Annotated in this window: 44 protein-coding genes, 1 rRNA gene and 1 other annotated feature; of the genes, 14 read left to right on the top strand and 31 right to left on the bottom strand. The window is 36.0% G+C overall.

What is annotated here, in order from left to right:
* From ABWU86_RS03140 to ABWU86_RS03125, 4 genes are all read right to left on the bottom strand, one after another.
* A 16S ribosomal RNA gene (locus ABWU86_RS03140) occupies positions 1–67 on the bottom strand; the annotation flags it as partial.
* Positions 68–431: 364 nt separating this feature from the next.
* Positions 432–1,688, bottom strand: coding sequence for a tyrosine--tRNA ligase (gene tyrS, locus ABWU86_RS03135; RefSeq protein WP_293794173.1), 1,257 nt, complete (start codon positions 1,686–1,688; stop codon positions 432–434).
* Between the two features lie 40 nt (positions 1,689–1,728).
* Positions 1,729–1,944 (bottom strand) — a binding site (T-box leader).
* Between the two features lie 47 nt (positions 1,945–1,991).
* On the bottom strand, positions 1,992–2,762 hold the full coding sequence (locus ABWU86_RS03130; RefSeq protein ID WP_293794172.1) for a DUF4811 domain-containing protein: 771 nt from the start codon (positions 2,760–2,762) through the stop codon (positions 1,992–1,994).
* A gap of 3 nt (positions 2,763–2,765) precedes the next feature.
* Positions 2,766–4,208: an MDR family MFS transporter gene (locus tag ABWU86_RS03125; protein ID WP_293794171.1), complete on the bottom strand. Its 1,443-nt coding sequence runs from the start codon at positions 4,206–4,208 to the stop codon at positions 2,766–2,768.
* Between the two features lie 155 nt (positions 4,209–4,363).
* Between ABWU86_RS03125 and ABWU86_RS03120 the strand changes: the two genes are divergently transcribed.
* From ABWU86_RS03120 to ABWU86_RS03105, 4 genes are all read left to right on the top strand, one after another.
* Positions 4,364–4,828 carry a MerR family transcriptional regulator gene (locus ABWU86_RS03120; RefSeq protein ID WP_293794170.1) on the top strand — a complete coding sequence of 155 codons (465 nt, stop codon included), beginning with the start codon at positions 4,364–4,366 and terminating at the stop codon, positions 4,826–4,828.
* A gap of 208 nt (positions 4,829–5,036) precedes the next feature.
* Positions 5,037–6,254, top strand: a complete 1,218-nt coding sequence (locus tag ABWU86_RS03115; protein ID WP_293794169.1) for a glycosyltransferase — start codon at positions 5,037–5,039, stop codon at positions 6,252–6,254.
* On the top strand, positions 6,254–6,565 hold the full coding sequence (locus ABWU86_RS03110) for a hypothetical protein (RefSeq protein ID WP_293794168.1): 312 nt from the start codon (positions 6,254–6,256) through the stop codon (positions 6,563–6,565). The genes ABWU86_RS03115 and ABWU86_RS03110 overlap by 1 nt, the downstream gene beginning before the upstream one ends.
* A complete protein-coding gene (locus ABWU86_RS03105) occupies positions 6,555–7,484 on the top strand; it encodes a polysaccharide deacetylase family protein (RefSeq protein ID WP_293794166.1) in 930 nt (309 codons plus the stop codon). The genes ABWU86_RS03110 and ABWU86_RS03105 overlap by 11 nt, the downstream gene beginning before the upstream one ends.
* Positions 7,485–7,570: 86 nt before the next feature.
* On the opposite strand, the gene ABWU86_RS03100 is transcribed toward ABWU86_RS03105, so the two are convergent.
* Both ABWU86_RS03100 and ABWU86_RS03095 read right to left on the bottom strand, forming a co-directional pair.
* A complete protein-coding gene (locus ABWU86_RS03100) occupies positions 7,571–8,263 on the bottom strand; it encodes a 2,3-diphosphoglycerate-dependent phosphoglycerate mutase (protein ID WP_053949648.1) in 693 nt (230 codons plus the stop codon).
* Positions 8,264–8,332: 69 nt separating this feature from the next.
* Complete coding sequence (locus ABWU86_RS03095) at positions 8,333–9,379, bottom strand: AI-2E family transporter (RefSeq protein WP_293794164.1); 1,047 nt, start codon at positions 9,377–9,379, stop codon at positions 8,333–8,335.
* Between the two features lie 161 nt (positions 9,380–9,540).
* On the opposite strand from ABWU86_RS03095, the gene ABWU86_RS03090 reads away from it, so the two are divergent.
* Positions 9,541–10,725 carry an SAM-dependent methyltransferase gene (locus ABWU86_RS03090; RefSeq protein ID WP_293794162.1) on the top strand — a complete coding sequence of 395 codons (1,185 nt, stop codon included), beginning with the start codon at positions 9,541–9,543 and terminating at the stop codon, positions 10,723–10,725.
* Positions 10,726–10,918: 193 nt separating this feature from the next.
* Positions 10,919–12,010 carry a PTS transporter subunit IIC gene (locus tag ABWU86_RS03085; protein ID WP_353321363.1) on the top strand — a complete coding sequence of 364 codons (1,092 nt, stop codon included), beginning with the start codon at positions 10,919–10,921 and terminating at the stop codon, positions 12,008–12,010.
* 93 nt (positions 12,011–12,103) lie between these two features.
* On the opposite strand, the gene ABWU86_RS03080 is transcribed toward ABWU86_RS03085, so the two are convergent.
* The 14 genes from ABWU86_RS03080 to ABWU86_RS03015 all read right to left on the bottom strand — a co-directional run bounded on the left by ABWU86_RS03080 (position 12,104) and on the right by ABWU86_RS03015 (position 24,876).
* Positions 12,104–12,436, bottom strand: a complete 333-nt coding sequence (locus ABWU86_RS03080) for an AzlD domain-containing protein (protein ID WP_293794161.1) — start codon at positions 12,434–12,436, stop codon at positions 12,104–12,106.
* A gap of 27 nt (positions 12,437–12,463) precedes the next feature.
* Positions 12,464–13,198: an AzlC family ABC transporter permease gene (locus ABWU86_RS03075; protein ID WP_353321361.1), complete on the bottom strand. Its 735-nt coding sequence runs from the start codon at positions 13,196–13,198 to the stop codon at positions 12,464–12,466.
* Between the two features lie 253 nt (positions 13,199–13,451).
* Entirely contained in the window at positions 13,452–14,822 is a 1,371-nt protein-coding gene (locus ABWU86_RS03070) for a D-alanyl-D-alanine carboxypeptidase family protein (protein WP_293794160.1), read from the bottom strand.
* A complete protein-coding gene (locus ABWU86_RS03065) occupies positions 14,812–16,020 on the bottom strand; it encodes a sensor histidine kinase (RefSeq protein ID WP_293794158.1) in 1,209 nt (402 codons plus the stop codon). The genes ABWU86_RS03070 and ABWU86_RS03065 overlap by 11 nt, the downstream gene beginning before the upstream one ends.
* On the bottom strand, positions 16,010–16,699 hold the full coding sequence (locus tag ABWU86_RS03060) for a response regulator transcription factor (RefSeq protein WP_053949640.1): 690 nt from the start codon (positions 16,697–16,699) through the stop codon (positions 16,010–16,012). The genes ABWU86_RS03065 and ABWU86_RS03060 overlap by 11 nt, the downstream gene beginning before the upstream one ends.
* A gap of 114 nt (positions 16,700–16,813) precedes the next feature.
* Entirely contained in the window at positions 16,814–17,950 is a 1,137-nt protein-coding gene (gene guaB, locus ABWU86_RS03055; protein WP_353321352.1) for an IMP dehydrogenase, read from the bottom strand.
* Between the two features lie 99 nt (positions 17,951–18,049).
* Positions 18,050–18,772 carry a DUF1129 family protein gene (locus tag ABWU86_RS03050; protein ID WP_353321350.1) on the bottom strand — a complete coding sequence of 241 codons (723 nt, stop codon included), beginning with the start codon at positions 18,770–18,772 and terminating at the stop codon, positions 18,050–18,052.
* Between the two features lie 18 nt (positions 18,773–18,790).
* On the bottom strand, positions 18,791–19,891 hold the full coding sequence (gene ychF, locus ABWU86_RS03045; protein ID WP_353321348.1) for a redox-regulated ATPase YchF: 1,101 nt from the start codon (positions 19,889–19,891) through the stop codon (positions 18,791–18,793).
* A gap of 27 nt (positions 19,892–19,918) precedes the next feature.
* Positions 19,919–20,107: a DUF951 domain-containing protein gene (locus ABWU86_RS03040; RefSeq protein ID WP_053949636.1), complete on the bottom strand. Its 189-nt coding sequence runs from the start codon at positions 20,105–20,107 to the stop codon at positions 19,919–19,921.
* 14 nt (positions 20,108–20,121) lie between these two features.
* On the bottom strand, positions 20,122–21,003 hold the full coding sequence (locus tag ABWU86_RS03035) for a ParB/RepB/Spo0J family partition protein (RefSeq protein WP_293794059.1): 882 nt from the start codon (positions 21,001–21,003) through the stop codon (positions 20,122–20,124).
* Positions 20,993–21,760 carry a ParA family protein gene (locus tag ABWU86_RS03030; protein ID WP_353321346.1) on the bottom strand — a complete coding sequence of 256 codons (768 nt, stop codon included), beginning with the start codon at positions 21,758–21,760 and terminating at the stop codon, positions 20,993–20,995. The genes ABWU86_RS03035 and ABWU86_RS03030 overlap by 11 nt, the downstream gene beginning before the upstream one ends.
* Before the next feature lie 18 nt (positions 21,761–21,778).
* Complete coding sequence (rsmG, locus tag ABWU86_RS03025) at positions 21,779–22,516, bottom strand: 16S rRNA (guanine(527)-N(7))-methyltransferase RsmG (RefSeq protein ID WP_293794063.1); 738 nt, start codon at positions 22,514–22,516, stop codon at positions 21,779–21,781.
* Positions 22,517–22,724: 208 nt separating this feature from the next.
* Positions 22,725–23,972: a NupC/NupG family nucleoside CNT transporter gene (locus ABWU86_RS03020; protein WP_293794065.1), complete on the bottom strand. Its 1,248-nt coding sequence runs from the start codon at positions 23,970–23,972 to the stop codon at positions 22,725–22,727.
* An 88-nt stretch (positions 23,973–24,060) separates the two neighbouring features.
* Positions 24,061–24,876: a phosphopentomutase gene (locus ABWU86_RS03015; protein WP_353321343.1), complete on the bottom strand. Its 816-nt coding sequence runs from the start codon at positions 24,874–24,876 to the stop codon at positions 24,061–24,063.
* Between the two features lie 454 nt (positions 24,877–25,330).
* Between ABWU86_RS03015 and ABWU86_RS03010 the strand changes: the two genes are divergently transcribed.
* Together ABWU86_RS03010 and ABWU86_RS03005 are read left to right on the top strand one after the other, a co-directional pair.
* Complete coding sequence (locus ABWU86_RS03010) at positions 25,331–25,930, top strand: SGNH/GDSL hydrolase family protein (protein WP_293794070.1); 600 nt, start codon at positions 25,331–25,333, stop codon at positions 25,928–25,930.
* Positions 25,931–26,006: 76 nt separating this feature from the next.
* The gene (locus ABWU86_RS03005; RefSeq protein WP_353321341.1) at positions 26,007–26,729 is read left to right on the top strand and encodes a hypothetical protein; all 723 of its coding nucleotides are present in this window, start codon (positions 26,007–26,009) and stop codon (positions 26,727–26,729) included.
* Positions 26,730–26,747: 18 nt separating this feature from the next.
* Here ABWU86_RS03005 and ABWU86_RS03000 read toward each other — a convergent pair whose 3' ends face one another.
* The 4 genes from ABWU86_RS03000 to ABWU86_RS02985 all read right to left on the bottom strand — a co-directional run bounded on the left by ABWU86_RS03000 (position 26,748) and on the right by ABWU86_RS02985 (position 32,678).
* Positions 26,748–28,535 carry a hypothetical protein gene (locus ABWU86_RS03000; RefSeq protein WP_353321339.1) on the bottom strand — a complete coding sequence of 596 codons (1,788 nt, stop codon included), beginning with the start codon at positions 28,533–28,535 and terminating at the stop codon, positions 26,748–26,750.
* A gap of 95 nt (positions 28,536–28,630) precedes the next feature.
* A complete protein-coding gene (locus ABWU86_RS02995; RefSeq protein ID WP_353321337.1) occupies positions 28,631–30,394 on the bottom strand; it encodes a hypothetical protein in 1,764 nt (587 codons plus the stop codon).
* A gap of 14 nt (positions 30,395–30,408) precedes the next feature.
* Positions 30,409–31,278, bottom strand: a complete 870-nt coding sequence (locus ABWU86_RS02990; protein WP_435370531.1) for a DNA/RNA non-specific endonuclease — start codon at positions 31,276–31,278, stop codon at positions 30,409–30,411.
* 116 nt (positions 31,279–31,394) lie between these two features.
* Positions 31,395–32,678, bottom strand: a complete 1,284-nt coding sequence (locus tag ABWU86_RS02985; protein WP_353321335.1) for a hypothetical protein — start codon at positions 32,676–32,678, stop codon at positions 31,395–31,397.
* Between the two features lie 223 nt (positions 32,679–32,901).
* Between ABWU86_RS02985 and ABWU86_RS02980 the strand changes: the two genes are divergently transcribed.
* Together ABWU86_RS02980 and ABWU86_RS02975 are read left to right on the top strand one after the other, a co-directional pair.
* Complete coding sequence (locus ABWU86_RS02980; RefSeq protein ID WP_293794077.1) at positions 32,902–33,168, top strand: hypothetical protein; 267 nt, start codon at positions 32,902–32,904, stop codon at positions 33,166–33,168.
* Between the two features lie 174 nt (positions 33,169–33,342).
* Positions 33,343–33,552, top strand: coding sequence for a hypothetical protein (locus tag ABWU86_RS02975; protein WP_353321333.1), 210 nt, complete (start codon positions 33,343–33,345; stop codon positions 33,550–33,552).
* A gap of 107 nt (positions 33,553–33,659) precedes the next feature.
* Here the strand turns inward: ABWU86_RS02975 and ABWU86_RS02970 are convergent, their stop codons facing one another.
* On the bottom strand, positions 33,660–35,177 hold the full coding sequence (locus ABWU86_RS02970) for a hypothetical protein (protein WP_353321331.1): 1,518 nt from the start codon (positions 35,175–35,177) through the stop codon (positions 33,660–33,662).
* Between the two features lie 270 nt (positions 35,178–35,447).
* Between ABWU86_RS02970 and ABWU86_RS02965 the strand changes: the two genes are divergently transcribed.
* Positions 35,448–36,341 (top strand): LysR family transcriptional regulator, encoded by an 894-nt coding sequence (locus tag ABWU86_RS02965; RefSeq protein ID WP_293794080.1) that lies wholly within the window; start codon positions 35,448–35,450, stop codon positions 36,339–36,341.
* An 84-nt stretch (positions 36,342–36,425) separates the two neighbouring features.
* On the opposite strand, the gene ABWU86_RS02960 is transcribed toward ABWU86_RS02965, so the two are convergent.
* From ABWU86_RS02960 to ABWU86_RS02950, 3 genes are all read right to left on the bottom strand, one after another.
* Entirely contained in the window at positions 36,426–36,671 is a 246-nt protein-coding gene (locus tag ABWU86_RS02960) for a DUF2922 domain-containing protein (RefSeq protein ID WP_293794081.1), read from the bottom strand.
* A gap of 19 nt (positions 36,672–36,690) precedes the next feature.
* Positions 36,691–36,891, bottom strand: coding sequence for a hypothetical protein (locus ABWU86_RS02955; RefSeq protein ID WP_293794083.1), 201 nt, complete (start codon positions 36,889–36,891; stop codon positions 36,691–36,693).
* A gap of 81 nt (positions 36,892–36,972) precedes the next feature.
* A complete protein-coding gene (locus tag ABWU86_RS02950; protein ID WP_293794085.1) occupies positions 36,973–37,500 on the bottom strand; it encodes a sigma-70 family RNA polymerase sigma factor in 528 nt (175 codons plus the stop codon).
* Between the two features lie 166 nt (positions 37,501–37,666).
* Here ABWU86_RS02950 and ABWU86_RS02945 point away from each other — a divergent pair, with 166 nt between their 5' ends.
* Positions 37,667–38,101 carry a GNAT family N-acetyltransferase gene (locus ABWU86_RS02945; protein WP_293794087.1) on the top strand — a complete coding sequence of 145 codons (435 nt, stop codon included), beginning with the start codon at positions 37,667–37,669 and terminating at the stop codon, positions 38,099–38,101.
* 56 nt (positions 38,102–38,157) lie between these two features.
* Here ABWU86_RS02945 and ABWU86_RS02940 read toward each other — a convergent pair whose 3' ends face one another.
* Positions 38,158–39,762, bottom strand: a complete 1,605-nt coding sequence (locus ABWU86_RS02940; RefSeq protein WP_353321327.1) for a hypothetical protein — start codon at positions 39,760–39,762, stop codon at positions 38,158–38,160.
* A gap of 153 nt (positions 39,763–39,915) precedes the next feature.
* Between ABWU86_RS02940 and rlmD the strand changes: the two genes are divergently transcribed.
* Positions 39,916–41,319 (top strand): 23S rRNA (uracil(1939)-C(5))-methyltransferase RlmD, encoded by a 1,404-nt coding sequence (gene rlmD, locus ABWU86_RS02935; RefSeq protein WP_353321325.1) that lies wholly within the window; start codon positions 39,916–39,918, stop codon positions 41,317–41,319.
* Positions 41,320–41,340: 21 nt separating this feature from the next.
* Complete coding sequence (locus ABWU86_RS02930) at positions 41,341–41,772, top strand: hypothetical protein (RefSeq protein ID WP_353321323.1); 432 nt, start codon at positions 41,341–41,343, stop codon at positions 41,770–41,772.
* A gap of 230 nt (positions 41,773–42,002) precedes the next feature.
* On the opposite strand, the gene ABWU86_RS02925 is transcribed toward ABWU86_RS02930, so the two are convergent.
* Positions 42,003–44,090, bottom strand: coding sequence for a glycoside hydrolase family 68 protein (locus ABWU86_RS02925; protein ID WP_353321321.1), 2,088 nt, complete (start codon positions 44,088–44,090; stop codon positions 42,003–42,005).
* 148 nt (positions 44,091–44,238) lie between these two features.
* Complete coding sequence (locus ABWU86_RS02920) at positions 44,239–45,276, bottom strand: DUF5776 domain-containing protein (protein ID WP_353321319.1); 1,038 nt, start codon at positions 45,274–45,276, stop codon at positions 44,239–44,241.
* Between the last annotated feature and the right edge of the window lie 71 nt (positions 45,277–45,347).

Genomic DNA, 45,347 nt, shown 5'->3' with positions numbered 1-45,347 from the left:
GTTCGACTTGCATGTATTAGGCACGCCGCCAGCGTTCGTCCTGAGCCAGGATCAAACTCTCATCTTAAGATGAAAAGCTTAACTTAGCTCTTCTGAATAAATTGTTATTTTATAAGCGAATTGACTTCGCAATGTTTAATTCTTACAAACTTCGTTGTAAGATTCCTTACACATCATCGATTATCAATCTTGTTCAGTTTTCAAAGATCTACCAATTTGTTATGTGTTATCTCAATTGACAACTTATATATATATCATAACAAGATTAACAAGCTGTGTCAACAACTTATTAATATTTATTTTCGTTAATGAATATCTTTTTGAAATTCTTTTTAACGACTTTTATTATTATGCCAGCTATCCGATTCAAAGTCAATGATATATTACAAAAAAAGCGAATTGATTTTCATCAACTCGCTTTAAAAATATTTTTATTTAATTCGTGCTAAGTAGTACTTTTTCTTTCCTCTTCTAACAACGACAAATTTTCCGTCGAATGATTGACTAGGATCAATATCAGCATCAACGTCATCTACTTTTTCACCGTTAATTCTGATTGCACCATTCTTAACATCTTCTCTAGCTTGTCTTCTGGATGGTTCAATTTCTGTATCATCTGCAAGCCATTCAACAATGTTTTTCTTGTTAGCACTAACTTCTACTGACGGCATGTTCTTGAATCCAGTTTCTACTTCTGCAGTAGTTAAATCTTGAACGTTACCTGAGAATAATGCTTCAGTGATGTTTTGCGCTTCGACAACAGCATCTTTACCGTGAACAAATTCAGTTACTTCTTCAGATAAACGACGTTGCGCTTCACGTTTCCAAGGTTCGTTTTTAACCTTATCTTCTAAGTCTTCGATTTCTTCTTTATCTAAGAATGTGAAGTACTTCAAGTACTTAATAACATCCCTATCATCTGTATTAATCCAGAATTGGTAGAATTCGTAAGGAGTAGTCTTTTCAGGATCTAACCACACTGCTCCTCCTTCAGTCTTACCAAACTTAGTTCCATCAGCCTTAAGCATTAATGGAATGGTTAAACCAAATGCCTTTGCATCTGCACCTTGGGTCTTATGAATCAATTCGATACCACCGGTAATGTTACCCCATTGGTCGGCACCACCGATTTGTAATTCAACGTCATTATTTTTGTATAGATGTTCAAAATCCATTGCTTGTAAAATTTGGTAAGTGAATTCAGTGTATGAAATTCCTGTTTCTAAACGACTTGAAACAATTTCCTTATTTAACATTGTGTTAACGTTAAATCTCTTCCCGTAATCACGTAAGAAATCTAATAGTGAGAATTGTGAAGTCCAGTCGTAGTTGTTTACGATTTGGAATTTACCGTCTTCTCCAAATAACTTCTTCATTTGGTTAGTTAAACGTTCTTCATTGTATTTAACTTGTTCCATACTTTGTAGTTTTCTTTCTGCTTTCTTACCAGAAGGATCACCAATTGAACCTGTTGCTCCCCCAATTAAAATAACTGGTTTAAATCCAGCTAATTGGAATCTCTTTAAAATCATAAATGGAATTAAGTGTCCCACGTGCATACTATCCCCGGTTGGGTCAATTCCAGCATATAGACCAAATTTCTTTTCGTTAACTTCTTTCTTTAGTCCTTCTGCATCTGTTTGTTGATTAATAGCACCACGCCATTGTAAATCATCAATAATGTCCATGTGTAATCCCTCCAAATAAAAAGTCCCTGACAAATAAATTGTCAGGGACGAAATGTTGTTTGTTAATCCGCGTTACCACCCAAGTTATCATATTAAAAAATATAATCTCTCATATCATTGTTAACGAAATGACTCGTCCGTATATGGATAAGCTCGGTAGCTGTAATTCTTTAATGCGTCGGCCTAATTTGCAGTAACATTAGGTTTCTAATTTCCAGTTCACATTAAATACTGGTAACTACTTCTTAGCTATTTATTAAATAGATACTATCATAATAATCAGCCTTGAAATAAATGTCAACATTATTTAATTTTACTTAATGCTTCCTTGATCATTGGCATCATCTTTTGTAGCGCTTCTGCTTGCGCTTTAGCTTGGAATTCAGCAGTTGCTTTCTTGATAACTGCATTTTGTTGAGCTGATGTCATCTTAGGATTTTTCATCATAGCTGCTTTTACTTGGGCTTGCACATATTCTGCACCAGCTTGCTTCATGGCAGCTTGACTTGCAGCATTGTTGTTCTTAGCACTAATTTCTTTAATAATAGATGGTAGTGCTTTTGCTTGGTTTACAGTTAATACCATCCATGATTTTGGTACATAGAAGTAATGAACTGTTTTAACACGTGTTGGTTTTTGGGCTAAACCAAACCAGAAACTGTTAGCTGATGAATTGTATTCATACTTAACAGTCTTAGTAACTAATTTAGCTTTACTATCATTAATAGTAATAATTTTGTTTTCTACCTTATCGGTACTTGTAGGGTTAGCTTTTGATTGTTTTTCACTGGTACGGAAAATAACCACTTTATCTTTACCAGAAGTTCCGATTGGTTGGTACATTAAAGCATCAAATCCCTTAGGAATACTTGATACTAATGTAGAAGTCTTTTCACTTGTTACCTTGTGCATCCCATAATGATTATGGAAATTAATAGTAATAAAGAAAGTAGATAAGATGAATAGTACTGCAAATACGATTGAAGTAATTGTGTGTAGTGCCTTATTCTTAGTAACTAAGTTGAAGCAGTAGAAGAATAAGAACGCTGAAATACATAGTACAAATAAAATCATTGTTTATTTACCTCCCCTTTTACTGTCATGTAGCCAGAATGTTGCAATAAAACCAATAATGATAAATACTGCGGCTACCCAGAATGCTGCGTGGTATCCATTTAACGTTGCTGAGATCACAGAATCTTTGTAAGCTAATGGATCTAGTTTTAATAGTGACTTAGCAGGCATGTTGTTTGTAGTTACATTTGTAAGAATTGAAACTAAAACAGCAGTAGCAATGGCCGCACCAACTTGTCTTACAGTATTGTTAACGGCAGTCCCATGACTAATCTTGTCATCAGGTAGAGCGTTCATACCAAAAGTAGTTGATGGCATCATTACTAAGGCCATCCCGAATGTTCTCACCGCATATAAAATAATGATGTAAACAATTCCGGTGTTTTCAGTAATGTATGCAAATGGAAGTGTTCCGAAGAACAATAGTACTAAACCAGTTACGATTAATTTCCTAGCACCGTGCTTATCAAAGATAGCACCGGCAAATGGAGAAACAATCCCCATCATCAAAGCACCAAGTAATAAACTTAATCCTGAATGGAACGCATTCATTCCACGCACGATTTGTAGGTATAGTGGCAATACCATTTCAAAACCAACTAAAGCCATCATCGTAATTGAACCTAGAATAGTAGCAACTGTGAATTTAGTTGACTTGAAAACACGAATGTCTAAGAATGGCTTGTCGATTACTAATTGACGCCAAATGAATAATACGATGAAGATTGCACCAACGATTAAAGTTGAAATAACAGTAGTGCTACCCCAACCATCAGTACCAACTTCTGAGAATCCATATAATGCACTACCAAAACCAATAGTTGATAGGATTAATGATAAGACATCAATCTTTTCTTTCTTAGTAGGTAGGATTGGACGCATGTAGTATAGACCTAATAAGATCACAATCGCGACGATTGGAATAATGATTCCAAATAAATCACGCCAAGTGTAGTTAATTAAAATCCAACCTGATAATGTTGGTCCAATTGCAGGTGCTAATCCGATAACAACTCCAGATAGTCCCAACGCAGCACCACGTTTTTCAGGTGGAAAGATTCTTAGCATAATAGTTTGTAGTAGTGGCATTGTTACTCCTACTCCAAGTGCTTGAACTAAACGACCAGCTAATAGTGTTCCAAAGTTTGGCGCAAAAAAAGCTAGTATTGTTCCAGCTTCAAAGACGACCATTGCGCCTAAGTATAGCCATTTAGTATTAACACGGTTAGATAACCAAGCACTAACCGGAATAACGATTCCATTCACTAACATAAATCCAGAAGTTAACCATTGTACTGTTGAAGTACTAATGGAGAAATCCTTCATTAATGTTGGAAACGCAGTTGCTAAAATTGTTTGATTTAAAATAGTACAGAAAGTACCAACCAATAAGATGATTACTAACATAATCTTATTGTATGATTTTCCGTTTACATCTACGTTCATATTCTGACCCCTTTTCCAATAAAAATAATTTCCTCTATAAATTTCGACAAAGACTAATATACAACCTTAAAAAAACATTGTCAATAAATTTGACAACGTTTTTAAAAAATATATAATTATTTATAACAATTATATAAAAAAGGAGTGTGACACTATTGAAGAAGAAATACTCTAAAGAAGAAATCAATGACTATTCTAAGCGTATTCAGAGTTTAATGAGTAACTTAGATTTATCTATTGGCATTGGTGGATTATCTAGAACTTGTAATGTGCCACAAAGTAAAATCAGATATTGGGAACAAAAAGGATATATTGGTTGTCATAAAGGTGACAAAAATACGAACCACCGTTATCCCTACTCTGCTGTTATTAAAGTTGAATTAATTAAATCATTCTTAGATTCTGGCTATACACTAGCCAAAGCTGCTGAAAAAGCATCCGTCTTTGATGAAACCGGTAGCCTCCTTCATCGTATTGCTAGACAAAGATTTGAATCTATTAATGTTGTTGATGAAAATACGGCGGTCGACATGGGACCGATTAAAGACGATCCGGAACACCACATCATGTTTGTTGATGAAGACGGTACTTTAACCGCTCAAATTGTTAAAAAAGATTAAAAATGAATTCCAGATATGGAATTCATTTTTTGTTTGTAATAAGATGGTCACAAGAGCGCTCGGACTTTGATATATTCGAGCTTTTACTTTATAATTACAATATGATAAACATGTGGTTTTTGGAATACATATGAATATCAAATTAAGATATTTAAATTTATTCTAATGTCTTATTTATTTAGTGATCCTTAAGGAGGAAGTCATTATAATGTGGTTTTTAGGTTTAATTAACGACTTTATTATTGGTTATCCAATTGCCGTTTCCGCTATCTGGATCGTAGGTGCTATCTATGGAAGCATCTTTAGACGTTCCGAAAAATTCGCTAATGTGGATGGTTCTGATTTAGTTTCTATTTTAGTTCCCGCCCATAACGAAAGCGATACTTTAAACGAAGCAATCCAATCAATTTCAAACATCGATTACAAGAATTTCGAAGTAGTCCTAATCGATGATAAAAGTGATGATGATACATTAGATATTATGTACAGATTGCAAAAGCAATACGCTGACCAATTTACAATTAAAGTTGTTCCAATCGACGTTAACCAAGGAAAAGCTAACGCCATGAACCAAGGCTTCGCTGTGGCTGAAGGTGAATACATTGTCGGTATCGACTCTGATTCCCTACTAGCTAAAAATTCAGTGAGCGAATTGGTAAAGACACTTAAGTCTAATGAAAAACTAGGTGCCATTGCTGGTAAACCAGTTGTTAGAAACAGAACTACTGTTTTAGGTCGTCTTCAATTACTAGAATACATCGGTGTGATTGATATCATTAAGAAAGCCCAAGCATTCTTATATGGTCGTATCAATACCGTTTCCGGTGTTATCGTAGGATTCAGAAGAGCCGCCCTACTTGATGTAGGTGGTTGGCACACTGATGTTATTACAGAAGATATCGATATTACTTGGAGAATGTATCGTAAAGGTTGGCAAGTTAGTTACCAACCATCAGCTGTTTGTTGGATCTTAGTTCCTGAAAACACTAAGAACTTAATTAAGCAACGTCGTCGTTGGGCTCGTGGTGGTATGGAAGTTATCGCCAAGAACAATGATTTATTATTACACGGTACTATTACTCAAAAAGCATTAATGTATGAAACAATCATTAGTAGTTTATGGGCTGTTTTAACAGCACTAAGTACAATTTCATATTTCTTCAACTTAATCTTAATTCATGAAGTTCAATTAGATGGTGACGTTTTACTAGTCCTAATCATCGTAAGTATATTGCAATTTATTATTGGTTTTACTGGATCTCATGAATCAGCCCTACTAAGCTTTGTTGATTTACTACTAATCCCTGCATATATTGTTTACTACTGGATGGTCAACTTAATTTCATGTATCTTAGCTTTAGTTTCATTCTTCTTAGATCCTGAAAACGTTGGTACCTGGAGTAGTCCTGACCGGGGGGTAAAATAATGAAAAAAAATTACGATAAAGATTACGAAACATTTGTAGTTAGAAAGAAAAGTAGTTTACTAAGAAGATTATTCCATATCGCATTGTTCACAATCCTATGGCTATACGTCGTCTTTGTATTAGTTGTTAACTTCGCCTTTTTGTTCGGCTTCTACAGTGACGACTTTGTTAGTTTCTACCTATTATTAAATCTAAACTATCAACTATATATGAAGTTACTAATCGCTGTAATCCTCTTAATAGGATTAACTGCAATTTACTCTAGCTTTAGATTGGTATACCTACGGAGGGTCAATAAGGATGTCAAATAAAGATAAAAAAATGACTAGAAAGCAACGTAAGATAATTGTTATTGTCTTAGGAATTGCACTATTTCTATTAATGTCATTTACCATCCACAAATCAGTGGAATATGATAAAGGTAGTAGTGAATACTACGGTTTAACTAAACAAGAAGAAAAAGCCAAAAATGGAATTATTGTTTTCTGTTATCACCGTATTTTAAAGAACAACCTAGGTGTTAACCTATCAAGAACTTTATCCACTAACTCTCAACTTCATGATTTTGATGTTCCTTTAAACCACTTTAAAGAACAAATGAAGTTTTTACATGATCACAACATTAAAGTGATTTCAGGTGCAGAGATGGTTAAGATGACTAACTCAAACAAGCCTATCAAGGGTAAGTACGCTGTTCTATCATTTGATGATATCGACAGAACTACCATCGATAACGCCATTCCAGTAATGAAGAAGTACAAGTATCCATTTACTACCTTCATCATCACTGGTAACACTGGTCGTTACCGTGAAGGTACTCAACTAGCTACTTGGTCACAATTAAAGTACGCGCAAAAAGAAGCTGGTAAGCTAATGACTATTGGTGTTCACACCAACAACATGCATTACTTAACTGCTAACCTAGTGCCTATCTTTAACCTACCAAAGAACTACGATCGTTTTACTAAAGACTTTGTTAAATCAAGACAAGTTCTGCTAAAACACACAGGTACTTATGCAGAGTCATTCGCCTACCCTTACGGTGGTGGTACTCCTAGAATTTCTCAATTCTTAGCTACTCAACACTTAGGTTGGGTCGGTACCCTAGATTCCGGAACTGTTTACAACAACGGTAACGGTGATCACAGTGATTTGATTTACACACCAAGAATGATTATTAACACCAATAGTTGGCCAAGTATTCGTGAATGGTTATCTGCTAAATCATAAAAATTAAAGCCATCCTCATTGAGGATGGCTTTTTTAGTATCTTTATTTATATATAAAATAAAAAGCCCTTAAAGGGCTTTATTTTATTACTTATCTAATTTTGATTTGTTTACTACTTCTAGCTTATCGTTGAATTCGTAAACAACTGGTTCACCAGTCTTCATTTCAAGATCCATGATGTCATCATCAGAGATTCTTTCAATGTACTTGCTTAATGCACGTAGTGAGTTACCGTGTGCAGCAATGATAACGTTCTTGTTATCTAATAGCTTAGGAGCAATTTCGTCAGCCCATAGAGGCATAACACGTTCTAGAGTAACCTTTAGGTTTTCACCACCAGGGATTAAGTTAGGATCTAAGTCCTTGTAACGACGGTCGTTTACAGCAGAACCTTCGTCATCTGCACTCAATAGTGGAGGTAAAGTATCGTATGAACGACGCCAAATGTGAACTTGTTCGTCTCCGTACTTTTCAGCAGTTTCTTCTTTGTTTAGACCTTGTAGACGACCGTAATGACGTTCGTTTAATCTCCAAGTCTTAGTTTCTGGGACCCATAGTTGGTCTGATTCTTCTAATGCGTAGTGAAGAGTCTTGATGGCACGTTTTAGAACTGAAGTGTATGCAAAATCAAATTCTAGACCTGCCTTCTTAACTAATTTACCAGCTTCTTTAGCTTCTTCAACACCCTTGTCGCTTAAATCAACATCTTCCCAACCAGTGAATTGGTTTGATAGGTTCCATTGACTTTGTCCGTGACGGATTAATACAAGTTTTGACATGAGTTGAAAACCCCTTTCAATTTCTTAAATAACAATACAATTCTACACCAAAATAGAAAAATTTACATCCTATTTAGTAATTCTCTTTATATTTATTGTCTTTTTCTTTTGTCCTTTAACTCCTAAAAGTTCTAAGAAGAACGCTAGAATAGGAACTGAGACGATTAATCCCCAGGCACCAAAAATTTCTTCACCAATTAATAATGCGCAGAAAGTGTAGAAAATTGGTAGTTCTGTTCTAGAAGACATTAGTTTTGGATTCAATACGTAAGCTTCCACAAAATGAATCACTGCGATCATTACTACTAAGTAAATGATGTATTTAAATCCTCCTACCGAGTAACCCACAATTGATAATGGCACTAGTGAAATAATTACTCCGGCCACAGGAACTAAACTTAAAACAAAAACCATTAAAGCAAGAATAATTAAATCAGGAATTCCTAAGATAGCTAACACAACCGTTGTGAAAATAGTATTAAATAGCGCAATTAGGAATTGAGCTTCCAACACCACCCCAAAGGTCTTGGTAAAAGTCTTAGCGAAGTAGTAAATGTCTTGGAAGAACCATGAAAATTCTGCATCCAAGAAACGTTTACTAAATTCTGCCATTGATTTTTCTTCCAATGTAAAGAAGAAACTCAAGATTAATGATAAGAAGAATGTGACACCCATTTGACCAATACTTGATAAGTAATCAAAGATGACACTAACACTACCCTTCATTTCACTGATGAAATTAGAACGATGAATGAATTCAACAATCATTTCTTTAATTTGAGTAGTTCCATGAAGATTACTAGGATCTTCATAGAATTGAATGATATGCTTAGATGCTGCGATTGCTTGATCATAAATGACCGGTGAGTAAATCGCAACGACCGCGACAATTCCAGCAATAAACAATAGATATGTTAATATCACTAAAATGGGTGCTGGTATTTTGACATATTTTCTAATAAAGTTTACTAATTTAGTAACCAATAATGAGAAAATAAATGTCAATAACAGCATGCTCATCATATCGCGCATAATGAATAGCACGAAGATGATTAAAATCAAGACACACCAACGTCTTAAAGCAACGTTAGCGAGAAATTTATCCCACAGTTTCATAAGCCACCTCGCTATTATTTTTTCTGTAGCTACATTATAACATTTTAAATATTAAATTTTATTTAATTAAACCAAATTCTATAAGTCCAAATTTTACAAAAATTTATTACAAAAGAGTATAATTGGTCTCGTGGTTTATTATTAGAGAAAGGACTGTTCGCATGTTTGAAAAAACTTTTTTTAAAACATTTTTTAAACACGGATTTAACGAACCAATTCAAGTAAATTATTGGGACGGCAAATCTGAAAAATATGGCGATGGCGAAGTCAAAGCCGTTATTACCATGAAAGAACCTATTCCAATTAAGGATATTAGAAAAAACGCTTCTATTGCTTTAGGTGAAGCATATATGGATGGCAAGATTGACGTTGATGGTAACATTGAAGACTTAATCGTTTCTGCATATCAAAAATCAACTAGTTTTATTCGCGACCATAAATACATTAATTTCCTACCTAAGCAAAATCATAATGAGTCCACAAGTAAAAAGGACATCCAAAGTCACTACGATATTGGTAATGACTTCTACAAGATTTGGTTAGATAAGACAATGACTTATTCATGTGCTTACTTTGATGAACCTGATGGTGACTTATACGAAGCTCAAATGAGAAAAGTACGTCACATCATCGAAAAATTAAATCCTAAGCCTGGTCGTACCCTTCTAGACATTGGTTGTGGTTGGGGTACATTAATGCTAACTGCCGCCAAAGAATATGGCTTAAATGTGGTTGGGGTAACATTAAGTCAAGAACAATGTGATTACGTAAACTCACAAATTGAAAAATTTGGTTTACAAGATCAAGCAGAAGTTCGCCTACAAGATTACCGTCAATTAGGTGACGAACACTTCGACTACATTACTTCAGTAGGAATGTTCGAACACGTTGGTAAAGAAAATTTAGACGAATACTTCTCATGCATCAACAAATACTTAAAAGACCACGGGGTTGCTTTAATTCATGGAATTACAAGACAACAAGGTGGTGCCTATAACGGTTGGATTAACAAGTACATCTTCCCAGGTGGATACATTCCAGGAATGACCGAAAACCTAGATCACATCGTTAAAAATGGTCTTCAAATTTTTGATTTAGAGTCATTAAGAAGACACTACCAATACACATTGGAACATTGGGATAGAAACTTTAACGATCATTTAGACGAAGTTAAAAAAGTAATGGGTGATGACGAACGCTTCATTAGAATGTGGGACTTATACCTTAAGACTTGTGCCGGTTCATTTAAGGCTGGAAATATTGATGTTATGCAATACTTAATTTCTAAAGGCCCTTCAGGACAAGAACTACCAATTACTCGTGACTACATGTACGAAAATAAATAATAATCACCTAATAAAAACACTGATGAAATTTCGTCAGTGTTTTTTTATTTTATCTTGCTTTTATATTATTTCCGTGTTTAAATAGATTAAATTTTAATTAGAACACGTCTAATCTAAATTTAATTTTATGCTTATATTAAGTAAAGGAGTTGATTCAATTATGATAAATTCAACAGCGAAAGATTCGCCCCAGATGGATGCTGCCAACATGGCAGATTTCAAAGTAAAGTCTGTGTTTAAGGATAGTGTTTATTTAGTTTTTAACGGGGTATCTAATGCCATTTTAGTCTGCTTAGGTGTTGGATTATTATTAGGAGCTATTGCCAATTTTGTTCACTGGACTGCCTTAGCTCAAATTGGATTAATTTGTCAATACTTAATGGCTCCCGCAATTGGAGCCGCGGTCGCCTCTCAACTAAAAACGAATACATTAGTTTTATTTAGTTCCATGATTGCTGCAACTGTTGGTGCGAACAATGTCTTCTTCACATCCGCAGTAACTAATGCAGTCACTGCAACAGGCCATGTTTTACCACAACCTGCTGGTTCCGCTGTATTCATGATTGGACAACCAGTTAGTGCCTTAGGTGGTGCCGTCGTTTCAACTATGATTGGAAAGTACTTAACAGGAAAAACTCCATTAGACATGTTCTTAGTTCCCTTCTCCGCTACTGGAATTGGTTCAATCGCTGCATTAGCATTTGCTACCGTAACCACTCCCGCATTGGTTTGGCTATCAGGTGTAATCGCTAAATCAATGGTGGTTAACCCATTCTTAGGATCATTTGTTATCGCCGTTGTTTGGTCCATCTTCTTGATGACCCCTGCTTCTTCAGCAGCCCTAGCAATTGCGGTTATGCTAGATCCATTATCTTCCGGAGCTGCCTTATTAGGAACAACCGCTCAATTTGTTTCATACACTGTAATGTCATACCGCGTTAACAAACCAGGTGCTAACATCGCTCAAGGTTTAATCACCCCTAAAGTGCAATTTGGTAATATTACTAAAAATCCATACATCGCTATCCCCGGCATGATTTCTTCTGCAATTATTGGACCAATTGGTACTTTAGTATTTCATTTCTCAGTATCTTACAAATTAGCTGGACTAGGACTTAACTCACTTATCGCCCCTATTACAATCGCTTCCCAAAGAATCCCAGAGTTAATCACTTACCTAGTCCTAGGCGTTGTCGTTCCTGCTGTCATTTCAGTAGTTCTAGTGAAAGTGCTTAAAGCTACTCACAAGATTAAAGACGAAGACATGCGTATCGATCTTATCTAATGTTTGAAACCATGATAAAAAAACTTCCTATAAAATAACGAATATAATAATTTAAAAATCCCTAGCGAAATTCGCTAGGGATTTGTTTTTTGTCTATATAAATGCGGCAAGAATTAATACTGCGGCCAATCCTAAAATAACAGATAATGCCATTGAACGAGTCCAATACGCAATGATGAACACGATTAGAGCAGCAATTAATTCGGGTGCTTTACCAGCAACTGATAAAGTATATGATGAGGTAATACATAAATCTTTTACTACCAATGAAGTAAATAATGCAATTGGGATATAACCCATCCATTCGTTAAACCACTTAGGAATCTTTCTAGTTCTAAAGAAAGCTAGTGGGACAAATCTAGGGATAAATGCAACTGCAAAACATAACATTATCAACCAAAAGTGTTGAGTTGAATTCCATTCCATAGAGTATCTCCTAATCCGTTGTACAAACTAATCCATCTCTTCTTCAAACTTATCTTCAGGTGACCCAGCAGGGTTCTTGAATAAGCGAAGTAAACGATTCTTCTTATATCTTTCGTAATGACTTCTAATCCATGATTCAACGAAAAATCCCACAAAAGATGCTAACAATGTAGATACCACTAAACCTAAAGTGGATTTCATTAATAACATAAATAATATTGCTAATCCAATTGTTAAAATAATCACCAATAACTTAAGTAGTGATTTCATTTGCATCACAATCATGTAAATGAATAACGCGGTTAACGCAAAGTGCACCACGGTTAAATTAATAGATAAAGAAGAGCCTACGACACTACCAATGATGGTACTTACTGTCCACACCACTAATGCATAGTGCTCGATTTGAAGAGCATCGGCAGAAGTAAACTTCTTATCAGTGGAAAGCTTCAAGTAGTTAACAGCGTACGTTTCATCGTTCAATGAAACGGCAAAGAATACTGTAAACCAGAATGATTTCCCTTGTAAGTACTTAGAGATACTAGATCCTAATAATGCGTATCTTAATTCCAAGAAGAACATCATGATAACAATCGATAATAATGGTGAATTAATTGTCAGCATGGAAGCAATTAAGAACTGAGCTCCACCTGAAAACACCATTAATGATACTAATGCGGTTAATAACGTATTAAAACCAGCAGCATGTAGTAAAATACCACACGCAATTCCAATGGGAACGTAGCTAATATTCAAAGGCATTGCTGTTTTTAAATTGGTTAGCCAACGCGGTTCATTTGGATTTGGTACTTGCTTTGTCAAATAATATTCCCCCGTTTAAAAACAATAGGTCTTAATTTTCAACGATTTAAGTTGTATGAAAAAAATCAAACGTTATTAATATTATAACGCAAATTACTTTAAATTATCTAACTTATTTGCATAAATTTAGCCAAACTTTATTACATTCTAATTTAGAGCATTAAAAAAAGAGTTATCATTTTGATAACTCTTTTTAGAACCAGTTGGTGATTGAACGCCAAAATCTAACAAAAATATTAGCCTTATCAATTTGGTCTTTCGCGATTAAATTAACTGTTGTTGGAACCCCTTTAATATAACGAATTCCAGCAAATTTTGCTTGAGCAATTGTATCACCGACTTTAAAACTTCCAGCGTCAACACCATTGCCTTTCGCGTATTTACTAATCGCACTAATCTTAGTAACTTTCAAGCTTTGCTTGTTAGTCAACCAAACACCTTGATTATCTTTAACCCCTAGTTCAACTGATTCTTGTTTCCCATTAGGGACATCAATCACACTATTATGCTGGCGGTTAGTTGCAACAGAGAGACTTTCGCCCTTATTTAAATTCACATAATGGTATTTAGCGTAAACGTATTTCATTAACTTTCTAGTTTGAATAAAACGAGCTGGATCATATTGGCCACCATTCGGAACTCCCATTACCACTGTAATGATACGGTGACCATTTTTTACGGCAGTTCCAGTAAAACAAGCTTTAGCAGTATCTGAAGTTCCCGTTTTTAAACCATCAACCTTAATATCTGGTAGTGCTTGGCTACGACCTTTTATCATCCAATTCCAATTTAACATAGTGGTATTTTCAAATTGGGTCGTATTAGCTGAACTGGTTTTTAGAATTTGTGGATACAAACGTAAAATATTCATTGTTAACAATGCCATGTCCCGTGCTGATAATTCATTTTCAGCATTGTATGAAGCATTAGCAAAACCAAGCGAACCTACTTCACCATTGGTTAATCCACAAGCAGTATAAACTTTGGCATCAGTAATACCGATTTTCTTGGCTTCAGAACGCATCATTAATGCGAATCGTTGCGTACTTCCATGTGCAACTCCATAACCTAAAGCCATTGTCGCAGCATTTTCAGAATATAGGGCGGCCTGATATAGCTGTCTAATTGTATACTTCTTACCTAAGGTTAATTTAACATTAGCATAGTTATGATCAACGCTTAGGTCATGTAATGCTTTATTGATAGTAACTTTATCATTCCAATGAATTTTGCCTTCCTTAATATGTTTAAGTGTTACATATAAAGTTAGCACCTTACTCATTGAAGCAGTTGGTAACGATTGATAAGCGTTTTTCTCATATAAAACTTGACCAGTTTTGTAATCAATTGCAATAGCTGCTTTAGCAGTTAATGAAAGTGGTTGATTGTGTTTTAATAAATAACTTGTTTCTTTATCTAATAACTGACTTCTCTTAATTTCCACAGCCTTACTAGTATTGGAGTCAGCAACGTTCGTAGCAGCTGAAGCCATCACAGGTGTGGATAGTAAAATCATTAGACTTACTATTACTAAGTTACTCTTAATAGCAAGTTTATTTAGCATCTTCGATGACCTCCTGATTTTCCTCTTCATGTCTGCTTGGCTCTAACTTTTCACCATGCTTAATTGGCAAATGAAGTGTAAATGTTGTTAGTTCATCACTAGATGCTACTGAACAATATCCTCCATGAATATTAACCACTTCATAAACAATTGCTAAACCTAAACCAGTTCCCCCGGTAGATTTATTTCTGGAAGTTTCTACTCGGTAAAAGCGATCGAATACATGATTTAGTGATTCTTCAGGAATCTTTTCTCCATCATTAGAAACCTTAATTTCTAATTCTTTTTCATTCACCCTAAAACCTTCAATATAGATATTCTTTCCACCAATACCATATTTTAATGCGTTAGTTATTAAATTATTTATAGCACGAGCTAAATCATTAGGACTGGCATCAATTATCAAGTTATCAAAGTTAGTTTTACTATGAATTTGCATTCCCATTTCGTCCATCTCTAAATCGAATTCCGCAGCAATTTGATCTAGCATAGCCTTCATTTCAATCTTATGAGTTTCTAACTTATTAAAATCCTTATCAGTAATCTTAGTATATTCAAACAAATCATCAGCTAAAGACTTCATTTGATTGGCTTTAGAATATGCAACGTGTATAAATTTATATAGCTCTTCTTCACTGGTAAATTGTTTATTCTCAATCAATCCCAAGTACCCAATTATTGAAGTCAATGGTGTTCTAATATCATGAGAAACATTTGAAATTAATTCATCCTTAGAACGTTCAGTATTTAATTCTTCTGACATTGAATGAATAACGTTATTGACCAATATATTAATACTATCAACTATTTTTTGATCATCACCTAATAGTTTATAGGGAATTGTATAGTCAAAATTACCATCAGCTATGTAGTGTAAATCACGAATAATGTGTTGTTCTTGTATACGTTTATAATGCATAAATAATCTAATATACAAAACAAACATATCAAGAGCGGCTATCATAACAATAAATCCATTACTCCAACTCCATAATTCAATATGATTTCCAGCTATCAAGGAGTTTCCAAAACGAATTAAAGCATTTCGCCAATCAGGATGAGTGGAATAGTATACCTCTGTAGCAAAAAAAACCAAAAAGTTAATAATTAAAATAAACAAACTAGTTAAAACAGCATCAGTAATTAAGCTGATGCGCTCTTTATGTGTTAGCTTGATTGTTTTTGTATTAGTCTTCATTGATTCTATATCCAACTCCCCAAACAGTTTCGATAATCTTCTTACCGTCAGTAGCTTCTTCTAACTTATCACGTAAGTGACTAACATGGACCATAACAGTCTTAGCTGAAATGATACTTTCTTGACGCCAAACACGTTCGAAAATTTCGTTCGCTGAGTATACACGACCTGGATGGCTAGCTAGTAAGTATAAAATACCAAATTCAATTGCAGTTAATTGAATTGTGCTACCATCTTCGGTCTTAACTTCATGAGATTCACGATTAATAGTTAATGATGAAACGTTTAATACTTCTGGTTCACCAACAACTACTTTATCGGTATAACGGCGTAAAATAGAATGCATTCTTGCCATTACTTCAAGTGGATTAAATGGTTTTGTGATGTAATCATCTGCCCCACCAACTAATCCTTCAATCTTATCGATATCTTCAGCCTTCGCTGAAAGAATCATGATTGGTAAACTGATTTCTCTTCTAACACGCTTTAGAACTTCGAAACCAGACATCTTAGGCATCATTATATCTAAGATCATTAGACCTACATCTGAGTTCTTTCTTAATTCTGTTAATGCTGCTTCACCGTCATTTACGATAACGGTTTCGTATCCTTCGTTTCTTATGTAAATCTTTAGTAATTCAGCAATTTCTTGATCGTCGTCAACTACTAGTACTTTCATCGAAACGCCGCCCTCTTTCTTAAATTGTTGTATAGATTAATATTAACATAATCTTAAGCTTTGTTATATAAATCTATACAAAAAAAGATGCTAAAATTAGCATCTTTTCATTTTTTATTTATAATTTGGTGCAGCTTTTGTAATTTGAACGTCATGTGGGTGAGATTCGATTAAACCAGCACCGGTAATTTGAACAAATTGTGCATTATCATTCATTGCTTGAATGTCTTTTGAACCAGTGTATCCCATTGCGGCGCGAAGACCACCAACCATTTGGAAAACAACATCTTTAGCTGAACCTTTGTATTCAACACGAGCTTCGATTCCTTCTGGAACTAGCTTGTTAGCTTCGTTAACTTCACCTTGGAAGTATCTGTCAGCTGAACCATGTTGCATAGCACCAACACTACCCATTCCACGGTAAGCTTTGTACTTAACACCGTCTTCTTCGAAGATATCACCTGGTGCTTCGTCAGTACCTGATAGCATGCTTCCTAGCATTACGGCATTACCACCGGCAGCGATGGCTTTAGCAGCATCACCAGAGTACTTGATACCACCATCAGCGATGATTGGCTTGCCCCATTTTCTAGCAACTTCAGCTGCATCGTAGACAGCAGTTAGTTGAGGAACACCAACACCGGCAATGATTCTAGTAGTACAGATTGAACCAGGTCCAATTCCGACTTTAACAACATCCACACCAGCTTCGAATAAATCGTTAGTAGCTTGACCAGTTGCCACGTTACCAGCAATGATGGTCTTGTTAGGGAAACTTTCGCGAATTTCCTTCACTTTTCTAATTACACCAGCTGAGTGTCCGTGAGCAGTATCAATAATAATGGCATCAGCTCCGGCAGCAAATAAAGCTTCCACACGTTTAAATGTGTCAGAAGTAACACCAACAGCGGCAGCACATAGTAGATGGTTGTTAGCATCTACCGCTGCGTTAGGGGTTTGATCAGTCTTTTCAACTGCTTTTACTTTTTTTACTTCGTTGGCTTGATCATCAACAACCATGTTCTTGTGAATTACACCTAATCCACCAACTTCAGCCATTGCGATAGCCATATCAGCAGTTGTAACAGTATCCATACTTGCACTTAGGAAAGGTACGTTTAACTTAACATCATCTGATAGTCGAACAGATGTATCCACATCGTTAGGTAAAACGTGACTTTCTGCAGGAATTAATAGTACATCATCAAATGTTAATCCCTTTTTTGCAAACTTTGTATTCCAATTATCCATAATCTAAATCCCCTATCTGTTTATTTTTTTAATTTCTAATATACAAAAAAAACGAACGAAAATCAAATAAAATTTTCGATCGTCTATATTTTTTTATTTTTATTTTTTCACTCTTGGTGTAAAAAAGTTCACAGTAATGGTGTATTTTTTGTGAACCCAGATGTCCACACCAATTCCGATTGCGGCCAACACGAAGTTAACAATTGGTGATACCACAACGTTAATGCCAGTCTTAGGCAAGTTAATCGCAATGAAGAACGCAAAAATCCACACTAATACTGTGATTAACATGAATAGCGCACGCATCCATCCATTGTAGGTATGCTTAACACTTGGGTCTAGTAACTTAGTTAGGAATGGAGCGCAGAATCCGAACACTGCAGAAATTAAGATTAGTGAAGTAATTCCAACAGCTTGCTCTTGTCCGTTCTTAGGTTGGATTAATAGGATAAATCCGTACATTAGGTTAAATAGGATTAAGAAGAAAACTGCATTGTAAACCACATTAGGAATAAAGTTATCAAACATAGAAGTCTTTTTCTTAGGTGGGTTCATGATGAAATCAATACGTTCTTCCACAGTACCGTATAAATTACGCGCAGTTGACCCGTGCTTTTGTTCTACTAATAGTTCATCCTTCATTTGACTGATAATTTCAGCCTTTCTTTCTGGACTTAAAGTAGTCTTCTTTAATTCCTTACTAAAACGGAACATGTAATCGGAATTACGTTTAGTCAAACCAATTCCGTCAAATTGAGTTCTTGTCTTTTTATCTGCTTCATGGCGATCTTGTTGCACATGTGCATTTCTTTTCTCAGTCATCAAAGCAATCCTTTCTAATTAAACGTTAAATCTGAAGTTAACGATATCGCCATCTTGCATGACGTAATCTTTACCTTCAACACGTAGCTTACCGGCTTCTTTTACCGCTTGTTCACTACCTAGTTCATCTAGGTCAGAGAAAGCCATTACTTCAGCACGAATAAATCCACGTTCAAAGTCAGAGTGAATAATTCCGGCAGCTTGTGGTGCTTTAGTACCCTTTAGGTAAGTCCAAGCCTTAGTTTCTTTGCCACCAGCAGTGAAGAAAGTTTCTAGGCCTAATAGCTTGTATGAAGCACGAATTAGTTTGTTCAAACCAGGTTCAGTTACCCCTTCAGCTTCTAAGAAAGTTGCTTTATCTTCATCATCCAGTTCAGCAATTTCTTCTTCAGTTTCCGCAGCAATACCGATTGCTTGTGCGTTTTCTGATTCAGCGTATTCCTTCACTAATTGGAAGTACTTTGAACCTTCTGGATCAGCCATGTCATCTTCTGAAATGTTGGCTACGTATAGCACTGGTTTTGAAGTTAATAGGAATAAACCTTTTACAATTTTTTGTTCATCTTCATCAAAGTCGATTGAACGCACTGGTTTACCTGCTTCTAGCACTGGCTTGATTTTTTCAAGCACAGCTAATTCAGCAACTGCTTCTTCATCTTTACCCTTAGCAGCTTTTTGGACACGGCCAAGGCGCTTAGTAACAGCATCTAAATCAGAGATACCTAGTTCTAGGTTAATAGTTTCGATATCAGCAATTGGATCAACCTTACCAGTAACGTGGGTAATGTTATCATCATCAAATGAACGTACGACGTGAACGATCGCATCAACTTGGCGAATGTTTTCTAGGAACTTGTTACCTAGACCTTCACCCTTACTTGCCCCTTTAACGATACCGGCGATATCAGTAAATTCAAATGTAGTAGGTACAATCTTCTTAGCTGGAATGACTTCGTCAATACGGTCTAAACGATCATCTGGCACTTCTACCATTCCGACGTTTGGATCAATTGTGGCGAAAGGATAGTTCGCCATTTCTGCTCCGGCTTTAGTAATCGCATTAAATAGTGTGGACTTTCCAACGTTAGGTAATCCCACAATCCCTGCTGTTAATGACATATTTCTAATTCACTCTTTTCTTTGGTTTTAGTCTTCGTTAGCACTTTCAATTACTTTTTTCATTTTCTTGTCAAACTCACGGCGAGGTAACATCACCACGTGACCGCAATTTTGACATTCAATCTTAATATCTGCTCCCATACGGATAATCTTCCAACTATTGGCACCACATGGATGAGCTTTTTTCATCATTACGACATCATTTAATGAATACATATTCAGTACTCCTTTTAATCTAAATTAATATCTAAAATTTGTAAAATACGATTTAAATCGTCATCGGATGCGTAACTAATTTCAATCTTACCAGTGCCCTTCTTAGAACGGCTGTTAGAGATTGAAACAGAAGTTTGAAATTTATCTTGAAGTTCATTTTCAGAAGCACGCAAGAATGGTGACTTCTTAGTAGAACGTCTTGGTTTCTTACTCTTGGCAGGGCTAGTCCCTAATGCCTTGATTTCACTTTCCAATTGACGCACTGTTAGTGTTTGATCGTAAGCTTTCTTTGCTAAACGGATTAAGTCTTCTTTTTTCTTAACAGAAAGCAAAGTTCTAGCTTGTCCCATTGATAATTGGTTCTTAGTTAGCATTTCCTTAACTTCGGTTGGAAGACCTAATAAACGCAAATAATTAGCAATGTATGGACGTGACTTACCTAGACGTTTAGAAACTTCTGCTTGAGTAATTTCTAGCTTCGTCATTAAGGTATTGTATGCTTCAGCTTCTTCAATTGGATTTAAATCCTCTCTTTGAAGGTTTTCCATGACAGCAATTTCCATCATTTGTTCATCTGATGCATCACGCACGATGGCTGGAATCTTTTCTTTACCGGCCATCTTAGAAGCACGAAAACGACGTTCCCCAGCTAAAATTTCATACTTATCTTTTTGACCATCGGTTTTTCTAACGATAATTGGTTGGAAAACCCCAGATTTTTCAATTGAACGAGTTAAGTCCTTTAGCGCTTCAGTATCGAAATGGGTTCTGGGTTGAAATGGATTAGGTGATAATTTACTTAGTTCCAAATCCAATACATCTTCTGAGTTTGCGTCGATATCATTATCAGCAAATAATGCTTCAATGCCTCGACCTAGACCTTTATTATTCACCATGAGCAGCTAACACTTCCTTTGCAAAATCCATATATAGTTCTGAACCTTTTGAAGTTGGATCGTAGTCTATAATTGGTAATCCGTAACTAGGTGCTTCTGATAAGCGCACATTTCTTGTGATAATTGTGTTATAAACTTTATCGCCGAAGTATTTACGAACCTCATCATTAACTTGTTGACCTAATTTAGTACGAGCATCATACATTGTCAGTAATACTCCTTCAACATCTAAATCAGCGTTAAAGTGTTTTTTTACTAATTGAACGGTATTTAATAATTGGCTTAGTCCTTCTAGTGCATAGTATTCTGTTTGCACAGGAATTAAGATTGAATCACTCGCAGTAAAAGCGTTTACCGTAATTAATCCTAACGATGGCGGACAGTCAACTAAGACGTAATCATAATTATCTTTGACAGTTTTTAGGGCGTTCAAAAGACGAGTTTCTCTAGCCATTTGTGGTGTCAATTCAATATCAGCACCTGATAATTGAATGGTTGCCGGAACGATATCTAATCCTTCATGTTTTGATGGAATAATCGCTTCTTCAATTGGTTCTTCATTCACTAAAATATCATAAATATCTTTTTGGATGTCTGCTTTTTGAATACCCACTCCTGAAGTGGCGTTGCCTTGGGCATCGGCGTCAATTAATAGTACTTTCTTCCCCATAGTGGCAAGGTCTGCACCTAGATTAACGGATGTAGTCGTTTTACCGACTCCTCCCTTTTGATTAGCTAAAGATATGACATGTGCCATGAAAACCCCTCCTGTCGTCTACTTATTATTAGAACCAATTGGTTTCTTGTTGGGTGTTCCTGCTTTTCTTGGGTATTGCTTTGGTGTTGCTTTGACTTTTTCTAAGATCACCATGTTACGGGGGTCATTAGAAACTGGTAAGTTAAATTCATCATCTGATAGTAACTTACCACCTAATGTAGTAATCGCGCTCTTACCATCAGATATTTCATTTTTCGCTTGTGATGCTTTTAAAGCAATCATCTTTCCACCAACTTTAACCAGTGGTAAACACAATTCAGCTAAAACACTCATTCTCGCAACTGCTCGTGCAGTAGCTAAATCAAATTGTTCACGATATGCGGACTTCTTACCACCAAATTCTTCAGCACGTGCATGGTGCAATTGAACATGGTCTAATCCCAATTTAGTGACTAGCTCATCTAAAAAGTTAATGCGCTTATTTAATGAATCAATAATAGTAACTCTTAAGTTCGGAAAGGCAATCTTTAGTGGGATTGATGGAAAACCAGCTCCAGCTCCCACATCACAAAGTGTTAATTCTTCAGTTCTTAACTCTTCTGCATAAAAAGCTGGTGTAATTGAGTCAAAGAAGTGTTTTAAATAAACTTCGTCGCGGTCGACAATCGTTGTTAAGTTAACGTGTTCATTAGTTGCCACTAGCATTTCGTAATATGTAGCAAATTGTTGCATTTGTTCGTCGCTTAATTCGATATTGTGTTTGGCTAATTCTGTTTTAAATTCTTCTGGATTCATACAAATCCTCCTACTGTGAAACATAATGTTTCACATCTATCTATACTTTACATGAAATTTTTATCTTTTACAATGATGAAACATATACTTCTCCATTATAACCAAAATCGGGTTAATTCGTCACTACAATATCCTAAAAAATTACCTAATTTGTGGAAACAAAAAAGACAGCTTGCGCTGTCTTTTTATAGTTATTATTAAATCTATTTTACCAAACAAATAGACCCACAATTCCAGCAGACATTAGTGATACTAAAATACCTGATAGAATCATGTAACCAACACTCTTAGAAATAGCGTTGTTTACTTCTCTATTAACGATACCCTTGAAAGCACCGATAATCATCCCTACTGTAGAAAGGTTAGCAAATGAAGTAAGGAAGACTGTTAATTGAGCACGATAGTGAGGGGCGTATGATGAGATATGTGGTGATACTTTCCCCATAACCACAAATTCATTAGTTACTAACTTAGTACCCATGTTTTGAGCGAAGTCAAAAGCAGTGTGTACATCTGAACCCATTAACCATGCGAATGGGAACATAATGATTCCTAGAATATGTTCTAGAGATAAACTAGGATTGATTGCGCCTAAGATCTTGTCAATCAATGCGGCTAAAGCAACGAATGCGATAACGTTAGCAGTGATGATTAAGATTAATTTACCGGCACCTAGAATTGAATCGCCCAAGAATGAGAAGAAAGGTTCTTTCTTAGCTTCTTCATCATTTGCTGGGGTTTCACCGACAGCAACTTCTGCAGTTTCAGCAGAACTACCTAATTTAGCGATAGTATCTTCTTCTGGGGTAACAGTAGTTGGCATCAAAATGCTGGTAATAATAACGGCATTTAAGATGTTCAATGGAACGGCAGTCAATACGTATTGACCTGGAACCATTTGTGTATATGCACCAAGGATTGATGCAGTAACACATGACATTGACATCATAGCGATAACAACGTTTCTAACTGCTGAAATTTGTTTTAGTTGTAGAGTTGAAACGGCAAGTGCTTCAGTGTTACCTAAGAACATCATTTCAACAGCAAAGAATGATTCAAATTTAGGTTGGCCAGTTATGTAAGCCAATCCTTTACCTACCCATTTGATGATCCATGGTAGGACTCCAATGTAAGTTAAAATATCAAACACTGGAACAATTAATAAAATAGGAAGAAGTGCAGATGTTACAAAGTCCATTGACTTAACGTGAACCCAACTTGGTAATGCAAAAGCAATTCCTTGATAGGCTACTTCAACTAATGCTGTGAATCCGTTGGCAGCGGCTTCAACAGCTGCACGTCCCCATGAAAATTCTGTTAAACAGTACGCAATCAATAAGTTTACTATTAAAACGGTGATAACTGAACGCCATTTAATTTCCTTTTTATTTTTTGAAAATAAAACAGCGATTCCTAGAAATACAATAATTCCTAAGATATTAACTAATAAATACATATATAATTCTAATCCTTTCTCTGCGACAAAAAATATAGTGACAAATAGCTTATTTTAGTTGCGCAACACCCCTCTCAAATATAGTTAATTATAGAACTTCACTAATAAAATTAGGCTTCTGTTTTCGACCATCATCTAAATCAAAGTATGCTGCAATTGCATTCCCGACAGCCCCTAATGAGCGCTTAATTCCCAATGATTTTCCGACTGATTGGTTCGGATTAAATACCAATAGTGGTAGATATTCACGAGTAGTTTTAGTTTCCATTGATGGATCGATTGCTTCAGACGATAAGATTAATAATAAATCTGTGTCGCGTAATCTTTCGACAATCTTACCAATGGTTTCATCTACTTTATTCAATTGTTCAGCATAACCAAAACAGTTTCTGTCTTTAGCTAAAATATGAATATCTGGTACTTGGCAGTAGATTAATCCATCTTTTTGAGTACGCATTTTAGATGATAATTCAACAAAAGCTTTACTATCACTAGGTACCTGGAGCGTTGAAATTTCGTCCTGTTTTTCTAGATAATTAGTAAAGCTTGAAATAATTGATACATCCATATGTCGTTCAGCCATTAAGTCCATCACTGAAACTGTACGGACATCACTAGTATAGTCGAACATTTCTCGATAACTGGCACTACCCCTATAAGAAGCTACGTTGGGTACCATTTTCCCAAAGAAAGCACGGGGAGCGTCGTTTTGTGGAACGGCAACTAATTCGTTATCCCAACGAATATTACCTAATCCTGACTCGATTAAATTAGGAACATTAAGCCCCTTGTCAGCAATATGGCCTAATGTGTCGGCACCAACAGAATTAAAACGATTAGCATCAGGAGCTTCACCAATTCCTAATGAAGCAATATCCAAAATAATCATTCTCTTGTGTGTCATTATTGTGCCTCCTAAATTTCTTCATTAATGAGAAAGTATATCATAACCACTAATACTGTCAATATAAAAAAAGACGCATCTAATCAAAAGCGATAGATTCGTCTAATCAGTGTTGCCCCTGCCAAGGAACTTCATTATATAGCAAATAATTGTAAAAAAATAGAGACTAAACTATCACTAGTAAGTCCCTACGCCCCAAAGGAAGAAAAAATGTTAAATATCCAGTAATTTGTTTTTATCCGCCTCGTAATATCTTTGATACGTATGTATCTCGGCGTATTGGATAATCAGAGTATTCTATCGCTTGGTAAATTACCTCTTCCATTGATATTTATATTACTATAGTAACAATTAAATTACATTTTTTCAATTTAAATGATTCATTTTGTAAATTTAGTCACATATTATATAATATGTATAGATTTTCTAACATACTAATCACGGAGATGATTCGATGGAATTGAAAAATACCCGAATCGCCGCATTAGGTGATTCCATAACAAGGGGATTCGATGGAACCGTAAATCTGCGTTACAACTATCCTCAATACTTAGCAAAATACTACAACACTTCTGTTGTAAACTTAGGATTAAATGGTGCTACTATATATAACGATTTAGAAAAACAAATCGAAAATATAAAAAGTAGTCGATATGATGTCATTATTCTTATGATTGGAACTAATGATTACGGGCACTTAGACGTCCCATTAGTAGATATCGTATCAAAAATGACATCATTGGTACGTCGTTTAATTAGTACTCACCCTCATAGTAAGATATTCGCTTCATTACCACTACCTCGATATGATAATGATAAGAATGCCAGCGATGTAATAAGATATGCCGATTATACATTTAATGAACTACTAGATAAATTAAGTACCATTTACTCTGCCTTTCAAATTCCATACATAGATTGGCGCCATTATCATTCAGAGTTCATTACGGACTTTAATTTTAAGGACATGTATCAAGATCAACACGTCCACCCCAATGCATATACTTATCGTCGTCTTGCCTTTTACATTGGTGACTTTATTCAAAATCATTAAGAATTTCTTAAGAACTCCTTCTCACTTTGGTAACTTGCCAAACGCATGTTATTAATTACGGGAAAGGAGTTTTTTTATGTATAACACTAATTTAAATCATGCAGCCATCAAGCAGATTGATGGAATTGATTGTATCGACATTGATAACCTGCCAATTAAATATGTTAATCATAAATTTAAAAGTCGGAATGTTAATTGGTCCAAATTATTAATGTTGGTCGATATTTCTCACGCTTCAAAGAAGTACGCAACACTGGTTATTGAAAAACATTTTACCTGCTATTTATTGCGCGATTCAACCGATGCAATTATTAATCAACGAACCGCAAAAGAATGTCTCCTCACCAAAGTCTTTTCAGACAGTATTGCTGATGTCTTCAACATTAGTAATAAGCGCCCCATTATTCATTCCAAGGCTTCGCTCTTACCACTACAAACCCGAAATCATTCAAGACATCATTCATGGATTAACGCTAATCTAGTTGATTATTCTATCAGTGGGCGCCAATCGAACAGCGTCTTCATTTATACCCCCGATGATACGATCTACATCAAGGTCAGTGAACGACCATCATATCTGAAAAAGAAATTTGCCGAAGTTCAACAAATGCAACTCGCCTTACTAGGTATGCTCAGTAGCCTAAACATATGCTGTCGTGAAATCAGTCAATCCGTTTCTAATAACCCCAATGACAATCCCGCCTGTCGATACGGTATCCCCAAAGAAAAATTACAGCAATTTATACTTACCTTCGCGAAAAAATTCTATTTAACTAATCAAGAAAATAAAAAAGATTAACCCAAATGGTTAATCTTGCTAAATCCATATTCTGATGATGGCAATGCCTATGATCACAATCCAACTCACAATCGTTAGGATGAATAATACTTTCATTGCCCATCCAATATGATAACTAACATTTAAACTGTTCTTGCCGGGATTGGCTTTAATCACGACTGCTCCGACTGGTGTTTGACTGACTGGAATGACTGTCTTACCATTTAACGTCAATTCAGTTGAAGCATATGCAACCACGGGGATTTGGTAATTACGTGCCTTTTTGTGACGATTATTCCAAGTAATCGTCAATGAACCATCTTTATTAACAGTTTTCTTAAAACCACCCTTAATTCGATAATTTTGCTTATCTAATTGTTGATATGCATTTGAGTATGGGTGGTAATCATTATAATTTTTGTAGTTAACCTTTTGGGTTGCTGGTAAGTAGTCTGGCACGACCTTGCTTAAATCATCAACTAACGCCTTCTTGTTAGATCCGTAAAAATCTTCATAGTAAGTACGCTTATTACGATTAACATGACTAACCGTATGTTCAATTGGAATTTGAAAATCATTACTTTGACGCATACTATCGACAGTCGCAATCTTGAAATTCAAAACCCAAATATTAGTTCCAATCATCGTCGCCATTAATAAGAAGATAAAGGCATAACGATAGTCAGGACCTTCAAAGTGCAACCACTTCAAAGTTAACGCATCGTGATCGTTAGTCAAAATCATTCCAAATGATACAAATAATAAAACAAATGCTAAGACCGCAAAACGCTTCGGAAATTGTAAGTAGGTACTCAATTCCGGAATTAAGCTTTGCAATATTTTCCATGGAAATAGATTAGTTGAGACCCATAAGAAGAAGCCACCGACTAACGCATAGGTCTTAATAATATAGTCCAATGAACGCCACTTAATTAAGACGTAGGCAATCACGTAGATGAAGACAATTAATTCCATGGGCTTGATGATCATTTCAAATGAGTACAAGTTAAAAACGAATCCATAATTACTCATATCAACGGTTGAAAATGCTGGAATCAAATGGTTATTAGTAAAGATGGAAAGCAATGCTCCCCACACATTGGCGGTTAAAGCTAAGGTAATTAAAGCTGCTCCAAATGAACTAACCACCATTTTTAATTTATCTTCGGTCTTGACTAAGGCTACAGTGAAAATTGGTACTAACGCTAAGAACCCCATCATACTGGTAATCATATGAGTTTGGACTAAGATTGCCATCGCAATTGATAATCCAATCACTGGCACTTTTAGTCTTCGTAAGGTTAATGCAATCGCCACAAATAAATATGGGATTACAGCTGCCCCAACCCCGGTGAATTGTTGGGTATTGACCCATGAGATCACTGAAGAACCAATCATGTACATGCTGGCAACAATTAAAGCATAGCCACGACTGACTTGATTAACTTTACAAAGCCAATACATCCCAAAGGCAGCAACTAACATCACTACCATGACATCGATTAATTCAAAAATGTACCAGTTCGGACTAATTAACAACAACGCCCCACTAATATAGGCAACAAACGGACCGTATAAGGCATTCACAATCCGGCCGGTTTGGTTAAAACCAAAATTCATTTGAAAATAGCTGAACTTACCGGTTCTTAATTGTTCTTCCGCATCTACAAAGCGGTTGAAGTGAAATAGTGAGTCATGTCCTAAAATCAACGAATGATTCCAAATCACTTTACTTAAAACCAATAAGCCAACTAATACAAACACCAGTAAAGGAAAGAAACGACTATGATATACCTTACTGATAATATTAGTGTGATGTCGTTGCAAACCAATCTCCTCCGTCCTAAGCTATCGTTGCATTTAGTATAACATACAAAAATTATGACTTAATAATAAAAACCCGCTGTTAGCGGGTTTTTTGTTTATCTTTTTCTCATTTTGTAAACACTAACAGGAATGAAAATCATCCATGATACCCAAGTTAATACCATTAATAATCTAGTGGTAAACGATGTCATGTATTTAATGTTAATCTTATTTTCACCCTTATTAGCATGCATAATAATTGCACCTAAGTTAGTGGTTTTAACATTCTTAACCACATTCCCATTGATTGTCACTTGCGTGTTAGCGTATTTCGCTAATGGCACTTGGACTGTTTGGGATTTGTTAGTCTTGAACTTCAATGTTAATGATCCATCATTCTTAACGTAATGCTTGAAGCGAATCGTCTTCAAATGATTAGTCTTAATGTATTGATGATAGTACTTCAAGTAAGGATTAAAAGCATTGTATTGCGTAAAATTAATAATATTTTTCTTCGCTGGTAAGTAATCCGGCGTTGCCTTTAAATAATCATGCATTAAGTAACCTAAATCATGACTTTGTGTATCCTTTTGAATGGTGCGATGGTGCTTCTTAGTGTAGTAATACAATGAATTATCATTGTAATTATTACGGTGATGTTTAGTGTTCAATGCGACATAGTTTTGACTGCGTTGGTGAATTGCATAGAAATCTAGACCAATGCTTCCAATAATTAGCACTACCATTGAAGCTAACAGCACGTACTTCCCTGTCTTTTCGACATGCTTTAATTCATAGGTCACAAATCGACCAAATGTTAGTAGTAAGAAAACGAATGCTAAAACTAGAAAACGCTTAGGGAATTGGAGTGTAAATGCCAATTGTGGAATTGCTTTTTGTAAAATCCCCCATGGAAAATGACTCCAAGCAATCACTAAAAACGTAAACCCAGTAATCGCTGTCGTCTTGGTTAATAAATCAATTTGTTTGAAACGTCTGATCACAAAGTATAACACTACTAGGAATAAAATAAATTCAGTTGGTTTTAAAATGTTAATTAATGAATAACTATTGAAGTTATAGCCATATGTGCGGACTTCTGGAACGGGATAAACTGGCAATAACTTATTCCAAAGGTTCAAGGTTAATAAGTTATACCAAACATTAATCGTTAGCGCTAAGGTAATTAATGCAGCCACGACAGTATGCCAAATTAATTGAAGTCTTTGACTATCATCAGCCTTAATTAAACCGACGATGAAAAATGGTAAAATTCCGACCATCGCAATCACACTACTCATTAAGTGGGTTTGAATCAAGATACTCATGGTAAACGCAAAGCCGATATAGGAAACATCAAACTTCCGTACCATTTGGGTGGCGTAAACCATCACGAATGGAATAATTGCAGCTCCTAATGCGGTAAATTGTTGCGCCGTTGTCCATTGAACAATCGTCGATGAATACATGTAGATAAAGCCCATAAAAATGGCCGCTTTTCTAGATACTTCATTCACTCGGCAAAGTTTGTACATTCCTAATGATGCCCCAACTAAGACAATTAAGTCGGTCAGAATTTGGAACTTAAACCAAGAGCCGGCAACTAGTAATAAGAACCCACCTAAGTATGCAACGACTGGTCCATATAAGGCACTCATGATTCGACCAGTTTGTAAGAAACCGTAATTAGATTGGAAATAACTAATCTTGTGGTTCTTTAATTGCATAGCTGCATCGTAAAAACGATTATAGTGGAATAGTGAATCTGAACCTAAAAAGGTTTGCTTTTTAATTAATGGAATTGCGACTAGCAATAACGCTAGTCCTAAAAAGATGATAAATGGCAACAGCCAATTTAAAATTCGTTTTGCTTTTTGCATTGCTACTCTCCTCTTTATTCAACTACACTGGTTCCAGTTAAGTAGTTGAGTTTGAAGCCACTTTCAATATTTTTAATATAAATGTGAAATGAGACTGAAGAACTGCCAATTGATTGCGCCTGCATAATTACACCGGAAGCTAATAGATTTTTACCATGAAAGACTGGTTGAACTTGGTAGCGAACATAATGACTTCGACTACTTCTAAGGTAGGCAGCCACTTGATTCTCATATGTACTCATCGCTGGATCATTTAATGAGCGCGTCCCGGTAATTAAATTCTTCAAGTTGTTGTTTTGACCGGTAAATTGATAACCAATTAAATGACTACGGTTATATAACCAAGTGCCATGATCTTTTTTATTGTGCCAACCAGTGGGGTCAACATACAAAGGTAAGCGTTTGGCTTTTGGCATTAATGATTGATTTAACATCGCATTGGCGGTTGTGGCACGGTTTAGTGAATCCAATTGACCGTATTTAGCCCACGCACCATGCTTTAGTGATAATTCGGCTTTAGTAAAATTAGGACGATTGTGGTTTAAGACCACCACTTGACCCGCCGCAATAATTGATTGGTTCGATTTAGCATTGGCTCTTTGTTTAATTTGTTTAATCTTTTTCCCAGTGGTCTTGGCAACGACACGCCGACCGCCACTTTCGGTTCCACTCAAGGTTAAACCACGACTTTGCGCTTGGCTTAGGGTTTCTTTATAAATCTTCTTAGCGTGACTTAAGCCCCTATCATTACGATTATAAAAATAATGACTACCAGTGGAGGTGGTATAAACATAGGTTTCAGCTTGAGCTGATTGACTATTGGTGGTGATGACACCAGTAGTTAGGGTCAGCAGGATAGTGATAAAAAATAAACATTTACGCAATAGAGCTCACTTCTTTCTAATCTTTTAACACTATCATAGTACATATTCTCATAATATCCAATCAATTTTAAAATAAACTAAAAAAGATCACCGCTTTGCGGTGATCTTCTAACTTCTTATTGGAAGTAAATCGTAATTACTGGGTTGTCGCCATCAATCTTGGCAGTATCGACACCAGTGTAAGTTAATGAACCGGCACCAGTTAAACCTAGGTCAGCTTGAGTAATGGTAGTAATGTTCTTGCTTGTTAGTTCAGCTTTAATTGTATCAGCGTTAACTGATTGGTTAACTAAGATACTCTTGTTAGCTAATAAGTCATTTGCGATAGCGTTTAAAGTGTTGTTAAGACCAGTACTTGGTGTTAAGACATTGTTAGTACCAGTTTGTTTTAATTGAATTGCAATACGAGTAACGTTCTTTGGTGCTAAGTTAATGATTGCCTTACCACCGCTTACGATTGGTCCATCAACGTTAATGGCATTAGCATCAGTAGTGATTTGGTAACCACTTGGAATGTACTTAGCTAAAGTATCAGCAGAAACTTTAGCAGTTCCGTTCACAGTTAAGTCGCTCTTTACACTAACGATCACAGTATTAACTGGACTACCATTGTAGTTGAAAGTTAATGTGTATGGATCAGTTGGTGTGGTGTTCTTATCTGTGTCAGTAGTGGTGGTAGTGCTCTTCTTAGTAGTTGATACGTTCTTAACGAAGATCCAACCATCGATGTTTTTCTTTTTGTTATCAGTCACGTGGTAGTAAGTCCAACCTAAAGTATTCTTAACAGCACCATCAATTGTGAAAGTATCGTTAATGTAAGTAGTCTTCTTGTGTGGAATGACACGTGAGTTAATACGACTGTAGTTAGGGAATGTCCAAAGTGGCGCAGAAATCTTAACGTTAGTAGTCTTCTTTGGTAATGAAGTGTAAGTTAGCGTCTTAGTTGCGACAATTCCAGTGTTCTTATCAATGTTATTTAAGTCAGTTGAGATGTCGTGCTTACCAACGTAAACCCATCCTCTGTACTTACCACCTAATGTCACGATGTGAGCATAGTATAATCCGGTATTAGTCTTAGCCATACCGTATACGTAAAAAATATCTTTAGGTGCTTTTGATTTTGCCAGTTCCTTCATGGTTTTCTTAGAAGCAACTACCTTTGCACCAGCTAAACGACCGGGCTTGTTAAAAACAGTGACGATTCCGGTTGATTTAGCATAAGCAGCATTTTCAGCATAACTTACCTTGTAGTATGAAGCCGTTGTTTTGTTAACATGTTTAACTGTCTTAGTCGCAGCTTTTGTATGATGTTTAGCAGCATCAGCATTAACGGTTACAACTGAAGCAAGAGTTAATGCAGCGATACTAGTTAATGTAATTTTTTTGATTAATGAATGCATTGTATTGCCTCCCATAAATTTCTACTTCAAATTATAACATATTTTAGCAACTCCTTTCATGATTTGAAAGTTTGTCATTGTTATTTAATAATTTCGCAAAGGATGTTGTGCTTTCTTAAGAAAGTTATAACTTCATTCAATTACTTAGACAAACAGAACAAAAAAGTATACAGTAAGGATAAACATTAAAGTAGGATTAGAATTTATAGAAAGAGGGCTTTAAATGATCAGTGAAGACAACGAAAGATTTCCTTCTGGTTCTCACTTACTAGCACAATTACGCTTGAGAAATTATTTCGCTAAATACATCATTGATATAATCAAAAGTCGGTTCCCGAATCACTCACGTTATGATGAATTCGAGAATTTATTAAGAAAGCAGAATAATTTTGAAGTGGTCAATTGTCTATACATCATCGCCTACAGATATAGAAACTACCCTACTCTATTAGATGAGCTAATTAATATTATGACTAAGAAAGTGGGTTAAGTTTCCCCCGACACCCTTTTTATTTTCATTTGGTGGACTATTTTATTTTTAATAGCAAATTATGAAAGGTCGATGCATGTGGAAAATATTATTCGGGCGATTCGCCCAGGGTCAGCTTTTGAGTATCATAATCGGAAAATTCGTCGGATTATCCGGAATAAAGTCCAACTATTAATGGAACCGTTTCAAGAAGATAAACACTTTGATCCTTGTAACGTCGCATTAGATAAAATCTATTGCTGTAACGACATGAATTATATGTTATTAATTATGCAAAGTTCTCGTCTCAACAAATTAGAATATATGATTGAATGTATTGAAAACCGTGATCAACGACGTATCCACCGTCAAATGGAACGATCATATGGTTTTTGGCATCCATAACCAAAAAAGAGCTAACGAATTATCGTTAGCTCTTTTCTTATGCAAATTTTATGTATAAAAAAAGATATGACCGAAGTCATATCTCTTTTTTCACTCAATAACTAATATTATTTACCTGAAACAGGGTCTGAAGTAATGTTAGTTACATTTGAGTTAGTTGTAGCAGTTGCAGAAGGAACTACAGGAGTAGTAGTGTTTGAAGCTACCTTAGTGTAGTATACGTTAACAGCTGAAACGTTTTGGAATGGAACTACAACATCAACACCAGTGTATTGGTTTACAACTGAGTTGTTGTGTTGTTGAGTAGCAGCAGCGTCGAACTTGTAAGTAGTGTATACAGTAACGTCGTTGTTGCTTGAATCCTTAGCAGTGCTCTTAACTACGATAGTGTTGAAGGCTTTACCATCAGCAAATAGTGCCTTAACAACGTTGTTGAAGCTGAAGTTATCAGTCTTGATACCCTTTAGGCCAGCAGCAACATTATCAAATGTGTATGAACTTGCAGCAGTCTTACCATCTGACATTAATACGTTTGCTAGGTCTTGTTGTGCAGTAGCAGAAACTGAGTTATCAGCATTCTTGTCACCTTCAGTGATGAAGTTTACTTTAACAGGACTTGCAATGTAGTCAGTGCTCTTAGTAACGTAAACGTTGATTGCAGCACCCTTTGATACTACATTGTAAGTGTTGTTGTAGTTAGAAGCTAAGTTGTATGAGTTTAACTTAGCATCTGCACTCTTAGCAGCAGCAACAGCGTCTGAAACCTTGTCTGATGTCCATGCGTTTACAGTAGTTGAACCGTTAATAGTAGTGTTGTATACACCAGCATTAGGAGTTGCAGTTTTTGAGTCAATTACAGTGTTTGAAGCAGTGTCAACAAAGTTAACAGTAATGTTCATGTCACTGAATGCTTGAGATGGATCAGTAGTTAGGTTCTTAGCGTTAACCCAACCTTGGTTAGCAGTACCAGTTAAACCACCAGCTACTCCGTTAGCAGTAACGTGGAAGTAAGTGTCACCGTTTGCGTTAGTAACAGCATCATCAGCAGTAAATGAAGTTGTCTTAACGTTGAAGTTTGAGTCAAGCTTGATTAGCTTAGCACCAAATGATGAACCATAAGCCTTATCGAACACACGAGGAGTCTTTAGGAATAGGTTCTTTGCTTCAGTAGAGTTGAAGTTGTATGAAGCCTTAGCACTTGCAGTACCTTGAGCTTGTTGTACACCACCAACGTATACGTATCCACGGATCTTCTTATCGAATGAAACAACCTTTAGGTATTTAACACCCTTTGAAGTTGTAGCTTCTTGGTAAGCCATGAATTGTGCACTAACTGACTTAGTGTTAGCTAGTGAAGCCATAGTTGATTTTGAAGCAACTACCTTAGCACCTTTAACAGTACCTGGCTTTGAGTAAACAGCGTTTTTACCAGTTGAAACATATACAACTGATTGGTCTAACTTGCTGTCAGTAGTTTTGTAAGTGACCTTTTTAGCAACCTTCTTGGTTGTGTGCTTTGCAGCATTTGCGTTAGTTGAAGTAGCTGATACAGAAGCACCTGCAACTGAAGCAAAAGTTAAAGCAGCTAGTCCCAAGTAAAGTGATTTCTTTAGACTTGATTGCATTATAAATTCCTCCAATACATTTTATGTAATTTATCAAGCAAGTATAGTATATCACTTCGAGTCTAAATGTCAAAATAAATTCGCATTTTTGCTCGAACTGAGTCTAAAACTCACATAATCTACTATGCTTATAAAAGCATTATAACTATCAACAATATGTTTGGCAAGAAATTGACAGGAAATTTATCAACTTTTTGTTACATTTTTCTAATAAAACAGCTATAATCTTAAATAATCAGATATTATATCGAGTGAAAGGAGCAAACATTCATGATTTCTTTCTCATATCAAGCGTTTGTTACCGTGGTAAGCGAATCTAGTTTCCACCATGCAGCGCAAAAATTAGAAGTAACCCCTTCTGCGATTTCTCACTCTATCGATAAATTAGAAAAGCAACTGGGTTTTTCACTATTAATTCGTGATCGTTCTGGTGTTAAGTTAACCGAAGATGGCAAGGACGTCTTACCAATCATTCAAGATATCTTAAACAATGAAGAACGATTACAACAAGAGGCCAATAAAATTAAAGGACTAACTTCTGGAACTGTTCGTTTAGGTGCTTTCAGTAGTGTCTGCATTAATTGGATGCCTACAATCATACATAATTTCCATAATCTCTTCCCTAACGTTAAGGTTGAAGTAACGCAAAGTGATTTTAACGACATTACGTTACAAGCACGACAAGGGAAAATTGATTTAGGATTTACCTGCCAACCAATCAATGAAAGATTGGTCAAAGCTTTACTAATTAAAGACAAGATTTATTGTATTACGCCCAAGGACTTCGTACCGAAGAATGGTAAGACCATCACCCAAGATGATTTAGTCGACCAACACTTCATCTTACAAAAGTCTGATTACGATGGTGATACTAAAAAAGTCTTGGATCAATATAATGTGGCACCAAACTCAATTCAATTCAGTATCGATGACCACTCCATCATTGCGATGGTGGAAGCTGGGCTTGGAATGGGAATTTTACCTAAGCTGGCCTTCCAACGCATCGGCGGTGACGTCAAGTTCTATCCATTCGATGACGATTTCTATCGTTCTATCTTTATGGTCATGAACTCCGTTCAAATGAAAACACCAGCTGCCCAAAAGATGGTTTCCTGCATTCGTGAATTTATCGAAAGCAATTATCCAGATGGCTATTTAGAATAAACAAAAAGCGTCCAGTCATTGACTGAACGCTTTTTTGATTGTCGGGGAGTTTTATAGGGAATGTTTGTAGTCGATCTTAATAAATTACTTAGCAGTTGGCGCTACCACAACGCGGGTATCAAATAGTGAGCTATTTTGTGTATCCACGATTTTGGCAGCCACCGGTGTCTTATACAAGTTACCAGATTCGTCTTGAAAAATATTCATTGCTGATAAACGTTGCATGGCAGGCATCACCACAGAAGTGTCTAGTTTGCCATCTACATAATTAAGACTTAAAGTCTTGTTCTTACCATTTTCACTTTTGAATGTTAGTTCTAATTTTCTCATTTATCGTTCCTCCAGTTAATTATTTAGTGAATCCATCTTCATGAATTAACTTACCTGATGCAAATTCGCTTCCAGTTAATTGAGAAACAATGTCACTTAATTCAGCCATTTGATCAGCAGAGATGTTTTCTACGGCATTAGCGAAATTACGGTTACGACGAATTCCGTCCTTACCCATAGTAGTAACAGTGATTTTTGACTTATTCCATTTCTTATTCATTGTATTAACCTCTTTTCTTAACTTTGTAAGTCGTTAGCGCTAACCCTTACACTCTTAATAACGTGCTTCGATGGAAAAGTGTTACCTAATTTTTAAATATTCTTTTTTGACGCCGTCTTTCCACTTATAGACGGTCTTTCGACTGACCCGGTACTTCCGAGCGATTTCAGTTACTGTCATCCCCTCATTAAAACTACTACACAAAAACTTGCGCTGATCGTGGGTGCAATTTAACCACAGAAGATTTAGTAACTCTCTGTCGTTTACCTCACCGACGCCTTCACTATCATCTAATAATGTATCTTCCCAACCATCTTGGTCGGCACTCATCATTTCAGTGTGGTTATTTTGGCGTTGTTGTTTGCGGAGTAAATCTAACAGGTGCCAATAAACACCTTGATACAAATAACTAATCAGTGAGCTATTCGTTTTTTCTGGGTCATATTCAACGTATTTTTGTGCAAAGCGGATACATCCCTCTTGGGCTAAATCGTCATATTGCGGATTATTCGGTAATATATTGAGGCGTTTTAAAACCCCATGGACTAATCCCTGATGATTTTCCTTCATTAAATATTCAAATCCAGGGGTTAAGTCTGGTTCGTTCATCTTAATCATTCCTTTATTGAATTGATCAAGGGCCCTTGAACGAATATTAATGTATCAACTGATGTCGAAAAAAACACCACGAATTATTTTGAAAAATAATGCAAAATTTAGTTCATCTAGAAGAAAAAATAGTAGAATGAAAATAATTAATCCAGGAGGTTAGATTATGGAATGGAAAGTAAAAACCTTTGATCAAATCACCAGAGATGAACTTTGGGCCATCTACTACGCCCGAGTGCAAACCTTTGTGGTCGAACAAAAACGACCATATCAAGAAGTCGATGATGTCGACTTTAACGCCTTACATATTTGGGCCGAAGAAGACGGCCAGTTATTAGCATATGCTCGAGTTTTTCATGGACAAGACCACACTACTTTTGGGCGCGTCTTAACCACCCCGGCAGCACGTGGCAAAGGACTGGGTAAAAAGTTGATTGAAAAAGTGTTAGAAGAAATCGACGAACACTTTGACCATCCCCGCGTTGAAATCGACTCGCAAGACGACAAAGAAAACTTCTACGCGAAGTTTGGATTTAAAGCGGTCGGTGATGTCTACACCTTCCATCAAACCCCACATATCAAAATGATTTTAGAAAAATAAAAAATGCATGTAGAAATTTTCCTTCTACATGCATTTTTTTGTTGTTTTGTATAAATTTAGTTCATTGGACGGTCTGAACGTAATAGTTCTGAACGCCATAGTGCTAATAGATAACCATAACCCTTGTTATCAAATGCGATACTTTCAAATTCACGGCCGGATTTGAATGATACATAGTGAACATCTTGTGGCTTAATGGTGTCGTTACGCACTTCTTTAGCCGGAATGGAAACGATCATATCATTAGATACTAAGTAGATACGATCATTAATGGCGTTGTAAGTTACATATTGGTTGTAACTAGCTGGCCATTTAATCATTCCTGTAACTGGTCTAAATGAAATCTTCTTATTAGTAAAGTTTCCAGTGTATAAGGTGTAAACGTCTTTAATCCCGTTACGACCGGAACGAACACCGAAGTATGCATTCCCTGCTTTATCGAAAGTTAATGTGTGAAGTGCTAAGTTAACACCTTGGTTATTAATCAATCTAAAGCGGTATTGGTGAACTGGTTTTAATGATTGGGCATCCAATTCAGTTACTTGGTTGTAGAAGTCATTGTTAACTTCACCTAATTGGTCATCTTGTGCCAAGTAAATATGGTCATTACTTGGGTTATAAGTAAGAGTTTGGCCATGACCAATATTCATTAGTGGGCTGACGCTCACTGATTTAGAAATTTGGTAGTATTGGTTGAAAATTGGATTGTTTTGACCAATCTTATTAATCTTGTCTTGGTGTTTGTTGAATTGTTGGTTCAAATGATTTAGTTGTCTATTCAATACTTTAATGCGACCGTTTTGCATGCGCTTAACAGCTTTATAATTCTTGAATAACACGTTACGTTTAGCTTTTAGTACTTTCTTAGCTGACTTCTTCTTTGCTGCTTTAACTTTTTGGTCAGCCTTTTGATACTTCACCAAACTCTTGTTAATGGCACTTTGAGCTTTGTTAACCGCTTTTTGAACTTTTTGTAATTGTTTTTGAGTTTGATTGCTTGCTTCACGTGGCTTCTTCGAATCATTGATGAACTTCGCAAATTTCAAACTGTTATCACGACCACGATCTGTGAATGGATTGAAATAATTGAAGACTTGAATCAATAAGCTTTGGTGATTAGTATCATCTAATCCCATCGCTTGCAATGCATCCATCTTAAGACGAATAATTGCTCCTTGATTAGCACCAGTCCCCATTGATTCAACAATGTAGACAGAATTATTAGCCATAATGGCACCTTGATAGTTACCATGTTCTTGCGGTGAAACATTAAAACCAGTTGGCAAGAACCACTTAGTCTTAAAGTTGACCTTATCAGTATTGACAGAATCAATAGCTTTTATGTAATTAGGTTTAGTTATTTTCTTAACACGACGGTAGTTTCCCCAAACCGCAGTCATGTTAGGAGTGCTACTATCAATAGCACGGAATAGTTGATCATTGCGATCACTTAATGCATTACTAGTGGTAGTAACTGGAATTGGGTTCTTGCCTTCATCCCATGAATGAACCCAAAAATTTTGTTGATCTTGATTATCAGCAGCAGGTACTGTTGACATTACCTGGTCAGCAGAAGCATTTGTACTAAATGAAACTGCTGGTATAGAAATCATTAATGCAGTTACCGTAGTGAGCATTAGTGATTTAGTTAATTTACGCATGATTTATCCCCCTTTGTCACATAATTCATTTATAACCTTTTATAGAAGCATTTGCAATCTTTTTTCGATTAATTACGCCACTCTTAACTGAAATTTAATAACTCCATGATATAATATTGGATAACTATGGATTTTTAGAAAAGGACGGTAGCAATGGCATACCCAAGAAATAATTATCGCAATGACTTTGACGATGTAGATGTTGAAGTCGGCCAACAATTTAAAATGACCATCAAGAGAATGGGCATTAATGGTGAGGGAATCGGTTTTTACGAACATAAGTTAGTGTTTGTTACCGGTGCTTTTACCGATGAAAAAGTCGTCGCTGAGGTTACTAAGGTCTATCCTAACTATATCAAAGCTAAGGCTGTCAAAATCAACCGTGTATCAGAAGACCGCGTCGAACCTCGTGATAGTTACGCTGGTAACGTTGGTGGTTTCGAATTAGAATCCCTATCATACCCAGCCCAACTTCGTTTCAAGCGAGATCTAATCAAACAAGCATTAGAAAAGTTCCAACCACAGGGTTATCAAAAAATGAAAATCCGTTCCACCATGGGCATGGAAGAACCTTATGAATACCGTAATAAAGCACAATTTCCTGTCCGCATGCAAGACGGCAAAGTAATTGCTGGCTTATTTAAAGAAGGTTCACACGACTTAGTCGACTTACCAACTTGTTCAGTTCAATACCCCGCTACCATGAAAGTGATGCGCAAGATAGTCGAATTCATTGACGAACTAGAAATTCCTGTTTTTAATGAAGAAAACAATTCTGGAATCATTAAGACGGTAATTGTTCGTGCCGCATTGAACACTGAAGACGTACAAGTTGTGTTTGTTACTAACACCCCTAAGTTCGTCAAAAAAGGTTTCATGCTAAAGAAGATTATGTTAGAACTACCAGAAGTGACTTCTGTGATGCAAAACATTAATCCTGGTGACTCACCATTAATTTGGGGAGATAAAACTGTTCATCTAGCTGGTAAAGATACGATTGTCGAAAAGATTAAGGGCTTAAGTTTTGAACTTTCTGCGCGTGCTTTCCTACAATTGAATTCAATCATGCTTCCTCGTTTATACGAAGTCGCAATTTCCGCATTAGAATTAACCGGAAACGAAAAGATTGTCGATGCATATTCAGGGGTGGGAACCATTGGATTACCTTTAGCTAAGCATGCTGACGAAATCCGTGGAATGGACATTATTCCAGAAGCTGTAGAAGATGCTAACCATAACGCTATCATTAACAAAATTAGAAACGCTTACTACGAAGTCGGTAAAGCTGAAGACTTATTACCTGAATGGTTAGAAGAAGGTTTTAAACCCGATGCAATTATCGTTGATCCTCCCCGTACTGGTTTAGACGATAAATTAATCGACGCAATCTTGAAGAGTGCGCCAGAAAAATTTGTTTACGTTTCATGCAACCCTTCCACTTTAGCGGCCGATTTAGTTCCACTAACTCGTAAGTACAAAGTCGAATGGATTCAACCCATCGACATGATGCCACAAACTCCACGTTGTGAAGCAGTTGTTAAATTCACCAAAAAATAATCATAGAAAGTAGGAATCGTTATGAATAACATGCCACACTTACCAGACTTTAAGCAAAATTTCGTTTTTCTAATCAATCGTAAGAACGGACTCCGTTTTGGTCGTTTTGGTTTCTCACTACTCGCATTCTTGTTCCACTGGATTCCAGCGATTTTACGTTCTGATTATTACAACGCTGTGTGTATCGTCGGTGTAGATGCATGCATCTACATGGTTGCACATATGGTTTTACAGTTAGTATTTAAGGTTGATCCAAGTAGTGCTATGAACATTACTTATATGGTAGGAGCTGTTTTATGGGGCTCCATTTATAATTATATGTTCATACGTCGCATGATTAATCGTAATTTTCGTCCGGTTGATCAAAACTCACAATTAGTCTTAAAAAATCATCACATTGATGTTGAACTAACTGATATGACTGAAGATGAATTAAATGGTTTTCATAAATAAATTCAAAAAGCGCTAGAAGTTTAGACTTCTGGCGCTTTTTTGATATGAATATGAGAGAACAAAAAAGGAGCAGAGAAGATAATCCTCTCTGCTCCCTGCACTTATAATAACTATAGGTATTGAGCACCCAAGGTTGGTTTGGATAGTTTCGATTATCATTACAAGCCAACATAATATAAATACGTATACTTTTGAATATTTTTAAAAAAATTACAATTTTTTTGAATTTTTTATTTGGTAACAGCAACTTGGCCTTGGCTCAATGTTGAGTTTGGAACTACTTCAGTCTTGTCACCCTTGATTTTAATCATAAATGTTGGTGCGAAAGTTGCATGCCCACCGGTTTGTGAAGCAATCCCTGGCACGGTCATGTAACTAGTTACTAAGAATTGGTTATCCTTAGCAGAAGTCTTGGTTGGCATGATGTAGTATGAATATGTCCAAGTACGACTGTTGATGTTTAGTTCATGTGAATATAATACAACTCCACTACCGTTTAAAGGCTTGTACTTACCAGTAAGACTGTCAGATACAAAACCTAATAGGTAGACTCCACGAGCATCCAATGTATTTGATGCCATTCGACTAGCACGGGTAATTGTAAACATGTAGTACTTACCATCGTGTTTTACGATATCTGGACGTTCAGTTTCATCATCAGTTGTGTTGAAAGCAACTAGTGGTTTTAGAATTTTCTTCACGGTGTAATCGTTATTTAATTCTACAATTCCAATCGCTGCATTCATGTATTGGGCTTTAATCCCTTCTCCAGTCTTCTTCATATAACTTTGGGAAGTAGTAATGTTAGTGATGGCTTGTGATAAATTGGTCACTTGTTGATTCAATTGGGCTAGTTGAATTGTATCTTCGGAACTAGTTTCCTTGATTTGATCATTAACCGCTTTAAGTGCCTTTTGGTAAGCACTAACTTGGCTCTTCAAGTTATTAGTACTATCAATCACGGCGGTTTGGACATCATTATTAAATAGTTTCTTTTGTTCGTCCTTTTGGAAACTCTTGCTACCACCGAAGTAAGCCATGTTAAAGAGGTTATCGATTCCTTGGTAACCAGTCTTAGTCCCAGTATTGGCTTCAAAGACTAGATATTTCTTACCGTGGTCTTCAATGTAGTGAGGATCACGAAGTGAAGTATCATCGAATCCCTTGCTATCTGGCCATTCGTTAGTGAATTGGTCAAAACTTTGGTAACTCTTACCTTCACTAGCAAAGACAGACTTATTATCGGTGGTCTTAGAATGATCAACGCTGACACCATTCTTATCAAACTTCAAAGTGAATTGAGCAGTACTTAAGTATTGGGCATTGTTAGAAGTTCCACCGTATAACTTACCACCAGTGTAATTAGTATAGAATAAGCGGAAATTATTGCTGTTATCTAGTTTAACGGCTGAACCGGACCATTGTTGAGTCAACATCTTTAAGTATTTATCAGTACTCTTAGCCCCTTCTAACTTAGTCTTAGTTAGTAAACCAGCGTTCTTCCAAGATTCAACACCCTTATTAGAGTCGCTAACCTTTTGGTAGAAAACGTAAATCTTAGCTTGGCCTAAACCGACTCCCACGTGGCCTGATTGCCATGGGTTCATGTTAGCAGCTAATGCTAACACGATGTGGTAACCATGATAAGTGGCAACAGTTCCATCAGAATTTTGAATTGGCCAACTGTCCCACACGTCCATTTGAGAACCACTATACAAACCAGTTTGGTGGGTAGTTGGGTTTTCAATTAGTTTGCCATCGCTGTCACGAGCAGTTTGAACTAAACTAGTGCTTCGTGCTGATGGAATGTCTTTAATATTCATCCCCACAAATAAAGGCACCGCATACGCTGAATCTGTTTGGTTCTTTTCCAATAATGATAAATCATAGCGCGTGTAATGAGAAATTTCTGAATCATCACTGTAATTCTTCATGGTGTGGAAACGACCAGCTTTAATATAACCAGTGTATTGACTGAATTTAACCTTAAACATTTTATTTTTCTTACTGATAATACGAACGGGAATTCCGGCATTACTATGTTTAGCGTAGTTCTTACCAGTTCCACTTAATACATACGCACTAATACGGGTAAGCACTTTACTCTTTGGATCAGCTTTCGCATATAGCTTCGTATAATTCTTGACGTATCCATCGTAATTGACCGGATGATATTTACGATATTCTGCCTCTTTTTTAGCGATAATTTTTGCATTGCGAATCGCTTGGTAATGAAAATGATGGTAGACCTTATATCCTCCCACCAACACTACCAGAACCACAATGATTCCAACTAGATATTTATATTTTTTATTCATCAAACCACATTCCTATTCTCTTTTGTACTTAAATTAAACATACCATTATTAAAGAAACTTAAAAATAGTTTTCAAGTTTCTTATAAAAAAATTATATTTTCAACAAAAAAACCACCTCAGCTAAGAGATGGCTTTTAAATAATAATTATTATTTAATGATGTTCACAAATTGCTTACTTGCTGTGACATATTTACCATTAGTTAAATGTAAACGATAAGTGTTACCAACTTTAACGATGCTATTGAATGATAATTTCTTACCTTTTTTAATTGTATTCTTCTTGGTTTTAGCTGCATTATCTTTGAAAGTCTTAGTTGGATGTTGAACTAGTGTTTTCTTAACAACCGCAACGTGGTTGCCCTTTTTGACTGTAGTGTAATAAGCACTGTTATCAGTCTTCTTAGCGGTGGCCTTAACTGTTGCTACAGCTGCACGCATTGCTTTGTATTGAGCGGCGTTGCCGTTAGCTGCTAACTTAGTGTGGTATGCAGAAATGTAGTAAAAACCCGTTTCAGTTTGGACAACGTATCTTAACTTATTGCCGTCTTTGACCACTTTAACAACGTTGAAAGTGTCGCCATTGTTGTAAGCAGAAATTTGTTTATCAGATGATAATGATTTGTCAGTGTAGACAATACCATCATGAGTAGCAACGACTGTAAAGAAATTATGGTTCGCGATGGCTACCATTCCATCTTTAACAGAAGCGTCTTTATCATCAGCTAATTTAGTGTAGTAAGCAGAAATAAAATACTTACCATTTGGAGTCAGAACTTCATATCTTAACTTGTTACCATTCTTTTGCACCCCAACAACAGTTAATTTGTCACCATTATCATATGCACCAACTTGATCACCTTTTAATGTAGCATCTTGATATTGGAATCCAGAATGAGTGGCAATTACATCGAAACTAATTCCATCATATGTAGATTGACTATTTTCTGTACTTACAGTGCTATCCGCATTATTAGCGCTGGTGGCAGTGGTAGTAGTATTATTCGCATTATTAGCGCTGGTGGCAGTGGTAGTAGTATTATTCGCATTATTTCCTGACTGCACCTTAGCTAGAGCGTTTCCAATAATATCTGGAACCCCATCAGCGTGTACTACCACGTTTGTTCCTGCTGAAACAAATAGTAATGAACTTGCGGCAAAAAATGAAAATTGTGTTATTTTTTTCATGTTATTCATCTCCAAAATATGTAATGTTTTGATTCTATCATTTTTCTTTGTTAGTGCGCAAATATCTATCA

The organism is Apilactobacillus pseudapinorum, from assembly GCF_040369555.1.
GTDB lineage: Bacteria > Bacillota > Bacilli > Lactobacillales > Lactobacillaceae > Apilactobacillus.
The sequence above is the reverse complement of the archived record's forward strand: the minus strand, read 5'-3'. Positions and strand labels throughout refer to the sequence as shown.

What these genes read in the sequence shown, in the direction of transcription:
- tyrS (WP_293794173.1), bottom strand. Translation starts at nt 1,688, where the DNA reads ATGGACATTATTGATGATTTACAATGGCGTGGTGCTATTAATCAACAA.
- ABWU86_RS03130 (WP_293794172.1), bottom strand. Translation starts at nt 2,762, where the DNA reads ATGATTTTATTTGTACTATGTATTTCAGCGTTCTTATTCTTCTACTGC.
- ABWU86_RS03125 (WP_293794171.1), bottom strand. Translation starts at nt 4,208, where the DNA reads ATGAACGTAGATGTAAACGGAAAATCATACAATAAGATTATGTTAGTA.
- ABWU86_RS03115 (WP_293794169.1), top strand. Translation starts at nt 5,037, where the DNA reads ATGTGGTTTTTAGGTTTAATTAACGACTTTATTATTGGTTATCCAATT.
- ABWU86_RS03110 (WP_293794168.1), top strand. Translation starts at nt 6,254, where the DNA reads ATGAAAAAAAATTACGATAAAGATTACGAAACATTTGTAGTTAGAAAG.
- ABWU86_RS03105 (WP_293794166.1), top strand. Translation starts at nt 6,555, where the DNA reads ATGTCAAATAAAGATAAAAAAATGACTAGAAAGCAACGTAAGATAATT.
- ABWU86_RS03100 (WP_053949648.1), bottom strand. Translation starts at nt 8,263, where the DNA reads ATGTCAAAACTTGTATTAATCCGTCACGGACAAAGTCAATGGAACCTA.
- ABWU86_RS03095 (WP_293794164.1), bottom strand. Translation starts at nt 9,379, where the DNA reads ATGAAACTGTGGGATAAATTTCTCGCTAACGTTGCTTTAAGACGTTGG.
- ABWU86_RS03090 (WP_293794162.1), top strand. Translation starts at nt 9,541, where the DNA reads ATGTTTGAAAAAACTTTTTTTAAAACATTTTTTAAACACGGATTTAAC.
- ABWU86_RS03085 (WP_353321363.1), top strand. Translation starts at nt 10,919, where the DNA reads ATGGATGCTGCCAACATGGCAGATTTCAAAGTAAAGTCTGTGTTTAAG.
- ABWU86_RS03080 (WP_293794161.1), bottom strand. Translation starts at nt 12,436, where the DNA reads ATGGAATGGAATTCAACTCAACACTTTTGGTTGATAATGTTATGTTTT.
- ABWU86_RS03075 (WP_353321361.1), bottom strand. Translation starts at nt 13,198, where the DNA reads ATGCCTTTGAATATTAGCTACGTTCCCATTGGAATTGCGTGTGGTATT.
- ABWU86_RS03070 (WP_293794160.1), bottom strand. Translation starts at nt 14,822, where the DNA reads ATGCTAAATAAACTTGCTATTAAGAGTAACTTAGTAATAGTAAGTCTA.
- ABWU86_RS03065 (WP_293794158.1), bottom strand. Translation starts at nt 16,020, where the DNA reads ATGAAGACTAATACAAAAACAATCAAGCTAACACATAAAGAGCGCATC.
- ABWU86_RS03060 (WP_053949640.1), bottom strand. Translation starts at nt 16,699, where the DNA reads ATGAAAGTACTAGTAGTTGACGACGATCAAGAAATTGCTGAATTACTA.
- guaB (WP_353321352.1), bottom strand. Translation starts at nt 17,950, where the DNA reads ATGGATAATTGGAATACAAAGTTTGCAAAAAAGGGATTAACATTTGAT.
- ABWU86_RS03050 (WP_353321350.1), bottom strand. Translation starts at nt 18,772, where the DNA reads ATGACTGAGAAAAGAAATGCACATGTGCAACAAGATCGCCATGAAGCA.
- ychF (WP_353321348.1), bottom strand. Translation starts at nt 19,891, where the DNA reads ATGTCATTAACAGCAGGGATTGTGGGATTACCTAACGTTGGAAAGTCC.
- ABWU86_RS03040 (WP_053949636.1), bottom strand. Translation starts at nt 20,107, where the DNA reads ATGTATTCATTAAATGATGTCGTAATGATGAAAAAAGCTCATCCATGT.
- ABWU86_RS03035 (WP_293794059.1), bottom strand. Translation starts at nt 21,003, where the DNA reads ATGGTGAATAATAAAGGTCTAGGTCGAGGCATTGAAGCATTATTTGCT.
- ABWU86_RS03030 (WP_353321346.1), bottom strand. Translation starts at nt 21,760, where the DNA reads ATGGCACATGTCATATCTTTAGCTAATCAAAAGGGAGGAGTCGGTAAA.
- rsmG (WP_293794063.1), bottom strand. Translation starts at nt 22,516, where the DNA reads ATGAATCCAGAAGAATTTAAAACAGAATTAGCCAAACACAATATCGAA.
- ABWU86_RS03020 (WP_293794065.1), bottom strand. Translation starts at nt 23,972, where the DNA reads ATGTATTTATTAGTTAATATCTTAGGAATTATTGTATTTCTAGGAATC.
- ABWU86_RS03015 (WP_353321343.1), bottom strand. Translation starts at nt 24,876, where the DNA reads ATGACACACAAGAGAATGATTATTTTGGATATTGCTTCATTAGGAATT.
- ABWU86_RS03010 (WP_293794070.1), top strand. Translation starts at nt 25,331, where the DNA reads ATGGAATTGAAAAATACCCGAATCGCCGCATTAGGTGATTCCATAACA.
- ABWU86_RS03005 (WP_353321341.1), top strand. Translation starts at nt 26,007, where the DNA reads ATGTATAACACTAATTTAAATCATGCAGCCATCAAGCAGATTGATGGA.
- ABWU86_RS02995 (WP_353321337.1), bottom strand. Translation starts at nt 30,394, where the DNA reads ATGCAAAAAGCAAAACGAATTTTAAATTGGCTGTTGCCATTTATCATC.
- ABWU86_RS02985 (WP_353321335.1), bottom strand. Translation starts at nt 32,678, where the DNA reads ATGCATTCATTAATCAAAAAAATTACATTAACTAGTATCGCTGCATTA.
- ABWU86_RS02980 (WP_293794077.1), top strand. Translation starts at nt 32,902, where the DNA reads ATGATCAGTGAAGACAACGAAAGATTTCCTTCTGGTTCTCACTTACTA.
- ABWU86_RS02975 (WP_353321333.1), top strand. Translation starts at nt 33,343, where the DNA reads ATGGAACCGTTTCAAGAAGATAAACACTTTGATCCTTGTAACGTCGCA.
- ABWU86_RS02970 (WP_353321331.1), bottom strand. Translation starts at nt 35,177, where the DNA reads ATGCAATCAAGTCTAAAGAAATCACTTTACTTGGGACTAGCTGCTTTA.
- ABWU86_RS02965 (WP_293794080.1), top strand. Translation starts at nt 35,448, where the DNA reads ATGATTTCTTTCTCATATCAAGCGTTTGTTACCGTGGTAAGCGAATCT.
- ABWU86_RS02960 (WP_293794081.1), bottom strand. Translation starts at nt 36,671, where the DNA reads ATGAGAAAATTAGAACTAACATTCAAAAGTGAAAATGGTAAGAACAAG.
- ABWU86_RS02955 (WP_293794083.1), bottom strand. Translation starts at nt 36,891, where the DNA reads ATGAATAAGAAATGGAATAAGTCAAAAATCACTGTTACTACTATGGGT.
- ABWU86_RS02950 (WP_293794085.1), bottom strand. Translation starts at nt 37,500, where the DNA reads ATGAACGAACCAGACTTAACCCCTGGATTTGAATATTTAATGAAGGAA.
- ABWU86_RS02945 (WP_293794087.1), top strand. Translation starts at nt 37,667, where the DNA reads ATGGAATGGAAAGTAAAAACCTTTGATCAAATCACCAGAGATGAACTT.
- ABWU86_RS02940 (WP_353321327.1), bottom strand. Translation starts at nt 39,762, where the DNA reads ATGCGTAAATTAACTAAATCACTAATGCTCACTACGGTAACTGCATTA.
- rlmD (WP_353321325.1), top strand. Translation starts at nt 39,916, where the DNA reads ATGGCATACCCAAGAAATAATTATCGCAATGACTTTGACGATGTAGAT.
- ABWU86_RS02930 (WP_353321323.1), top strand. Translation starts at nt 41,341, where the DNA reads ATGAATAACATGCCACACTTACCAGACTTTAAGCAAAATTTCGTTTTT.
- ABWU86_RS02925 (WP_353321321.1), bottom strand. Translation starts at nt 44,090, where the DNA reads ATGAATAAAAAATATAAATATCTAGTTGGAATCATTGTGGTTCTGGTA.
- ABWU86_RS02920 (WP_353321319.1), bottom strand. Translation starts at nt 45,276, where the DNA reads ATGAAAAAAATAACACAATTTTCATTTTTTGCCGCAAGTTCATTACTA.